The sequence below is a fragment of the Mycobacterium sp. UM_CSW genome (assembly GCF_000455205.1).
In the GTDB taxonomy this organism is placed as follows: Bacteria; Actinomycetota; Actinomycetes; order Mycobacteriales; family Mycobacteriaceae; genus Mycobacterium.
This window is the reverse complement of the sequence record NZ_AUWQ01000106.1, coordinates 1-55863: the sequence shown is the minus strand read 5'-3', so window position 1 is coordinate 55863 and position 55863 is coordinate 1. Positions and strand designations below refer to the sequence as shown.

Sequence of the window (55863 nt, the reverse complement as noted above, 5' to 3'; positions counted from 1 at the left end):
TTTTAGTGAGTCAACGCGGCCGCCTCCGCGCGGGTACTGATGGGGCGGATGTGACTCAGCCGGCGATCGACCGCGACGGCGGAATTTTGTCGCTATGAGGCGGGCACAAAGGGTGCCGCCTCCGCGCGGGTACTAATGGGGCCCATGTGACTCAGCCGGCGATCGACAGCACGATGCCGTCCAGGATGTCGTGTTCGCTGACGATCAACTCGTCGATGCCCGCGCGGGCGCGCAGCTCGCGCGCCAACTCCTCCACCACGATCGCGCCGCCGCCGATCACATCGGCCCTACCCTCGTGCATCGGCGGCAACGCGGCGCGCTGAGATCGCGTCATCCCGATCAACCGCTCGCACACCGCCAGCAAACCACTGCCTGGCACGCGCGAAAGATGAATGGCCGCAGAGTCATACGCCGTCATGTTGTGCGCCAACGCGGACAGCGTCGTCATCGTGCCGGCGAGCCCGACCCAGGTGCGCGCCCCTTCGACGTCCACCACGCCCAGCGCGACCTCCAGCCGCTCGCGCACCACCTCTCGGGCGGCCGCCACCTCGTCGGGCGTGGGCGGGTCGGAGTGCAGGCAGCGCTCGGTCAGCCGGACGCATCCGATGTCGGCCGAGTAGGCGGCCACCACCCGCTCGCTGCCGAGCACGATCTCGGTGGAGCCGCCGCCCAGGTCGACGACGACGAAAGGTGCGGCAGCGCTGTCCAATTCGCCGACAGCACCGTGAAAAGAAAGCGACGCCTCCTCCGCGCCGCTGATCACCTCGGCCACCGCACCGGGCAACACCGCACCCAGCACCTCGGCCGTCATCGCAAAGAACACATCGCGATTGGCGACATCACGCGCCGCCGACGTCGCCACCATCCGCACTCGCTCAACCCCGTGCGCCTTCAGCAGCGACGCATAGTCGGTCAGGGCGGCGCGGGTGCGCGCGATCGCGTCGGGGGCGAACTCGCCCGTCGCGTCGACGCCCTGCCCCAGCCGCACGATCCGCGTCTCGCGGTGCACGTCGCGCAGCCGGCCGCCATCCGCGTCGGCGATCAGCAACCGGATCGAGTTGGTACCGCAATCGATCGCGGCGAGCCGGCTCACCACTGCCCCGCAACCAAAACGCCGGCCATCGCCGGGTCGTCGGCCAGCACCGACAACGCCTCGTCCCCAAGCGGATTCACACCGGGACCCTTGGCCAGCGAGTGCGCGATCAGCACGTGCAGGCACTTGACCCGATCCGGCATCCCGCCGCCCGAGAACGTCGTGCCCAGCGGTTCGATCGCATCACGTTCGGCCAGATACGATTCGTGGGCCCGCCGATAGGCGGCCGCCAGCTCAGCATCGGTCCGCAACCGCTCGGTCATCTCGCGCATCAATCCCGTCGTCTCGAGTCGGCTCGCCGCCGCGGTCAGCACCGGGTGGGTCAGGTAGTACAGCGTCGGAAAGGGCGTGCCGTCAGGCAGTTTCGGTGCGGTCTTCACCACGCCGGGTTCGCCGTTGGGACAACGGTAGGCGATCTCAAGCACCCCGCGCGGCTCGCGGCCGAGCTGGCGCGCCACCGCTTCCAGATCGCCACGATCAACCACCGGGAGCCATGGGGTTCGGCGGGGCCTCCGGTGGCGGCGGGGCGGCCGGCGGCAGGTGGGGCGCGTCGGCGATGGTGTGCCACAGCGAGGTGTACCACGGGTTGTTGTTCGCCGGTTTCGCCGCGTCGGCGCCGGGCTGCGGGGACGCCGCCGCCGTCGGCGGAAGCTGAACCTGGAACGGAATGTCGCCGGGCATCACGAAACCGAGGCGCTCGCGCGCCTGCGCCGCAATGTATGCCGGGTCGCCGAGCTTGACCTTCTTCTGCTCGAGGTCCGCGATCTGGCGGCGCAGCGCGGCTTCGCTCGCGGCCAGCTGATTCATCTCGGTGCGCTGCGCGAAGTAGGTGCGCACCGGGCCGGCGATGGTCAGCGTCAGCACGCAGATCACCGCGGCCAGCACCGCCGCCCGTCGAGCGGTGAACCCGAGCCGCTGCTCGGAGCGCTGTTCGACGGACTCGGCGACCTGGCGCTTGATGGGCTCGACGACACGCTCCTGCACCGTCCTCTGCGGCGGCGCTGATGGCTTGGCGGCTCGACGGCGCCGAACCGAATCGCCGGCCTTCCCCGGGCGCGATGCCGGGGAGCGGCGTTTCGGATCGGGCTTGGGCGTCAAGCTATTTCAACCTACTTCTGCTCCAGGGCGAACCGTGGGAAGGCCAGATCACCGGCGTAGCGTGCCGCGTCACCGAGGGCTTCTTCGATCCGCAACAGTTGATTGTATTTGGCCACGCGCTCGCTGCGGGCGGGCGCGCCGGTCTTGATCTGGCCGCTGCCGACGGCCACCGCCAGGTCGGCGATGGTGGTGTCCTCCGTTTCGCCGCTGCGGTGGCTCATCATCGTGCGGTAGCCGCTGTGGTGGGCCAGAGCGACCGCGTCGAGCGTCTCGGTGAGCGTGCCGATCTGATTCACCTTGACCAACAACGCGTTTGCCACCCCCTTCTCGACGCCCTCTTCGAGGCGCTCGGGGTTGGTGACGAAGATGTCGTCGCCGACGATCTGCACCCGGTCCCCGATCGACGCGGTCAGCGCCGCCCAACCCTCCCAATCGTCTTCGGACAGCGGGTCTTCGATGGACACCAGCGGATAGGAGCCGAGCAGGCCGGCGTAGAACTCGGCCATCTGCTCGGCGGTGCGCGCGCTGCCCTCGAAGGTGTAGCCGGTGCCGTCGGTGTAGAACTCGGTGGCCGCCGCATCGAGGGCCAGCGCCACGTCCGTCCCGAGTTTGAAACCCGCCAACTCGATGGCGCGGCCGATCAGGTCCAGCGCCGCGGTGGTGCCCGCGACGTCGGGGGCGAACCCGCCCTCGTCGCCGAGCCCGGTGGAGAGCCCCTCCTTCTTCAACACCGACTTGAGCGAGTGGTAGACCTCGGCGCCCCATCGCAGCGCCTCCGCGAAGCTGGGCGCGCCCAGCGGCGCGACCATGAACTCCTGGATGTCGACGCCGGTGTCGGCGTGGGCGCCGCCGTTGAGGATGTTCATCATCGGCACGGGCAAAATGTGCGCGTTCGGGCCGCCGATGTAGCGGAACAGCGGCAACTCGGCGGAATCGGCCGCCGCCTTGGCGACCGCCAGCGAGACGCCCAGGATCGCGTTGCCGCCCAGCCGCGACTTGTCGGGGGTGCCGTCGAGGTCCACCAGAGCCTGGTCGACCAGCCGCTGGTCGTCGGCGGCCAGGCCGATCACGGCGGGACCGATCTCGTCAAGCACGGCCTGCACGGCCTTTCGCACGCCCTTGCCGCCGTAACGCTCACCGCCGTCACGCAACTCGACGGCCTCGTGTTCGCCGGTCGACGCGCCGGACGGCACCGCCGCGCGGGCGAACGTCCCGTCCATCAGAGCTATCTCGACCTCGACCGTCGGGTTGCCGCGGGAGTCGAGGATCTCGCGGGCCCCGACCTGCTCGATAATCGGCACTGGGTTCTCCTTGTCGTCGCTGGCGCCGTCAGCGATACATCCTGCTACAGCGGGTGATGCGCCGCATAAGCGGTCGCCCAGTCCCGCACCGCCCGCGCATAGACGCCGGAGTTGTTGTAGGCCCGCAGCGCGGTGATCCACCCTCGCGGTGTGGCGAGATCTTTTCCACGCCAACACAGGTAACCCGCCGCCGCGAGCGCCGCGTCGTCGATGTTGTCGGGGCTGACGACGCCGTCGTTGTGCGCGTCCACCCCGTACAGCCGCCACGTCTCCGGGATGAACTGCATCGGCCCCATGGCGCGCACCACCCCGGCCTCGCCCTCCGCGCCGTCCTCGCTGTCGACGATGCGCAGCGTGCCCCCGGTGCCGTCCAGGCGAACGCCCCGAATGGGCGGGCTCACGTCACCATTCGGCGACAGCGTCGCGCCCCGGTAGGTGCCGTGGTGGCTTTCGACCTGCCCGATGCCGGCCAGGGTGGTCCACGCGATGTGGCACTTGGGGTTCTCCACCTCGGCGACGCGCGCGGCGTACGCGTAGGCCTCCAGCGCGACGACGGGAATCTCCAACGCCGCCGACCGTTGCTCGGCCCACTGGCGCAACTGGTCCGCGGGCCGCCCGCTCAGGTGAGTGTCCACCGGCGGCACCGGATCCCCCGCCGGCGGCGGCACCCCTTCCGGGATGAACAAGCTCAACTGCCAGGTGCAGCTGGAGGCGAGGATCATGGCGGTCGCACCGATCACGGCGACCGCCCGCAACCAACGCCTCGGCGACACCATGCCCCTCTGAAACTCCCCTGGACTTTCCCTACACAAACTCGACCACGACCATCGTCCCACGCGATTCGGCCGTCCCCGGTCGATTACGGCCCCGCGCCCCCCGATGCGGCGTCGATCGTCAGCCAATTTGGCGTTTGCTACCAGCAACTACGGCCGCGTGACGGCGACACACGGGACCGACCTACTTCCGGCCCCGACGCTTCTTGGAACCACCCTCCGACGCCTTCGGCCGGGCACCGTCGTCCACCTCCGGCTCGGCGACCCCCTCGCCCAACGGCTCGCCGTCGACGGCCAGCGAAGCGGACGGCCAGTGCGCACGCCACTCCTCCTCGGTCACTTCGCCCAGCGGCACCACATCCAGCTCGACCGGCACGTTGTCGCCCCGGCGGCTGGCGACGATCGACCTCTCCACACCGCGGACGGTGTCGACGAACTCCAAAACCGCCGTGCGAAGCGCGCTTTCCGCATCCACATCGGCCGACACGGAGACCGAGGTGATCTCGGCCGGGATCAGGTCGGCGGGCAGCCCCGCCTTCTCGGCGCGTTGAATCACCTTCTGCGCCAACGCCAACGCCGGTTGACCGGTGTGAACATCGTCCATCACCGAATTCCGCGACTTCTCGGCGGCCTTGCGCTCCTCCCACTGCGCCAACTGCTCTTCAAGCGAAATCGACTGTCCCGCAAGCACTCCCGGCACCCGATTGCCAAGCTTGCGCATCAGCGTGACGGCGACGTCGTCGATCGTGAACGGAAGCTGCGGCGCGTCCTCGGCGATGCGAGCGTGAAAGAGCACCTGCAGCAACACGTCGCCGAGTTCCTCGCGCAGCAGGTCGGCGTTGCCGCTCCCCACCGCGTCGAGCAGCTCATAGGTCTCCTCGAGCAGGAACCTGCGCAGCGAGTCGTGAGTTTGCTCACTCTCCCAGGGCCCCGCGGTGCGCAGCTTGTCCATCATCGCGACGGCGTCGACCAGTCGCTCGCCGCGCGGCGTGTCCGGCGCCGAGATCAGGCGGGCCCCGGCGGCCAACCGGGCGACGACGGCGGGGTGGTCGGGATCGGATGACAGCAGCACCGGCGCGTCATCCCCGGAGTGCACGGGCCGCGCGGCGGGCAGCGACCAAGGCACCGCGACCGGCATCTCCTCGGTGTACTGCACCTCGCCGGCGAGGTGCTCGATGGCCTCGACCGGCACCAGCGACGGGCGGCGGGGGTCGAACAAGACGACGATCAAGTGCGCCCCTCCTCCTCATCGCTTCGCTCTGCATCGTCGGCGGCGCGGATCATCTCGCCTGTCGCTCCTCCCCGGACACCGGTGCTGGCTGTGACCCCGTTATACCAACCTCCACCTGTGGCTTTCCCTGCAGCGCCGTCACGAGGTTGGCCACCATCTGCAGCAACTCGACGTCGCGGAGGCGGGGCGCGCCGACACCGCCGGCCCGCGGAATGGGCACCTGGACGGTGGACGTCGTGGCGCGGTAGTGCGCCGCCGGATACATCCGCTTGAGCCGCACCTGCGCCGAATCCAGCAGCGTCACCGGCGACAGCCGCACGGTCGACGCCGACGGGGCCGACACCTCGGTGATGCCGGCGGCGCGGCACAGCAGCCGCAACCGGGCCACGGCCACCAGCCGCTCGGCCGGCTCGGGCAGCGCGCCGTAGCGGTCGATGAGCTCCTCGACCACGGCGCTGACGGCGGCGTCGTCAGCAGCGGCGGCGAGCCGCCGGTAGCCCTCGAGGCGCAGCCGGTCGCTGGCGATGTAATCCGGCGGCAGGTGCGCGTCCACCGGCAGGTCGATCCGCACGTCCTTGGGCTCCTCGGGCGTGGTGACCGTTTCGCCGTCGGCGGCGGCCCGGTACGCCTCCACCGCCTCGCCGACGAGCCGCACGTACAGGTCGAACCCCACCCCGGCCACGTGCCCGGACTGCTCGATGCCCAGGACGTTGCCGGCGCCGCGGATTTCGAGGTCCTTCAGCGCGACCGCCATACCGGCACCCAGCTCGTTGTTCTGCGCGATGGTCGCCAACCGGTCGTAGGCCGTCTCGGTCAGCGGCGCGTGCGGCGGATAGAGGAAGTAGGCGTAACCGCGCTCGCGGCTGCGCCCGACCCGCCCGCGCAGCTGGTGCAGCTGGGACAGCCCGAAGGTGTCGGCGCGCTCGACGATCAGCGTGTTGGCGTTGGAGATGTCCAGGCCCGTCTCCACGATGGTGGTGCACACCAGGATGTCGTATTCGCGGTTCCAGAAGCCCTGCACGGTGCGTTCCAGCCGCTCTTCGGGCATCTGCCCGTGCGCGACGACGACGCGCGCCTCGGGCACCAGCTCACGCACCCGAGCCGCGGCCCGGTCGATGGAGCTCACCCGGTTGTGCACATAGAACGCCTGGCCGTCGCGCAGCAGCTCGCGCCGCAGGGCGGCCGCGACCTGCTTGTCGTCCTGCGGGCCGACGTAGGTCAGCACCGGGTAGCGCTCCTCGGGCGGGGTCAGGATCGTCGACATCTCGCGGATCCCGGCCAGGCTCATCTCCAGCGTGCGCGGGATCGGGGTGGCGCTCATGGTCAGCACGTCGACGTGGGTGCGCAACGACTTGATGTGCTCCTTGTGCTCGACGCCGAACCGCTGCTCCTCGTCGACGACGACCAGGCCCAGGTCCTTCCAGCGCACCCCGGTCTGCAGCAGCCGGTGCGTGCCGATCACGATGTCGACCGTCCCGTCGGCCAGGCCCTCGATGACGGCGCGGGACTCGGCGGCGTCGGTGAACCGGGACAGCCCCTTCACGGTCACCGGGAAGTCGGCCATCCGGTCGGTGAACGTCTGCAGGTGCTGGTCGGCGAGCAGCGTGGTGGGGACCAGCACGGCGACCTGCTTGCCGTCTTGAACCGCCTTGAACGCCGCCCGCACCGCGATCTCGGTCTTGCCGTAGCCGACGTCGCCGCAGATCACCCGGTCCATCGGGATCGGCTTCTCCATGTCGGCCTTGACCTCGGTGATCGCGGTGAGCTGGTCGACAGTCTCGGTGAACCCGAACGCGTCCTCCATCTCGGCCTGCCAGGGGGTGTCCGGCCCGAACGCGTGTCCGGCGCTGGCCTGCCGTTTGGCGTACAGCGCCACCAGCTCGCCGGCGATCTCGCGCACCGCGCGGCGCGCCTTGGTCTTGGTGTTCGCCCAGTCGCTGCCGCCGAGCCGGCTCAGCGCCGGCGCCTGCCCGCCGACGTAGCGCGACAGCTGGTCCAGCGAGTCCATCGGGACGTACAGCTTGTCGGAACCTCCGCCCCGCTTGCTCGACGCGTATTCGAGCACCAGGTATTCGCGCCGCGCGCCGCCGACGGTGCGCTCGACCATCTCCACGAACCGCCCGATGCCGTGCTGGTCGTGCACCACCAGGTCCCCGGCCGTCAGGGCCAGCGGGTCGACGGTGTTGCGCCGCTTGGCCGCCAGCCGTTTGCCCTCGGCGGCCGTGGCCCGGTTGCCGGTCAGGTCCGTCTCGGTGATGACGACCAGGTTGGGGGAATCGCCCGGGATTATCAGGCCGTCGTGCAGCGGGCCCTTGAGCACGCCGACCACACCGGCTTTGGGGGCGGCGCCCGGCTCCAGCATGGCGGCGGGGGTGTCGGACTCGGCAAGCCGCTCCACCACCCGGTGGGCGGTCCCGGTGCCGGGCGCGACGACAGCGGCGTGCCCGCCGGTGCTGACGCGGGCGCGCAGCATCGCGAAGATGCCGTCGATGTCGTGTTGGTGGCCGCGGGCCGACGGCGCCGTCCGGACGTCGAGTTCGACGGCCGACTCGTCGGAGAGTTGGCTCAGCGTCCACCAGGGGTGACCCGACCGGGCCGCCGCTGCGCGCACGTCGTCCAGTTCGGTGAAGCCCGACCCGCCGAACTGCTCCAGGTCGACGGGCGCGTCCGTCCCCAGCGCCGCCACCGACCACGACGCCTCGAGGAATTCGCTGCCCGTCTTGATCAGGTCGGCGGCGCGGGTGCGCACCTTCTCCGGGTCACACACCAGCACCGGCGTGCCCTCGGCCAGTTGGTCGGTCAGCAGCACGTGTTCACCGGGACGCAGCACCGGCAGCAGCGCCTCCATCCCGTCGACCGTGATGCCCTCGCCCAGCTTGGCCAGCATGTCGGTGACGCTGCCGGTGATCGCGGGCTCGGCGCCGGAGTGGCGGGCGGCGAGTGCGGCGGCGCGCTCGCGCACGCCGTCGGTGAGCAGCAGCTCGCGACAGGCCACCGCGATGACCGTGTCGACCTCGATCTCGGGGATGGAGCGCTGGTCGGCGACGGCGAACATCCGCATCTCGCTGACCTCGTCGCCCCAGAACTCGACGCGCACCGGGTGTTCGGCGGTCGGCGGGAAGACGTCGAGGATCCCGCCGCGCACGGCGAACTCGCCGCGCCGACCGACCATGTCCACCCGGGTGTAGGCCAGCTCCACCAGCCGGGCGATGACGTCCTCGAAGGCGACCTCCAGACCGACGCTGAGCGTGACCGGCTCCACCGCGCCCAGCCGCGGCGTCATCGGCTGCAGCACCGAGCGCACCGCCGTCACCACCACCTGCAAGGGCGGCCCCAGCCGCGGGTCGTCGGGGTGGGACAGCCGGCGCAGCACCATCATTCGGGCGCCGACGGTCTCGACGCCGGGCGAGAGCCGTTCGTGCGGCAGCGTTTCCCACGACGGGAAGACCGCCACCGCGTCGCCGAGAACGCCGCGCAGTTCGGCGGTCAGGTCGTCGGCCTCCCGCCCGGTCGCGGTGACGACCAGCAGCGGCCCCAGCCGCGCCAGCGCGGTGGCGACGAATAGGCGGGCGCTGGCGGGTCCGACCAGGCTCAACTCGGCCGGGCGGGCGGCCGCGCTGTCGATCAACTGCTGGAACGTCGGCGCCGTCAGCGCCAGGTCCACGAGCCCCGCGATCGGGGTTTCTGGGCGAGCAGGCCCCGGTCCGGTCATGATGAATCCATTCTAGGGGCGCTTAAAGACGTCAATATTGGCCCCGGCGGCGTCAAGGGATCGTAAGAAAAGCGGCACCGGCCACCGGCCGGGCGCACGTTGAAGTCATGACATTGCTCGACATCCTGCCGTCCCTTGGAAAGGCCGCCCCCCGACGGTTCGATTCGACGATCTGGCCCGTCAACACACACTCCGACGAGGAGGGCCGCCTGTGCGTCGGCGGCGTGCCGCTCGTCGACATCGCCGACGAGTTCGGCACCCCGGCCTACGTGATCGACGAGGCGGACTTCCGCGTGCGCGCCCGCCGCTACCGCAAGGCGCTGCGCGACATCCGGGTGGTGTACGCGGGCAAATCGCTGCTGACCACCGCGGTGGCGCGGTGGGCGCGCGAGGAGGGGCTCGGTGTCGACGTCTGCTCGGCCGGCGAGCTGGCCACCGCCCTGGCCGGCGGCGTGGACCCGGCACGGATCGTCATGCACGGCAACGCGAAATCACCGGCCGAACTGCGCGAGGCCGTGCGCGTCGGCGTCGGGCGCATCGTGGTCGATTCGTGCATCGAGATCGCCTACCTCGCCGGCCTGGCGCGGCGGCGGCAGCCGGTGCTCATCCGGGTGACCCCCGACATCGACATCCACGGCCACCGCGCCGTCACCACCGGCATCAGCGACCAGAAGTTCGGGTTCACCCTCGCCGGTGACCAGGCCTCGGACGCCGCGAAACGGGTGCTGGCACATCCCATCCTCGACCTGGTCGGCCTGCACTGCCACATCGGATCGCAGGTCACCGACCCCGCCCTCTACGGCGAGGCGATCCGCCGGATGATCGCGGCGATGGCCGACATCCGCGCGCAGCACGGGGTCGTGCTCACCGAGCTGAACATCGGCGGCGGCCACGCGATCCCCTACATCCCGGGCGATCGGGAGCTCGACCTCGACGAGCTTTCCCGGGTCATCGAGGATGCGCTGGACGAGGCCTGCGCGGCCGAGCACTTCCCGCGGCCGAGGATCGTGGTGGAGCCCGGTCGCGCCATCAGCGGCCGGGCCGGGGTGACGCTCTACCGGGTGTGCTCGGTGAAGACGCAACCGGGCGGGCGCACCTTCGTCGCCGTCGACGGCGGGATGAGCGACAACCCGCGGGTGTCGCTGTACGGCGCGCAATACACCGTCACGCTGGCCAACCGGCACCCCCTGGGCGCCAGGCTGCGCGTCACGGTCGCCGGGCGGCACTGCGAGGCGGGCGACGAGATCGCCCGGGACATTGAGCTGCCGGCCGACGTGCACCCCGGCGACCTGCTGGCGGTGGCCTGCACCGGCGCTTACCACCACAGCATGGCGTCGAACTACAACCTGGTCGGCCGCCCGCCGCTGGTGGCGGTCAACGAGGGCCGGGCCCGCGCCCTGGTCCGCCGCGAGACGGTCGCCGATCTGCTGGCTCGCGATTGTGGCTAGCTGTATTCACGGCGTGTCCCGCTCGGCGAAATGGCGTTGCCGCGCCAACAGCGCCGCCGCCCGCTGCTCGGCGGTGACGCGGCGCGACGGTTCGAAGTAGTCGTCCACGCGGTCGACGTCGATCACGGTCACGGTGGGCGCGGCGGGTTGCTCGGCCGCGGTGGCGCGCCAGGTGACGACCCCGCCTCGATACCCGCGCGCGTCGAGCCAGTTGTCCACGCCGACATCCTCGGTGGCCAGCAACACCCGCACCCGGTCGCCGTCGGCGTGCGACTGGCCGAGATTCAGACTCGTCTGACGGGTGGCGATGTCGATCATCTCGCTCCACCGATTCGTCAGGCAGATGCCGACATACGGGCTGCCGCTGGGGATTTGGTAGTCGATCACCAAGGCCTGGCCCTCGTTCAGTTCCCACGAGATGGGGACGAACCACGCGCCGGCCATCGCCGACGGAGGCTGCATCGGCGGGATGGCGAAATTCTTCGGCAGGGCACCGAAGACCCGCGCGGGAATGTCGTTGACCCACATGGTGAACAGGTCCCGCGACGCGGCGAGGTGCTCGTCGAACGCGGCGACGGCCTGCGCCACCGACGCGGGCCCCGCCGGTCCGTCCGGATTGAGGCATTCGATGCGGATGGTGCCCTTGGACTGGCGCTGCCAGTCGCCGTAGGTCTGGTAGCAGCAGAACGACTCGGCCCCCGGCGGAAGCTGAAACCAGTTGGCATCGCCCGTTTTTTGCCGGGTGAAGTAGACCTCGAAGGAGCCGTCCGCCGCGATTTCCAGGTCTTCGGACTGGGTCTTGACCGCTTGGGCTTGGTCGTCCTTGCCGGCGTAGACGCCAAAAGTGGTCTGTGCGACCGAGCCCAGCGTTCCGTAAACGCGGTAGTCGTGCGCGTCGTCGATGCGCGCCGACAGGTACAGGGTGTCGGGGTTGGAGTGGCCCCAGTTCCACGGCGCGTACTGGGCGTTGATCAGCGCGGGGCGGGCCGGGTCGCTGCGCAATTGCAGGCCCATGTACTGAATGTGGCCGATCAAACGGCCGAGAAGTGTACTGGCAGAAGCTTCGTCGAGGTCGCCCTGCGCCAGCGCGACGCCGAGCAGCTCGTCGTGCAGCTCGCCGAACCGTCGCCACGCCGCGCGCAGCGCATCACTTGACTGATCGGTCATCGCTTGTCCTCGATTCCGTAGAAGTCGCGGTAGTACTGCAGTTCCGGCCAGAGCGCCGCGATGTCGAGCCCGTAATCCTCGGCGCGGTAGATGTTGGGCTTGCGGGTGGACGCGCCCCGCTTGTCCATGAACTGGCCCATCTTGCGGTGCACCTCGGGGGTGAGCTCGATGCCGAAGTGGTCGTAGATCGCCTTGACGCAGGCCATCGGGTCGCGATCCATGCGCTCCATCGGAAAGTCGATGAATTGCTCTGAGCGGTCGGCGAATTGACGCCGCAATTCGACGTTGCGGGCGAGCATCCCCCCGGTGCGCCAGCGCATGTAGCGGCCGTGATCGTGCCAGGCCTGCCAATCCAACCCGTCCTGCACCATCGCGAAGACGGTGCCGGACAACTTACAGCTGGAGGCGATGACCTCGGTGGGCTCGCGGTAGGTGGTGACGAAGCGCGCGTCGGGGAAGACGTCGAGGATCTTGTCGATGTTGGCCATGTGCGGCGGGGTCTTCAGCAGCCAGCTCTCCCGCGGGCGCAGTCCCCCGCTTTGCATGTACTGCAGGAGCAGCTTCTCCTCCTGGTAGACCCAGGCGCGGTCCTGATCGGCCAACCACCGGTCGTAGCCCTGGCAGTTGAACATGACCAGGAACGTCTCGCTGTGAAAGGCGTAGGCGTGCAGCAGCGCGCATTCCTGGGCCTCCCACGCGCCGAGCGGGTGCGCGGCGTCGAGATCGGGGGCCAGCGACAGGGTTCGGCGGATCTGCTTCTCGCTGCGCGCGATTCGCGGGTCGGTGCGCATGGTGGCCGGATCTAGCGGCGGGTGCAGCTCGTCGCACTCCCAGGTGAGCGGGAAGCGGAACCGGTCGTCCTGACTGAGCAGGTGATGGGTGATCGTGGTGCCCGTGCGGGGTGCGCCGACGAGGAAGACCGGTTTGGCGATGACCTCGTCGCGGATCGACGGATTCCGGCGGATGTGCTCCACGACCAGCAAGCGCTGGCGCAGCAGGTTGGTGATGTGGGTCGCGGCCAGGATCCGGCCGAAGCCGTTGAGCTTGTCTTCGGAATTGATCGAGTCGATGAGCCGGTCCAGGCCCGCTTCGAAGCGGGGATCACCGAAGTCGGTCAGGCCGCCCGCGCGCCGGCTGGCCCGGTCCATGAGCGCGTACTTGCGCAGCGGCACGGGATGGGCGCCGACGCGGCGGGCGGCGCGGTAGGCGCCGTTGAGGATGCGAAACGGCAGCGGTCTGGGTGGCGTTTCGATGGCCATTGCTAGCGTTCCTCACCGTTGAGCGCGCAGCTGAAATGTCTTGGCGGCCTTCGTGGTCGCTTCCGGGTGGTCAGGCGGACCGTTGTGCTCGATCCTGCAAAACATTACGATCTGAACGTAATGAAATCAACACCGTTGGAGCGCAATGATCGCGACTCCAAGTCGCAGGGGCGGCCGCGCGACGCGCGCATCGACGATGCCGTGCTGCAGGCCACCAACGAGCTGCTCGAAGAGATCGGCTATGCCCGGCTGAGCATTCCGTTGGTGGCGGCGCGCGCCGGCGCCACGCCACCGGCGGTATACCGGCGTTTCCCGACCAAGATCGAGCTCGTCTTCGCCGCGGTGTTTCCCCCGACGCCGCGCGCGGAGTTGCCGCTGACGGGTGATCTGCGGACGGTCGTGCGCAGCCTGCTCGAAGGATCGATCCACCTGTTCAGCCGGCCGGCGGTGCACAGCGCGGTGTCGGGCCTGACGGCCGAACTGCCCTCCGAACCGGGGTTGTCGGCGCGGCTGCTGGACCGGCTGCAGGGCGGCACCTACGAACGCCTGCAGCGCTACCTCGACCACGCCGCCGCCAAGGGGGCGGCGGCCGACGGCATCGACGCGCGCCTGCTGATGGACATGATCGGCGGCACGGTCATGATGTCGATGGCCACCGAACGCACCCTCGACGATGCCTGGCTCGAGCACAACACCACGTTGATCGTCCGGGGGCTGAGCCGATGACCGCCGGGCGGCCAATGGAGGTCGTCGCCTCCGCACCGGCCCAGCTGGGCCTGGGCGAAATCGGTCCGTGGGCCGCGCGCATGGAGCGCATCGGCTTCGGGGTCGTCCACGTGTCCGAGACGATCCACGACGTATTCGCCGTCGCGGCAATGGCATTGGCCCATACGGAGCGGCTGACCGTGCGGACCAGCATGGCCCTCGCGTTGCCGCGCAGCCCCATGATCACCGCATACGCCGCGTGGGACCTCGCCGGGTACTCCGACGGCCGCTTCCAGCTCGGCCTGGCCTCCCAGGTCCGCGGGAACATCGTCGGACGGTTCTCGGTCCCGTGGTCGCAGCCATCGCTGCGGATGCGGGAGTACATCGAATCGGTGCTCGCCATATTCCACTCCTTCCAGACCGGCGAGCCCCTCGACTACGGCGGGCGGTTCTACCGATTCGACCGCCTCCAGCCATATTTCAACCCCGGCCCGATCGGCTGCCCGGCCCCGCAGATCTGGACCGGTGGGGTCAACAAGAAGATGTGCCTGCTGGCCGGTGAAATGTCCGACGGCTTCGTCTGCCACCCCACCAACTCACACCCGTCGATCCTCGCGACGCAGACGCTGCCGTACCTCGCCGGGGGCGCCGCCAAGGGCCGGCGCCCCCGGACGCCGCTCGCGGTGGTCGCCAACCCGCAACCGCTGATGGCCGCCACCAACGACGAGCTGGCCCGGTTGCGGGAACACCGCCGATCGGAGCTGGCCTTTCTCTACAGCACCCCCGCCTACCGGCGACAGCTCGAACACTTCGGCTTCGAGGACATCGGCGAGGCGCTCAGCGGCATGGCGCGCCGGAACGAATGGACCGACCTGCCGAAGCACCTGACGGACGAGGTGATGGATCGGGTTGTGCCGCAAGGCACCTACGACGAAATCCCCGACATGCTCGAGCGCTGGTACTCCGGCGTGTGCAGCGGCCTGAGCCTGCCGGTCGACGACGTACCCGACGACGTCCTTGCGACCCTGATCGATCGCCTCAAGGCCATCCCCACCCTGAGCGAACCGACACCGGGAAGGTAGCGATGAACGCAACACAATCGGCCCTGGCGCTGAAATCCGTTGTGGCCCAGCAATGGCGATCGCACAGCCCACTGGCCCGGCGCCCACCGAATAACTTCGCGGGCCAGTACGGATCGTGGGCACTGGTGTCCGGCGCCAGCGAGGGCATCGGCGGCGCCTGGGCGGATTACGCTGCCTCCCAGGGCTTGTCGGTCGTGATCGTCGCGCGCGACCCCGACAAGCTGGAGAAGAAGCGCCAGGAACTGGTGTCCAGGTTCGGTGTCGAGGTGCTGGTCGTCTCCCAGGACCTGGGGGCGACCGATGCCGTGGAGAACATCGTCGCGGCCGTCGGCGACCGCGAAATCGGGCTGCTGGTGTCCAACGCCGCCCTGGCCACCGTGGGCGGATTCTGGGCCGACGACCTCGAATTCGAGCGGCGACGGATAAACATCAACTGCTGCAGCCCCTTTGGGCTGACGTATCACTACGGCGCGCTGATGAAGGCGCGCCGTCGCGGCGGCATCGTCCTGATGAGTAGCGGCACGGGCCTGATCGGCAGTCCGTACTACACGCACTACGGCGCGACGAGGGCGTACAACATCATTCTCGCCGAAGGGCTCTGGTACGAACTGAAACCCGACAACGTGCACGTGCTGGCCTGCATGGCCGGACTCACCAGTTCGCCGGGGGCCGCTGAGGCGCTCGAGGTCGCGCGGGCCAGGGGCAGCCTCATCAACACTCCCGAAGAGAACGTCGAGGAGGCCGTGCTGTATCTCGGCAAGCGGCCCAGCATGCAGGTGGGGGCGCCGAACCGGCGCATGATGTTCGTCGTCACCCGCCTGCTTCCGCGCCCTCTGGGCATCCGCGAGATCGGCAAGCACGCCTTGAACAACTTCCTCGACGGGGTGCGGCCCTAGGAGGCGTTACTCGTCCTGAAGCTTGGGGTCCGCTTCCAGGTGGGTCAGGCCGTTCCACATCAGGTTGACCAGGTGCGCGGCGACCACTTCTTTTTTCGGCTCGCGGGTGTCGAGCCACCATTGCGCCGTCATCGACACCGAGCCCACCAGCGCCTGGGCGTACAGCGGCGCCAGGTCCGCGTCCAGCCCCCGGCGTGCGAAGTCGCCGGCCAGGATCGAGCTGACCTGGCTGACCGCGTCGTTGAGCAGGCTGGAGTAGGTGCCCGAGCTGATCGCGGCCGGCGAGTCGCGGATCATGATCCGGAAGCCGTCGGTGCGCTCCTCGACGTAGGTGAGCAGCGCCAGGGCGACCCGCTCCACCCGCACCCGGGACCGGTTGTTGGTCAGCGACGAGGTGATCATGTCCAGCAGCGCCGACATCTCGCGGTCGACGACGACGGCGTACAGCCCCTCCTTGCCGCCGAAGTGCTCGTAGACGACGGGCTTGGACACGTTGGCACGCAGCGCGATCTCCTCGATCGAGGTGCCCTCGTAACCGCGCTCGGCGAACAGGGAGCGGGCGATGCCGATGAGCTGCTGGCGGCGATCGCTGCCCGTCATGCGGGCGCGCGCCGGCCGGGCTTCCTTGTCGGGCTCTTTATCGAGAACGGCCACGTCAATCAGCGTATCGGGTCGGCACAACCGCACCGCCGGCCCGCGCACCGTCTAAAGTCTCTTGGTGGCGCGGGCCTAGGGGCTTGCAGTCCGTCGTGGTGTAATCGGCAGCACATCAGATTTTGGTTCTGAGAGTTCAGGTTCGAGTCCTGGCGACGGAGCAGCGTGGCTCTTTGCGGCGAGCGTGCAGGAAATGCAACGCTTGAGGGCGTGTCGGCGTACCAACACGCACGCCCGCGCGAAGGGTCCAATAGGAGAGTTCATGTCGTTTCGTGGTGACACTGCGGTCCTGGTCCTCGCGGCCGGACCGGGCACCCGGATGCGGTCCGACACCCCGAAGGTGCTGCACACGATCGCCGGCCGCAGCATGCTGTCGCATTCCCTGCACGCGATCGCCAAGGTCGCGCCCCAGCACCTGGTCGTGGTCCTGGGCCACGATCACGAGCGCGTCGCGCCGCTGGTCGGTGAGCTTGCCGAGACGCTGGGCCGCTCGATCGACGTGGCGTTGCAGGAACGGCCGCTGGGCACCGGCCACGCCGTCCTGTGCGGGCTGTCCGCCCTGCCCGACGACTACGCCGGCATCGTCCTCGTCACCTCGGGGGACACCCCGCTGCTCGACTCCGACACCGTGGCCGGCCTGATCGCCGCCCACACCGCCGAGTCGGCCGCGGTCACGGTGCTCACCACGACGCTCGACGACCCGGTCGGCTACGGCCGCATCCTGCGTACGCAGGACAACGAGGTGATGGCGATCGTCGAGCACACCGACGCGACGCCCTCGCAGCGCCAGATCCGCGAGGTCAACGCCGGCGTCTACGCCTTCGACGTCGCGGCGCTGCGGTCGGCGCTGAGCCGGCTGAGCTCGAATAACGCCCAGCGGGAGCTGTATCTGACCGACGTCGTCGCGATCCTGCGCGGCGACGGCCGCGCTGTGCGCGCTCAGCACGTCGCCGACAGCGCGCTGGTGGCCGGAGTCAACAACCGCGTCCAGCTGGCCGAACTCGGCGCCGAGCTGAACCGCCGGATCGTCGCCGCCCACCAGATGTCCGGCGTGACCGTCGTCGATCCGGGCACCACCTGGATCGACGTCGACGTGACGATCGGTCGCGACACCGTCATCCACCCCGGCACCCAGCTGCTGGGCCGCACCCGGGTGGGCGGCCACTGCGTCGTCGGCCCCGACACCACCCTGACCGACGTCAGCGTCGGCGACGGCGCGTCGGTGGTGCGCACGCACGGCTCGTCCTCGTCGATCGGGGACGGCGCCACCGTCGGCCCGTTCACCTACCTGCGACCGGGGACCGTGCTGGGGGCCGACGGCAAGCTCGGCGCGTTCGTCGAGGTCAAGAACTCGATCATCGGCACGGGCACCAAGGTCCCGCACCTGACCTACGTCGGCGACGCCGACATCGGCGAGCACAGCAACATCGGCGCGTCCAGCGTGTTCGTCAACTACGACGGCGAAACCAAGCGGCGCACCACCATCGGATCGCATGTGCGCACCGGGTCGGACACCATGTTCGTGGCCCCGGTGACCGTCGGCGACGGGGCCTACACCGGTGCCGGGACCGTGGTGCGCGACGACGTCCCGCCCGGGGCGCTGGCGGTGTCCGCGGGACCGCAACGCAACATCGAGGGCTGGGTGCAGCGCAAGCGGCCGGGCAGCGCGGCGGCCGAGGCGGCGGACAAGGCGGCCGCGAAGTCCGCCGAAGAAAATCCCGAGAATTCAGGGCCCGAATAGACACCGTGAGTTTGGTCCCTGGCAACCCGGCCACATTTCCGTACCATTCGCTACGTACGATGGGGCTTCCATTTCGATCCCGAGGCAGGGCAGTGCGTTGAGCCACGACTGGACCGATAATCGCAAAAATTTGATGCTTTTCTCGGGCCGCGCGCATCCCGAGCTGGCCGAACAGGTCGCCAAGGAACTCGACGTCCACGTCACCGCGCAGACGGCGCGGGAATTCGCCAACGGCGAGATCTTCGTTCGGTTCCACGAGTCGGTGCGCGGCTGCGACGCCTTCGTCCTGCAATCCAACCCCGCGCCGGTCAACAACTGGCTGATGGAACAGCTGATCATGATCGACGCGCTCAAGCGGGGCAGCGCCAAGCGGATCACCGCGGTCATGCCCTTCTACCCCTACGCGCGGCAGGACAAGAAGCACCGCGGGCGCGAACCCATCTCCGCGCGGCTGGTCGCCGACCTGCTCAAGACCGCCGGCGCCGACCGGATCGTGACCGTGGACCTGCACACCGACCAGATCCAGGGTTTCTTCGACGGTCCCGTCGACCACATGCGCGCGCAGAACCTGCTGACCGGTTACATCAAGGACAACTACCCGGACGGCAACATGGTGGTGGTCTCCCCCGACTCCGGCCGGGTCCGCATCGCCGAGAAATGGGCCGACGCGCTGGGCGGGGTTCCGCTGTCCTTCATCCACAAGACCCGCGACCCGCGGGTGCCCAACCAGGTGGTCTCCAACCGCGTCGTCGGCGAAGTCGAAGGCCGCACCTGCGTTCTGATCGACGACATGATCGACACCGGCGGCACCATCGCCGGCGCGGTGAACCTGCTGCGCGAAGACGGCGCCAGCGACGTGGTGATCGCGGCGACCCACGGCGTGCTCTCCGACCCGGCCGCCGAGCGGCTGGCGGCGTGCGGCGCGCGGGAGGTCATCGTCACCAACACGCTGCCGATCGGCGAGGAGAAGCGTTTCCCGCAGCTCACGGTGTTGTCCATCGCGCCGCTGTTGGCCAGCACCATCCGCGCGGTCTTCGAAAACGGCTCCGTCACAGGCCTTTTCGACGGTGACGCCTAGATGGCCGACACCGTCATCTACCACAACCCCAAGTGCAGCACCTCCCGCAAGACGCTGGATCTGTTGCGCGACAACGGGATTGACCCCACGATCGTCCAGTACCTGAAAACCCCGCCGTCGCGCGCCGAGCTGGCGCGCATGATCCGCGATGCCGGCATCGACGTGCGCGCCGCGGTGCGCAAGCGCGAACCGCTCTATGCCGAACTCGGTCTCGCCGACGCGTCCGACGACGAGTTGCTCGACGCCATGGCCGAACACCCGATCCTGATCGAACGGCCGTTCGTGATCACCCCGAAGGGCACCCGGCTGGCGCGGCCGATCGACGCCGTGCGCGAGATCCTGTGAGGCTGCCCGGCGACGATGCGCGCCGGAACGGCGTGAGAAGGAGGCGGGCAATTAGGCCTGCGGCGATCACCGCCGGTGTTGTGGCGGTCGCGCTGAGCATGCCCGTGGCGGCATGTTCGCCACCGAAAGCCCCTGACTACCAGTCGATCCTGACGCGGAGTTCGACGACCAGCGCCGCCGCGACGATGACGGACAAGCCCGTTCCGCTGTCGCAGTACCTGCAGGACATCGGCGTCAGCGGCCAACAGGTGGCGCCGGGATCGTTGCCCGATCTGAACGTTTCGATACCTACGCCGACGGGCTGGTCGCAGGCGAACAACCCGAACATCGCCAAGGAGACCCTGATGATCTCGCACGGCGGCAAGTATCCGACCGCGCGGCTGGTGGTCTTCAAATTGCACGGGGACTTCGACCCGGCGCAGGTCGTCAAGCACGGCAACGACGACGCCCGGCTGTTCGAGAACTTCAAGCAGCTGGACGCCTCCACGGACAACTACAACGGCTTTCCCTCGTCGATGATCCAGGGTAGCTACGACGTCGACGGCCAGCGGCTGCACAGCTGGAATCGGATCGTCATCGCCACCGGGTCGCCGCCCGCGAACCAGCGGTACCTGGTCCAGTTGACCATCACCACCCTGGCCAACCAGGCGGCCGCCGAGGCGACCGACATCGAGGGGATCATCCACGGGTTCGTCGTCGCCGCCAAGTAATCGGCGGCGGCCTTTCACTAAGCTCATCAGCCATGACGAACTGGACCGCCGCAGACCTGCCGTCGTTCGCCGGGCGCACCGTGATCATCACCGGCGCCAATAGCGGGCTGGGCGCGGTGACGGCCCGCGAGCTGGCCGGCAAGGGCGCCAAGATCGTCATGGCCGTGCGCAACACGGGCAAGGGCGAGGCCGCCGCGAAGCAGATCACCGGCCCCGAAACCGGCCACGTCGAGGTGCGCCCCCTCGACCTGCAGGACCTGTCGTCGGTGCGCCGGTTCGCCGACGGGGTGGAGGGGGCCGACGTGCTGATCAACAACGCCGGCATCATGGCCGCCCCCTACGCGCTGACCGCCGACGGGTTCGAGAGCCAGATCGGCACCAACCACCTCGGTCATTTCGCGCTGACCAACCTGCTGCTCCCCAAGCTGACCGACCGCGTCGTCACGGTGTCGTCGATGGCGCACTGGCCGGGGCGCATCGACTTCGACGATCTGAACTGGAAGAACCGCCGCTACTCGCCCTGGCTGGCCTACAGCCAGTCGAAGCTCGCCAACCTGCTGTTCACCAGCGAGCTGCAGCGACGCCTCGACTCGGCCGGTTCGCCGCTGCGCGCGCTGGCGGTCCATCCCGGCTACTCGCACACCAACCTGCAGGGCGCGTCCGGCCGCAGGGTGGGCGACGCGCTGATGTCGGCCGCCACCCGGGTGGTGGCCACCGACGCCGATTTCGGCGCCCGGCAAACGCTGTACGCCGCATCGGAGGACCTGCCGGGCGACACGTTCATCGGCCCGCGATTCGGCTGGGTCGGCCGAACGCAGCCGGTCGCCCGCAGCCGGCGCGCGCAGGACGCGACCGCCGCCGCCCGGCTGTGGGAGCTGTCCGAGCAGCTCACGGCCACCAAATTCCCGCTGTAGGGCGTTGAGTGTGAGCTGAGGGCTTTCAGTGTGTGCTGAGGGCGCAACTTTCGACGATTTGCAACCCTGGAGCACCACGCAAAGCCGTCAATGCACAGTCAACGGCCGCCCCGGAACAAGCGACCCGCCGAACGAGCGGCGGGCGCGTTGAGTGTGAGCTGACGGCTTTCAGTGTGTGCTGAGGGCGCGATTTCCGACGATTTTCAACCCTGGCGCAACACGCAAAGCCGTCAATACACACTCGCCAATTTCCGCGCAATTTCCGCTCCGAGGCGCAGATGCGCTAACCTGACCGGGCGCCACGGCGAGGGTGGCTGGCAAGCCAGCACCGTTATCGACGGAGACCGACTTCAATGTCGCGACCTTTGCCGTGCTCCCGACCCAGGTATTGAGCACATAGGAGCGACACGATGGCCAAGTCCGCAGTCAACCAACTCAAGGTGGCGGTGCGAGCTGAGACCGGCAAGGGCGCGTCCCGCCGCGCCCGCCGCGAGGGCAAGATTCCCGCCGTCCTCTACGGTCACGGGGCCGCCCCGCAGCACCTCGAACTGCCCGGGCACGACTACGCCGCGGTGCTGCGGCACTCCGGCACCAACGCGGTGCTGACCCTCGACATCGCCGGCAAGGAGCAGCTGGCGCTGACCAAGGCGCTCGACATCCACCCCATCCGCCGCACCATTCAGCATGCCGACCTGGTGGTCGTGCGCCGCGGCGAGAAGGTCCACGTGGAGGTCAACGTCGTCATCGAGGGCGAGGCCGGCCCCGACACCCTGGTCACCCAGGAGACCAACACGATCGAGATCGAGGCCGAGGCCATGTCGATTCCCGAGCAGTTGACCGTGTCCGTCGAGGACGCGCCTGCGGGCACCCAGTTCACCGCCGGACAGATCACGCTGCCCAGCGGCGTCAGCCTGGTGTCCGACCCCGACATGCTGGTGGTCAACGTGGTGAACGCCCCGACGGCCGCCGACCTCGCGGAAGAGGGCGCCGGCGAGGCGGCCGAGGGCGAGGCGGCTCCCGCGGCCGAAGAGGGCGGCGAGGCCGAGGCCTCTGCCGACGAGTCCGAGTAGGCGGCTCGCGACGTGGCCGAACCGCTATTGGTGGTCGGCCTGGGCAACCCCGGAGACAACTACGCGCGCACCCGGCACAACCTCGGGTTCATGGTCGCCGACCTGCTCGCCGCGCGGCTGGGTTCGAAGTTCAAGGCGCACAAGCGTTCCGGCGCCGAAGTTGTCAGCGGTCGGTTGGCCGGGCACTCGGTGCTGGTGGCCAAGCCGCGCTGCTTCATGAACGAGTCGGGCCGCCAGGTCGGGCCGCTGGCGAAGTTTTACTCGGTGGCCCCGGCCGACATGATCGTCATCCACGACGACCTCGACCTGGAGTTCGGTCGCATCCGGCTCAAAATCGGCGGCGGCGAAGGTGGTCACAACGGCCTGCGCTCGGTCGTTGCGGCGCTGGGCACCAAGGACTTTCAGCGGGTGCGCATCGGGATCGGGCGCCCGCCCGGACGCAAGGATCCGGCGGCGTTCGTGCTGGAGAACTTCACCGCGGCCGAGCGCGCCGAGGTGCCCACCATTTGCGAGCAGGCCGCCGACGCCACCGAGGCGCTCATCGAGCTCGGGCTCGAGCCCGCGCAGAACCGCGTGCACGCCTGGTAGGCGGACGCGTGCTGAGTCGTCAGACCGGTTCTGCCGGTGAAGGTTTGGCGAAGCCGCGGCCGAACCGCTCCACCATCTGCCAGTACTCCGGCACGTTGCCGTCGCCCAGGTAGTCGACCAGCAGCCGCACCTCGGGCGGCAGACGTCCGTCGACGTCGGTGAAGCCGTACTCGCGGGCAAGGCGGGACGCGAAGAACGATCGGCCGGTGCGGGCCATCCGGTCGGGATCGGTGAACAGCGCGACGACCGCGCGCCCCGGGAACCGCGGGGACTCGCAGATGTCGAGGTCGAGCCCGAACAGCTGGCGCGAACCCGACGGGCCCTCGGTCGCGAAGGCGAGGATGCGTTCGGTGAGCACCAGTCCCGGCCACAGTCCGATCACGGCGACATTGTGCTCGCGCAGTTCGAGCGCGGTGTCGTGGGTGATCTTCTCGATGGCTGCCTTCGCCGCCCCGTAGGGCGTGGAAAGGAGGTAGTCCTCGCAGCCGTGGGACGAGATGTTGACGATCAGCCCGCCGCCCTGTCCGATCATCATCGGCGCGGCGAGCGCCGAGGTCACGAAGTTCGCGCGCGGCCCGACGACGAGGCTGTCGGTGATCGCCTGGAAGGGCAGCGTCCAAAATGGCTGGGCCACCATCGATGTGAAGTCCGGCGACGCGACGTTGACCACCATGTCCAGCCGCCCCGGGCCGCGCCGCAATTCGTCGAACACGGCCTCCACCGCGGCATCGTCGGCGTGATCGCAGGGCCGGGCCACCGCGGCGCCGCCGAGCGCCCGGATCTGATCGGCGGTCTGCTCAAGGCCGGCACCGTTGCGGGCGGTGAGCCAGACGGTGGCGCCCTGGTTGCCGAGCTCGATCGCGATGCCCTGGCCGATTCCCTGGCTCGCGCCGGTGACGAGGGCCACCGTGCCGTCGAGGGGTCGTGTCACTGACACTGCCCTCCAGTCGGCTCGAGCCCCTTGATCGCCTGCGGATCATGTTCGCACACACCGACTTTGGCCGCGCCGCCCGGCGAGCCCAGCCGCTCGAAGAAGTCGGCGTTGATCTGCGTGTAGCCCCTCCACTCGTCGGGCACGTCGTCCTCGTAGTAGATGGCCTCGACCGGGCAGACCGGCTCACAGGCACCGCAATCGACGCATTCGTCGGGCTGGATGTAGAGCATCCGGATGCCTTCGTAGATGCAGTCGACGGGACATTCCTCGATGCAGGCCTTGTCCTTGAGGTCGACGCAGGGCTCGGCGATCACGTAGGTCATCGCGAGATGTCCTCGAGCGCCTGGTGCGCGGCGTTGTAGCCGGGGGTGAACGTAATGCCCGGGCCCCCATGGCATCCCGCGCCACCCAGGTACAGCCCCTCGATCGGAATCGGCATGTCGATGAAGCCCTTGGGCCCGGGCCGGTTGGGCCCCATCAGGTCCGGATGCAGCATGCCGTGGCAGAAGTCGCCGGCGGGAGCCGCGAACATCGTCTGCATGTGGTAGGGGGCGAACGTGATATGCCGGATCTGGATGTCGCGGAAGTTGGGTGCGAAGCGGGTGATCTTGTCGATGACCTTCTCCGCCATCACGTTCTTGAGGTGGCCGTGCATTTCGCGGGGCGTTTCGACGGGGAACGCATAGGCGAACGCACTCGCCGCGTGCTTCCCCGGTGGCGCCATGCTGGGATCGTGCACCGACGGTATCTGCATGCCCATCGACGGGTTGTCAGGAATGATGCCCCGCTTGCACTCCTCCCACTGGCGTTGTTGCTCTTCTGGCGAGCCGAATATGCCGATGGATGACTGCATGCCGGGTTCGTTGAGGAAGTCGTACGGCGGAGCGAATTCCGGCAGGCCGTCAAGCGCGAAGTGGATCTGGACGAAGGGCGCCCGGTGGTCGCGACCGCTGAGCCGGGCGACGAGGTCGGCCGGCAGGTGCTCGGCCCCGACCATGTCGATCAGGGTCAGGTCGGGCGACAGGTTGGACACGACGACCGGCGCGCTGATCTCAGAACCGTCCTTCAGGCGCACCCCCGTCACCCGATCATTCTCGACGAGAATCTTTTCCACCTTGGCGCGGTATCTGATCTCGCCCCCGTGCGAGACGAACAGATCATGCAGGTGCTGGCCGAGCGAGCCGATCCCGCCCTCGAGCTTCGTCATCATCGCCGCACCCTCGTTGGGAACGGCGAGCGCGAACGCCAAACACGTTGCGCTGCCCGGGGTGTAAGGACCGCGGTAGGTGGAGTTGATGGCGAGGAAGGCGAGCATTCCGCGCAACACCGCGTGCTTGTCCTTGTCGGGCAGGAAGCGGTCGATGGCATCCATCGCCGAACCAAACAGCACTTCGTGGATGGCCCTGCGCTCGGATTCGTTTGCGGCGCAGGCGTACATCTCGTCGATCGTCTTGGGCGGCGTACGCACCTCGAAGCGGCCGAGCGCCTTCGCCGGTCCCTGGCTCCAGCCGATCATCTCGGCCATCCCCGTAACGGCCTCGGTCCCGAGCTTTTCGGCGAGGTGGGTCATCAGCTGCATCGGATCGCGGTAGAAGATCATGGGTTCTTCGCCGTTGTCGCCGAGGTTGACCGACTGGACTTCGGCATCGACGGTGGGCAGCGTGTCCAGCCCGAGCTCCTTGGTGATTGCGGGGGCGGTGGGAAACTGCACCGAACCCGCTATCTCGTAACGGAATCCGTCGATCAACTCGACCGTGGCCGCCATTCCGCCGCTGTAGGTGTTGGCCTCCAGGCACAGGGTGCGCAGGCCGGCGCGCTGCAGGACCGCCGCCGCGGTCAGCCCGTTATGGCCGGCGCCGACCACGATCGCGTCATAATCCGTCATCGCTGATGCTCCTTCTTCGAAATGGTCTTCGAGGCCACCTGGCGACACACCCATGGCGGGCGGGACCCAATATATGTCAGTACTGACTTAATTGGAAGACGTCGGCGCCGACCAGGATCGGGATGTGATGTGATGCCAGGCATGGGCGAGCCGACCAATCTGCACAAGCTGCGCCGCAGCAGGACCCATGAGGCGCTGCGGCAGGTGGCGTTAAAGAGGTTCGCGAGCGAGGGCTTCGGCAACGTGACGGTGCAGCAGCTGGCACAGGAAGCCGGCGTCACCGAGCGCACGTTCTTCCGGCACTTCCCCACCAAGGAAGCCGTGCTGTTCCAGGACTACGACACGCACGTGGAGTGGCTGGCCGAGGCGCTTACCCAACGCCCGCAATCCGAGTCGGTGTTCGACGCCGTGCTGGCCAGCATGGCCAGCTACCCGCACGACATAGAGCTGGTTCGGCAGGCGGCGCTCGCCCGCGCCGAGCTGATCACCGGCGAGCAGATCGCCAGCCACCTGCGGGTGGTGCAATCGTCGTTCGCCGCGGTCATCACCGACTTCGTCAAGCAGCGCTATCCGGACGTGGAGAACATCGAGCTGGTCGCCAACGTCGCGGGCGCCACGCTGGCCGCGGCCATGGTGATCGGCGTGGAGACGTGGGGGCGCAACGGCTGCGTCGAGGACTTGGCCGTCATCTCGGCCACCTGCCTAGACCTGGTCAGGTCGGGGCTTTCCCCGCTGACCTGATGGGCCCGGCGAGTGTGGGCCTTACGGACGAATTTCGTTGCGCCGGCGTACTTATCCCCCACACTCGGGGGGACGCCAACCGAAAGCTAGCTGACCAGCGTGACCGAATTGGACCGGCGCAGCTTGCCCGAAGGCGTCTTCGGGATGGTGCCGGGGCCCAGCACCACGACGTTGCGCGGACGCACGTCGACCTCGGCCACCACTTCGTGGGCGACCTGGTGCTCGATGCGGCGCACCTCGGCCGGGTCCTGCCAGGCGTTTGACTCGACCGCGACGGCGAACGTCTCGCGGGAGTGGCCGGCGTCGAGGCGCACCGCGACGGCGCAGCCGGGCCGGACCCCCTCGACGCGGCAGGCGGCCCGCTCGATGTCGGTCGGGTAGATGTTGCGGCCCGCCATGATGATGACGTCCTTGACGCGGCCGCACACCACGACGTGGCCCTCCTCGGTCAGGTAGCCGAGGTCGCCGGTGTCGTACCAGCCGTGCTCGTCCTGCGCCGGGATGAAGCCGCCCATCGTGAGGTAGCCGGGCGTCAGGGACTCGCCGCGCAGCTCGATGACCCCCACGCCGCGCGCGGGCATCACGTTGCCGCTTTCGTCGATGATGCGGGCCTCGAGGTCCTTCAGCAGGGGACCCAGCGTGGCCAGCCTGCGGGTGTTGCCCTTGGTGGCCGGGACGGCGCGGCGCAACGCGGCCAGCAGGTCGGCGTCGACCTCGTCGACGACGAGCCCGGCGTTGCACTCGGAGAACGACACCGCCAGCGTCGTCTCGGCCATGCCGTAGGCCGGCAGGATCGCCGAGGGCCGCAACCCGAACGGCTTGCCCGCGTCGAGCAGGTCCTCGACGTCGGCGGGCTCGACTGGCTCGGCGCCGGACAGCGCGAAGCGCAGGGTCGACAGGTCGAAGTCGCCAGGCTTGGCGTTGCGGCGCAGCCGCTTGGCCAGCAGCGCGTAGGCGAAGTTGGGCGCCGCGGTCATGGTGCCCTTGTACTTGTCGATGAGCTTGGCCCACAGCAGCGTGTCGCGCAGGAAGTCCATCGGCGTGACCTTCACCAGCTCCGCGCCGAAGTACATCGGGATGGTCAGGAAGCCGACCATGCCCATGTCATGGAAGCAGGGCAGCCAGCTGACCATGACGTCCTTCTCGACGTCGTACTGGGCGCCGATGAACATGGCCTCGGCGTTCGAGTAGATGTTGCGGTGGGTGATCTGGACGGCTTTGGGAGATCCAGTGGAACCGCTCGTTAATTGCATGAGCGCCAGGTCGTCCTCGCCCACCTCGACGGGGTCGATCGGCTCCGATGCGAGCAGGTCGGCGACGGTGAGGACCTTGACGCCCTTCTCCTCCAGCACGGGGATGGCCACCAGGAAGGGCTCGGACACGATGACGGCCTTGGCCTCGATCATGCCGATGACGGTCATGGTGTCCTCGGCCCACACGACGAGGTCGGTGCGCGGTGTCGGCTGGTGCAGCATGGTCAGGCTGGCGCCGCGCATCCACAGGCCCTGCGCCGTGGGCGCGATCTCCACCGGGAAGCCGGCGAGGACGCCGACGGCGTCGCCGAGGCCGATGCCCGCGGCGGCCAGGCCGCCCGCGATGCGACGGGCGCGCTCGTGGACCTCGCCCCAGGTGTGCCGGACGGGTTCGTGGGGTTCACCGGTGACCATGCCCGTCGTCGCGGTGCGGGCGTTGCGGAACATCTTGTCGGTAAACCTGCTCACAAAAACCTCCTCGGTTCCGGCAGTTGCCCCAAGGCCCGGAATCTCATGTTCCGCCTGCTGGGTGCCAGTTTGTAGCAGCCACGCGAGCACGATTGCGCAGCGGTTAGGTCTCGGACACGTGATGAGCCAACGAGCCCACCGGTAATTCCGGTGGGCGAAGGAATCGAGTGGTCTTGCTTACCGCTGCTCGTCACCGCCAGTTATCTTAAACTCCTCTTAAGTAACTGCCAAACTGTGGCGCGCCTTGAGTGCGAATTCACACTTCAGTGGGGGCGGGCACCACGCGGGCGCCGGGCACCGGGCCGGTGGCGACCCGAACGGTGCGACACACGCCCGCCCCGGACAGCTGGGTCCCGACGTCCACCGCCGACGCCGCCGACGTGCACAGGAAGGCACACGTCGGGCCGGAGCCGGACACGATGCCGGCCAGGGCGCCGGCCTCGACGCCGGCGCGCAGCGCCTTTCGCAGGCCGGGGTTCATGCTCACCGCGGCTGCTTGCATCTCGTTGCCGAGCAGCGGCGCCAGTTGCTCCGGGTCGCCCGCGGCCAGGGCCGCCAGCACCGGCCCGGGTTCGGCGAGCCGCGGCGGTTTTCCGGCCTTCCTGAGCCGGTCCAGCTCCTTGAACACCGCCGGGGTGAGCAGCTCGCCGTCGGCGAAGGCCAGCACCCAGTGGAAGCTGTTGCGGGACAGCACGGTGGCCAGCTCTTCGCCGCGACCGGTTCCCAGCGCCGTCCCGCCGTGCAGCGCGAACGGCACGTCGCTGCCGAGCTTCGCGGCGAGGATGCGCAGGTCGCGGCGCGGCACGTTGAGTTCCCACAGCGAGTTGATCGCGACCAGCACCGCCGCCGCGTCGGCGCTGCCGCCCGCCATACCGCCGGCCACCGGAATGGACTTGTCGATCATGATCGAGACGTCGGGCGCCCGGCCGACGTGTTCGGCCATCAGCTCGGCCGCCTGCCACGCCAGGTTGCGCTCGTCGGTGGGCAGCTTGTCGGCGCCCTCGCCGACCAGCTCGAGCGACAGCACGTCGGCGTTGCGGACCGTCACCTCGTCCAGCAGCGAGACGGCCTGAAAGACCGTCGTCAGCTCGTGATAACCGTCCTTGCGGCGGTCCCCCACCGCCAGGTACAGGTTGACTTTTCCGGGCACCCGTACGGTGACCGACCCGGTGGGCACCCACTGCGCGGCGGTGTTGCCGTCAGACATTGTTGACCACCGCAGCAGACTAACGCCGCGCCGGGCGAACCACACGCCACGGCGCTCCGGTCAGCTCGCCGAGGCGTGCCCCGAAACGCTCGGCAGCGTGTCGTCCGGATCGCCGGAGCGGCGCAACAGCCGCACGAAGTCGTCGATGGACAGCGTCTCGCCGCGGCGGGCCGGATCGATGCTGGCCGCCAGCAGCCGATTCGCCGACTCGTTGCCCGAACCGGCCCATTCGGCGAACGCATTGCGGGATGTCTTGCGCCGCTGGGCGAAGGCGATGTCGACGAGTTCGAACACCCGCCGCCGGAAGGCGTCGTCGGTCGGCCACGGCGAGGTCGCGTACCGGTCGATGCGAACCAGCCCCGAATAGACCCGCGGGATCGGCCAGAAGACGGTTGGCGACACCATGCCGCAGCGGCGCACCCGCCCAAAGAAGCGGACCTTCACGCTGGGCACGCCGTAGTCCTTGCCGCCCGGCTCGGCGGCCAGCCGTTCGGCGACCTCGGCCTGCACCATCACCGTCACGGCCCGAATGGACGGGAATTCGGCGAGTAGGTGCAAGAGCGCCGGGACCGCGACGTTGTAGGGCAGGTTGGCGACGACGGCGGTGGGTCCGTCAGGCCCGCCCGGCACCTCGTCCCGGCGCAGCGTCAGCACGTCGCGGTTCAGCACCGACAGCCGGTGTATCTCGCTGTGCGAGTGTTCGGCGATGGTCTGGGGCAGCCGGCCGGCCAGCGCGGGGTCGATCTCGACTGCGGTGACGGTGGCGCCGCGGTCAAGCAGCGCCAGCGTGAGCGAACCGAGGCCCGGACCGACCTCCAGGACGTGGTCGGACCGGCCGACGCCGGAGGTCGCGACCACCCGTCGCACGGTGTTGGCGTCGTGGACGAAGTTCTGCCCCAATGACTTTCGTGGCCGAAATTCCAGTTCTTTGGCCAGCCGCCTGATCTCGGTGCGCCCGAGTAGCCGGATGGTCAGCTTGCACCAGCTCTTCCGCTGCACACGGGCCAGGCGCCCCAGCCCTGGCGCTGCCGGGTGACCTCGGCGATGGCGATCTGCTCCTCGCGGGTGGCGAGGTCGGCGCGGGGCGCAAAGCGCAACCCGCCGTTGCGCTCCCAGGTCCCTTGGTCGAACTGCACACCGCCGTAATACCCGTTTCCGGTGTTGATCGCCCAGTTGCCGCCGGCCTCGCAGCCGGCGATGGCGTCCCAGATCGACCCGTTGCTCACCGGCGGCACGTCGGTGCCGGGCTTGGTGCCCACGCGAACCACGGCCTCACGGGCCGGGGTGATCACGGTGTTGGCGATGGGCAGCCTGCCGGTCTCGACGCCGTTGACCGTGGCCACCGCGAACGTCACGTCCTGCGTGCCCGGGCTGCCCGCGTCCTCGACGACCTGGCGGCTGACGTTCATCTCCGGGTCCTCGATCCGGCGCGCGGGCGGCTGCAGCGGGACTCGCTCGGTGACCCGCTGGATGCGGTTGCGGGTGACCTGGATCTGCATCCCGTCCACGATCGGGGCCGCCGCCCCGGGGGCCACCTGATCGCTTTCCAGCAGCGGCGCGCCGGCGGCGTTCAACAGCCCGGCGACGTTGGCCGCGGCGAGGTGGACGGTGCGCACCGCGCCGCCGTCGTTGATCTGGACGGTCTTGGCGCTCACGACCGGCAGCGCCATCCCGGCCAGCGGAACGCGACTGCCGCGGGAGGCGGCGGCCGGGGCGGTGTCGGTCATCGCGAGTTGGGCCAGCGCCTCGTCCACGGTCGACGCGGTCGTCCACACCTGCTTCGAGTCGTGGCCGTCCAACGAGATCTGCAGCGGCCGGCTGCGCCGCAACACGATGTTGGCGGCGTCGCGCACCTCCACGTCGGCGGCCGGGTAGAGGTCGTCGCGCTCGTCGACCCTGAAGCCGTTCTCCTGGACGATGTCGATCACCCGCGACTTCATCGTCGACACCCGCATCGCGATTCCGTCCACCGTCAGGGTCACCGTCTTGGACGCGGAAACCGCGAGCCCGCCGGCGAAGCCCAGTACTAACAGCAGGCCCGCGACAACGAGCCGCAACATCGGTGATGAATTGTGATGAAGTTTTGTCAATACAGTCAACGCGCGTTACTCCGCCTCAGCAACCAGTTACGAACCACTCAGCAAGAAAATGACTACAAACGACAGCGGGGCCCAAAGGCCCCACCGTTCGATCACAAGACGGTAACGAACCGGCCAATGTTCAGCAACTCCGACGCGTCACTGTTGGGAAAATCACCGGCCCGCGCGGCTACCCGGCGGCCGGCCCGTAGACCCGGCGGGCATTGCTGGTCGTGACCTGCGCCAAGTCTTCGGGACGGCGATCCAGCAGTTCAGCGATCGCCCGCACAGTATAAGGAAGGCAATAGGGCTCATTCGCTGCGCCCCGATAGGGGTGCGGGGTCAAAAAAGGCGCATCGGTTTCCACCAATAGCTGCTCGGGTGGGATCAGCGCGACGGCCTCCCGCAGGGCGCGCGCATTGCGGAAACTGACCGTCCCGGACAGGCTCAGCAACCACCCACTATCCACGCAGCGGCGGGCCATCGCGCTGTCCGATGAAAAGCAATGAAAGATCACCGCGTCAGGGGCGCCCTCGGCGGCCAGCACGTCGAGCACCTCGGTGTCGGCCTCCCGGTTGTGGATCATCAGCGGCTTCCCGAGGCGCTTGGCCAGGTCGATATGCCAGGCAAAGGCCTCCCGCTGCGCGGACGGCTCCGCGCAGCCCTCCAGCCGGCCCGGCCAATACATGTCCATCCCGGTCTCCCCGACCGCCACCACCCGGGGGCGGGCGGCAAGCCGCTCGATCTCGGCGCGGGCCGCGTCGTCCAAGGCGTTCGCGCGGGTCGGGTGCAGCGCCACGGCGGCGTAGACGCGCGGATCCCAGTCGGCGGCGCGCGTCACCCAGCGCGCCGAATCGAGATCGTCGGCGACGGTGACCACCGCCTGCACACCGACTGCGGCGGCGCGGTCGACGATGGCCCGCACCTCCTCGGCCCCCATATCCGGTCCGGCGCCGCACGCGTCGAGGTGGGTGTGCGCGTCGATCAAAGGCGCCAGCGGCTCGGGTGCGGGCGGCGCTTGTCGTTCACCAGAGCGGTTGGAACTCACCGCCACACAATAGGGTGAGTCTCGATGAGGCCCTACTACATCACCACCGCGATCACGTACCCCAACGCCGCGCCGCATTTGGGGCACGCGTACGAGTACATCGCCACCGACGCCATCGCGCGGTTCAGGCGGCTGGACGGTTACGACGTGCGATTCCTGACCGGAACCGACGAGCACGGGCTCAAGGTCGCCCAGGCCGCCGCGGCCGAGGGCCTGCCCACGGCCGAGCTGGCCCGGCGCAACTCGGATGTCTTCCAGCGCCTGCAGGAGCGGCTGAACATCTCCTTCGACCGGTTCATCCGCACCACCGACGCCGACCACCACGAGGCGTCGAAGGAGATCTGGCGGCGGATGGCCGCGGCGGGCGACATCTACCTGGACACCTACTCGGGCTGGTATTCGGTGCGCGACGAGCGATTCTTCGTCGAGTCGGAGACCGAAGTCGTGGACGGGACCAGGATCGCGGTCGAGACCGGCACCCCGGTGACCTGGACGGAGGAGCGCACCTACTTCTTCCGGCTGTCGGCGTATGCCGACAAGCTGCTGGCGCACTACGAGGCGAACCCCGACTTCATCGCGCCCGAGGTGCGGCGCAACGAGGTGGTCAGCTTCGTCTCCGGCGGCCTGCGCGACCTGTCCATCTCGCGGACGTCGTTCGACTGGGGGGTGAAGGTCCCGGATCACCCCGACCACGTCATGTACGTCTGGGTCGACGCCCTGACCAACTACCTGACCGGCGTCGGCTTCCCCGACACCGGCTCGGAGTTGTTCCGGCACTATTGGCCCGCCGATCTGCACATGATCGGCAAGGACATCATCAGGTTCCACACCGTCTACTGGCCGGCGTTCTTGATGTCGGCCGGAATCGAGTTGCCCCGCAGGGTTTTCGCGCACGGATTTCTGCTCAACCGCGGCGAGAAGATGAGCAAGTCCGTGGGCAACATCGTCGACCCGGTTTCGCTGGTCGACACCTTCGGCCTCGATCAGGTGCGCTATTTCCTGCTGCGGGAGGTGCCGTTCGGCCAGGACGGCAGCTTCAGCGAAGAGGCCATCGTCACCAGGATCAACGCCGACCTGGCCAACGAGCTAGGCAACCTCGCCCAACGCTCGCTGTCGATGGTGGCCAAGAACCTGGACGGGGTGGTGCCCGAGCCGGGCGAGTTCACCGCGGCGGACACCGAGCTGCTGGCGACGGCGGACGGCCTGCTGGAGCGGGCGCGGGCCAATTTCGACGGGCAGGCAATGCACTTGGCCCTCGAGGCGATCTGGCTGATGCTCGGGGAGGCCAACAAATACTTTTCGGCCCAGGAGCCGTGGGTCCTGCGCAAAAGCGAGTCCGAGGCGGATCAGGCCAGGTTTCGCACCGTCCTCTATGTCACGTGCGAGGCCGTCCGAATCGCGGCGCTGCTCGTCCAGCCCGTCATGCCCGAGTCGGCCGGCAAGCTGCTGGACCTGCTCGGCCAGGGCGCGGACCGGCGGGCTTTCGACGCGGTCGGCGCGCGGCTGGCCCCCGGCACCGCCCTGCCGCCGCCGACGGGCGTGTTCCCGCGTTATCAGGCGGAGTGAGCCGAAGCAGACCAACGGTACGCAGCGTCCGGCGACGCAACCGGGCTGGCTCCCGGCGCGGTCGCGTCGGCGCGACACACCCGGGAAAGTTTCGTTTTTCGGGGCCGTACAAACCCATTCGCAGGAATCTTGCGCGCCATGGGGAAAAGCGTCGGAACTGCGCCTTGCGATAGTCCATAATCGGCATGTGGAGCGACGACGAAGCCGGCAACAAAACCAATCGCCGATGACTACCTTGAAGGAGTTGCCCGCGTTGGTCGTCCTGGAAAGAATTCCGATTCCGGTGCTCGCCATCGGGAACGACGGCAGCATCTTGTTCACCAACACCGCCTTCGCGGAGATGGTGGGCTTCGATCCCGAAGAGGTTCTCTCCCTGCGGTTTCACGAGATCTTCCACGAGGCTCCGGAGTCGGACTCCCTACTTTCGGTCGTGCACGCACTCGCGAACATGGTCGTCGAATTGGGCCATAAGGACGGTTCGGTGGTTCGGGCTCTGATGAGCAAGTCGGCGCTCCTGCGCGCGGACGACCAGTTCGCGCTCGCGGCGTTCCAGGACCTCACCGAGCAATTGTGGGTCGAGGAACGCTAGGCGCCGATCTTTAAACCTTTAGGAATCCGCACGGCGCAATGAGATACCCGTAGTACGAAACGTGCGCTGGGCAGGCGGTCGTAATCGCCTAGCCGGCGTCGGGGACCGCGGCACCCTGGCCCTGTGCCGGTCCGGCCGGCGGTCCGTGGCGCAGCGCCTCCCGCGAAAGGAATTCGCGGAAGTAAGGTAGCGACGCCTCGGTGACGATGCCCGCGAGCATGAGTTCCCAGAATTGATTCGTGTGGGGAGCCAGACCCGCGTCGACCGCCGGACCCGCATCGCGCCCCGCCACGCCCTTGGCCGCCATCGCGTTGTACAGCAAACGCGTTCCGAACATGGCGCCGACAATCGACTCGCTGATCACCACCGGGTCGAGATCCTCTCGGACGTCACCTTCGGCGGCCGCCCGCTGGGCCTGGGCCGCCATCAGCTCAACCATGTTGGCGCAGAACCGCATGGCGGCTTCGTTGAATCCGGTCAGAGCGGCCGTCAGTTGCTCGGCGGCGCGGGCGGTCTTGTCGGAGCTGAGCACGTTGGCGATGGTGAAGGTGCCGTGGATCATGTTCTCGAGCGCGGGCGACGACGACCCGCACACGTTGCGGAATGCGACGAGTATCGTCTCGGAACCTTCTTCGATGATCGCGGAAGCCAGCGATTCCTTCGAGTCGAAGTGGTGGTAGAGGGCCCCTTTGGTCATGCCGGTCCGCTCGATGATCGTGTTCCAGCCGGCCGCGGCGTACCCGACCTCGCCGAAAACGTCTATCGCGGCGTCGAGGATCTTCCGCCGAGTGGCTTCCGATCGAACCTGGCGCGCCATCGCGTCTACACCTCCGGAGTTCCGTCGATGTCCCCAGACGCGGATCTCGACAACTTCACCAACCTTGCGGCCGGAGCGGTAAGCGTAACAGCCGCCCACACGCGGGCCGGATCGCGCGACCTGCCCATGGCGCTATCCAGAATCCGTGCCCGCCGAGGTGGAGTTGATCGCCAGTGCCGCGCGGCGCCTGAGGAATTGGCGGAAGTAATCGATGCGCTCCGGTTGCAGGATTCCGGTCAACATCAGGAGCCAGCACTTCTCCAGGTCGTGCAAGAACCGCTCCGGTTCCTCCAGGTTGCTGGTTTGGCGCAGCCCCATGTGCAGGGACACCACGAGGCGTCCCACGTCTTGCGGGTCACAATGCTGGCCGATGTCGCCCTCCGCGATGGCCTGCTCGACGACCCCCGCGAGCGCCTTGGCCCACTCCTCCAACAGCTTCTTCTGCAGGCCTTCCGACCGGCCGACCGACTCGAGCAGGTTCAGCCCCGCCCTGACCCCGTCGGTTCGGATGTCGCCGGAAGCGATCAGATACGAAAAGTCGATCAGGGTCTCCAGGCCGGAAAGCCCACGAGTGAGGAGCTCCTCCACCGCGACGGCTCCGGCGGCCGTCTGCTTCTCGATGATCGCCACGGCCAGCGCGTGCTTGGAACGGAAGTGGAAATACATCGCCCCCTTGGTCAGCTCCGCTTCCGCGAGGATGTCGTCCAGGCCGACGTCGTGATAGGCCCGGCGAGCGAACTGATGCGAAGCGGCCCGCAAAATCTGTCGCCGCGTCGCGTCCGCGCGTCCGTCGGTCGAATGGGCGGTCATCGGAACCGAGAACTCAACTGTCCGGTTCGGGTCGACCACGCCGGTGCATAAGCAAGGCGGGTGATCATTCCGGGGCCGGAGCCATGGCCCGAATCGATCGCTTCCACGTTCTCGATGCCTTCCTCGAGCAGGGCACACACCTCGTTCTCAGGGCCAGCACTCGGCGGTGTGCCTCGGGCGGCATATGGGCCGTCTTTGAGGTTAGCAGTCAGGGGTCGTTCCACGGCATTCAACGCAGCGGGTCGCGTTAACAAACTTACAAATACTGTTGGTAAGACAACATGGTGTATGCCGAACTAAAAGTATGTATAATCGCTCTCTATGTGGCTCTCAGTTTCTTCGCCTGGTCAGCGCCCCTTTTGCGGACCGCGGGCGTGCGGTGCTGTTCGATCGCCGCGCCGACCACTGCGCGGGGCGACCCGCGCCGACCTCGGACGACGTGTGTCGTTCGTCACGTCAGGGGCGTCCGTCTCTGCCGGCGCCAACGCGGCCGGCGGCGCGTCGACGGGCAGGGATCACTCGAAATGATCGACTTTGGCGCTCTTCCGCCGGAGATCAACTCGGCGAGGATGTACGCCGGCCCCGGCGCGGGGTCGCTGACGGCGGCCGCGGTGGCCTGGGACAACCTGGCCACCGAACTGCATTCCGCCGCGGCCGCGTATCGGTCGATCATCTCGGGCTTGACGGTCGGGCGGTGGCTGGGCCCCGCGTCGCTGAGCATGGCATCCGCGTTCGGACCGTACGTCGCGTGGACGGCCGGGGCCGCCGCACGGTCAGCGGAGGCCGCCGGCCAGGCCAGGCTTGCAGCGGAAATATATGACGCGGCCTGGGCCGCGACCGTGCCGCCGCAGGCGGTCATCGCCAACCGGGTTCAACTCGCGTCGTTGATCGCCACCAACTTCTTCGGTCAGAACTTGCCGGCGATCGCGGCAAACGAGGCGCAATACGCCGAGATGTGGGCTCAAGACGCCGTGGCGATGTACGAATACGCCGCTAATTCGGCGCTGGCCGCGGAGCTCACAACGTTCACGCCTGCGCCGGAGGTCGCCGACCCCGCCGTCGCGGCGGGCCAGGCCACCGCGGTCTCCCAGGCCGCGGCCGGGGCGGGCACCCAGCAGGTCTCGCTGGCCGGCCTGATGTCCACGGTGTCCTCGATGTTGCAGACCCTGGCGACACCCGCCGCGGCGAGCGCTGGCGCGGAAACGCCCTGGGGGACGCTGGTGGGCGGGCTCACCTCCGGGACCGGCGGCCTGTCGATGTCGAGCTTCATGAGCAACCTCGAAAGCAACCTGCCGGCCCTGCTGCCGGGCTACCTGATGGTGGCCGCGACCCCGCTGTACGGCCTGTCCAGCGTGCTGGGCATGGCCCAGACTTTGCAGGGGATGGCGGCCACTGCGTCGACGGCGGCCGCGAGCGCGGCCGACGTCGCCGGGCAGGCGGCGGCCGAGGCCGCGGGCGCGGCGGAAGCCGCAGGTGCGGGCGTGGTGGGAGGCCTGGGCCAGGCCGCCGCGCTCGGCCCGCTCTCGGTGCCCGCCAGCTGGACCAGCGTCATCCCGACCGCGCAGCTGACCAGCGCGGGCGCGATATTGCCCAACGCCGGCGTTCCCAACGGCATCGGCGCCGTGCCGCCGAGCATGCTGGGCGGCCTGCCGGGCGGCGCCGCAGGGCGCCAGGCGCCCGGTCCGCGGTACGGGCAGATACCGACGGTCATGGCACAGCCGCCGTCCGGCGGCTACGGGGCGGCGATCGTATGACCGGCCCAATTCGCGAAATACCAAAAGTATCGTTTTTGGCCACTAGGCGGGAACTCGGTCTCGGTTTATCGAAGGGATGGGCGTCATGAAAGTCGTGCTCTTCTGTGGCGGTTACGGCATGCGAATGCGGACCGCCGAGGGCGACCAGGTTCCCAAGCCGCTGCAGATGGTCGGACCCCGACCGCTGCTGTGGCATGTCATGCGCTACTACGCCCACTTCGGGCACAAGGAGTTCATCCTGTGCCTGGGCTACGGGCAGGCCATGGTCAAGGACTTCTTCCTTAACTACCGCGAGATGGAGTCCAACGACTTCGTCATGCGCGCCGGTCACATCGAGCTGCTCGATTCCGACATGTCCGACTGGAGCATCACCTTCGTCGACACCGGGCTGGAGTCGCCGATCGGCGAGCGGCTGCGGCGGGTGCGCAAGTACCTCGGGAACGACGAATACTTCCTGGCCAACTACGCCGACGTGCTGACCGACGCGCCGCTCGACACCATGATCGACCGGCTCAAGACGAGCGGCGCCGCCGCATCAATGCTGATCGTGCCACCCCAGTCGTCCTTCCACTGCGTCGACGTCACCGCCGGCGGTGACATCAAGGAGATCGCTCCGATCGCCAAATTCCCGATCTGGGTGAACGGGGGCTACTTCGTATTGACCCAGGAGGTCTTCGACCTCATTCCGGAGAACGGCGACCTCGTCGGCGATGCCTGCATGGCGCTCGCCGGGACCGGCCGGCTCCTCGGCTACCAGCACGACGGCTTCTGGAAACCGGCCGACACGTTCAAGGAACGCGCCGAACTCGACGCCGACTACAACACCGGAAACCGCCCCTGGATGGTGTGGGAGCAGGCTCCTGCGAGACGTTCGGCATGATCCAGCTGAACACCGGCGCAATCGACTCGATTGCCGTCATCGGCGCGCACTGTGACGACATCGTCATCGGTGCGGGTGCGACGCTGTTGCAGATCGCCCGCCACAACCCGGGTGTCGTCGTGCACGCCCTGGTGCTCACCGGCGCCGGCACCGAACGCGAGATAGAGGAAAAGAACGCCTTCGCGGCGCTGTTCCCGCGCTCGGAGGTCCGGTTGACCGTGGCCGACCTGCCCGACGGTCAGCTGCCGGGCCACTGGGGAGCGGTGAAGCGCGAGCTTGCCCAGTTCCGCCGCGAATGCCAGCCCGATCTGGTGATCGGTCCGCACCGCCACGACTACCACCAGGACCATCGCTTGGTCGCCGAGCTCATCCCGACCGAGTTCCGTGCGCAGTTGGTGCTGGGCTACGAGATTCTCAAATGGGAGTCCGACTTGCCGAATCCCACTCTCTACGTGGGCATCCCGACGGAGATCGCCCACCAGAAGGCGCAGCTGCTCGCGCAGTCGTACCCGTCGCAATCGGGCCGCGACTGGTTCGACGACGAGGCGTTCCTCGGCCTGATGCGGGTCCGGGGCGTCCAGTGCCGGGCGCGCTACGCCGAAGCCTTTGTGGGCGAGAAGGCGGTCATCAGCCCCTTCGACGCTCATTTCGACAACTGATCTTTCGACGGGAGGGATGACACCATGCGAGTGCTGATCACCGGCACGGAGGGCTATCTCGGTTGCCTCCTGGCGCCGCTGCTCCTCGAGGACGGTCACGACGTCGTCGGTTTGGACACCGGCTACTACCGGGCCGGTTGGCTGTGCCCGGGCCCGCTCGCCGGCAGTGCCCACCCGGTGGCGGCGCTGACCCTCATCAAGGACATTCGCGACGTGACCGTCGCGGACCTGCGCGGGTTCGACGCGATCGTGCACATGGCGGAGCTGAGCAACGATCCGATCGGCGACCTGATCGGGGACGTCACGTACGAGGTAAACCACCGCGGCAGCGTGCATTTGGCAGAGTGCGCCAAGCGCGCCGGCGTCGGCCGGTTCGTCTACATGTCGTCGTGCAGTGTGTACGGGATCGCCGACGGGACGGTCGATGAGACCAGCCCCATCAACCCGCTGACCCCGTACGCCAAGTGCAAGGCCCTGGTCGAACGGGACCTCACCGCGATGGCCGACGACGACTTCTCGCCGGCATTCCTGCGCAACGCAACGGCATTCGGCGCCTCGCCCCGCATGCGCTTCGACATCGTGCTGAACAACCTGGCGGGTTACGCCTGGACCGAACATCGCATCGCGATGACCAGCGACGGCACCCCGTGGCGGCCGCTGGTGCATGCCCTCGACATCGCTCAGGCCATCCGGTGCGCGCTGCGCGCCGACCGGCAGACCGTGCACAAACTCGTGGTCAACGTCGGCAGCGACGAAAACAACCGCACGGTGCGCGAAATCGCGGAGACCGTCAGCGCCGAGTTCCCCGGCTGCGAACTCACTTTCGGCCCGCCCAACGCGGACAACCGCAGCTACCGGGTGGCGTTCGGCAAGATCCGTGCGGTCTTCCCCGACTTCCGCGCCGAGTGGGACGTCGCGGCCGGGGCGGCGCAACTGCATCGCGTCTTCCAAACCATCGCAATGGATCCCGAGACATTCCACGGCCGCGGGCACACCCGCCTGAAGCAGATCGAATACCTGCTCAAGACCGGGCAGGTCGACCAGCGACTGTTCTGGAAGGAGACGCAGTGAAGTACACGCCCACGGCTGTTGCCGGGGTGACGATCATCGACATCGAACCCCATCGCGACCATCGCGGCTTCTTCTCTCGATCCTTCTGCGCCGACGAATTCCTCACCTACGGGCTCATTTCCGAAGTGGCACAAACCAACCTCTGCTTCAACTACACCCGGGGGACGGTGCGCGGCCTGCACCGGCAGGCGCCCCCGCACGCCGAGGCGAAACTGGTGCGTTGCGTGCGCGGGGCGATCGCCGACGTCGCCGTCGACATCAGGCCGGAATCGCAGACCTACGGCAAGCACGTGATGGTCGAGTTGACCGCGGAGAACCGCCGCGCGCTGTTCCTGCCGCCCTACGTCTTGCACGGCTTCCAGACGCTGACCGACGACACCGAGGTCATGTACCAGGTCAGCGGACCCTATGTGCCCGAAAGCGAAGAGGGATTCCGCTGGGACGAAACCGAATTCGCCATCAAATGGCCGCTGCCGGTGACCGTCATGTCGGAGAAGGACGCCAGCTGGCCCTTTATGGATGAGCCGGCGGCGGCCGAGAGCGAGGCGTCATGACCTCGTACCGCCCGGTCCGAAAGCGCCTGGGATAGGTTTGCCATGGGCCACGAATCCTCAGCAGCCCCGGTGCGCATGGTCGTCAGCGGGAGCGTCGTCGAACGCTGCGACACCGACCAGGTGCTGTCCATCATCTCGGCCCGCCTGCGCTCGCGGGCGGGCGGGCTGGCGGTGGGCTCGGTGAACCTGGATCACCTCCACCACTTTCGCTCGCTTGGCGCGACGCCCGCGAGCCGGCTGGAATGGCTGCTGCTGGCCGACGGCATGCCCATCGCGTGGCGGGGGCAACTGCTGACCGCAAAGCCGTGGCCGCGCGTGACCGGGGCCGACTTGCTGCCCGCCGTGTTGGCGTTGGCCGAGTCGACGGGTCAGCGGGTCGGCTTCTTCGGCGGCAGCGCCCAGACCCATCGGCTGTTGGCGCAGCGCCTGCGGGCGCACTATCCCGCGCTGGTGGTATCGGGCATGTGGGCGCCCGACCCGGCCGACATCGAATCGGACTCCGACGCCCTGGCCGCCGATATCCGCGCGGCGAGTACCGACATCCTGGTGGTCAGCCTCGGCAAGCCACGCCAGGAGCAGTGGGTGGACCGGCACGGATTCGCCACGGGCGCAAAGGTTTTCCTGCCGTGCGGTGGCGCCATCGACTTCCTGTCCGGCATGACCAGCCGGGCGCCGGACTGGATGCAGCGAGCGGGCCTGGAATGGTTCTACCGGTTGACCCGCGAGCCCCAGCGCCTGGCCCGCCGGTATCTGTTGCAGGGGCCGCTGGCCTTGCTGCGCGCATCGCGGGCCCAGCTGATCTGTTATCCCGGCGTGTACTACGCGGGGATGCCAACCACCGAAAACACCGAAACCCTCGTCGCCGCGGCGCAATCGGTGACGGCGTAACCGAGAGAACGGCCATCATGACGACCACGCTTCCAGCCGACACCGGCCCGGCACCGCTTGCGGTGCTGCCCGCGCCGCGGGTCGGCGCCAAGGCCGTTGCCCGTTGGCAGCAGCGGTACTCGGCTCGCCTGCGCGTCACCGACTCGATGATCGTCTGCGCCGCCGTCGCGCTCGCCCAGTTTGTCCGGTTCGGGGACTCGCCGAACACGTCCGGGTACCCAGGGCCCGTCATGACGCTGTTCTCGGTTCTCTTTGCCGCGCTATGGCTTTCGTCGATGTCGATGTTCCAAACCCGGTCCACCCGGATCATCGGCGCAGGAATCGACGAATACCGGCGCATCGCCAGCGCCTCGTTCTGGACGTTCGGGTTCATCGCCATCGTCACGCTGCTGGCCAAGATCGAACTGGCCCGCGGCTATCTGGCGGTCGCGCTCCCCGTGGGCACCCTCGGGTTGCTGGCGAGCCGCAACCTGTGGCGCAAGCACGTCTGGCGCAAACGGGCGCAAGGGCAATACCAATCGCTGGTATTGGCGATCGGGGATCGCCCGGGCGTTTCGCACCTCGCCCACGAGCTGATCCGCAACCCGAACGACGGCTATCTGGTGGTCGGCGTCTGCATCGCGGGCTACGGCCCGCCGCGCGGCGAGGTGCTGACGGTCCAGGGCCGCAAGATCGCGATCCTCGGGGACGAAACCACCGCGGTATCCGCCATCGCCGGCTGTGGCGCCGACACGGTGGCGGTGACGCGCACCGAGCACTTCGGCGTGCACGGGATCCGGGACCTGATGTGGCGGTTGGAGACGATGGACGTCGACCTGGTGGTGGCGCCCGGGGTGGTGGACGTCGCCGGGGCGCGCCTGACCCTCAAGCCGATCGCGGGATTCCCCCTGCTGCATGTCGACAAGCCGCAATACGAAGGGACCCAACGGTTTCAGAAGCGCGCCTTCGACTTCTGCTTCGCCCTGGCCGCGCTCGTCGCGACGTCGCCGCTGCTCGTCGCCGCCGCCATCGGCATCAAGGCGACGAGCAGGGGGCCGGTCTTCTACCGGGCGGAGCGCATCGGCCTGGACGGCAAGCCCTTCACGATGTTCAAGTTCCGCACCATGGTGGATGGCGCCGACACCCAGGTCGAACGGCTGATGCCGCTCAACGAGGGCGCCGGCGGCATGCTCTTCAAGATCCGCCAGGACCCGCGGGTGACGCCCATCGGAAAGGTACTGCGCCGGTTCAGCATCGACGAGTTGCCACAGTTCATCAACGTGCTCAAGCAGGACATGAGCGTCGTCGGACCGCGGCCGCCGCTGCGGCGCGAGGTCGAGAACTACGACGGCGAGGTCAAGCGCCGCCTGCTGGTGAAGCCGGGCGTGACCGGGCTGTGGCAAGTCAGCGGCCGGTCGGACCTCTCGTGGGAGGACTCGGTGCGGCTCGACCTGTCGTATGTCGACAACTGGTCGATGACGGGCGACCTGCTGATCATCGCGCGGACGCTCAAGGCCGTGCTGAGTAGCGACGGGGCGTACTGATGGCGCACGACACCACGATCGAGCCGGCCCCGGTGGCGCCGGCGGCAGGGTCGGTGCCGCGGTCGCGGATCGCGCACGCGTTCTCCGTCCAGCTCGTCTGCCGGGCGCTGGGGATGCTGGCCTCGGTCGTCTCGGTGGCGATGACGGCCCACTACCTCGGGCCCGGGCGCTACGGCCAGCTCACGATCGCGGTCGCCTTCGTCGGAATGTGGGCCAGCCTGGCCGATCTCGGCATCGGCACCGTCATCGTGCGCCGGGTGACCTCCGGGACGGGCGACCTGGAGCGGCTCGTCCGCATCAACAGCGGACTTTCGCTGATGTACTGCCTGCCGCTCGCGGCACTGGCGGCGGGTTCGGGTCTGCTGCTCTACCGTGACGCCGACGTGCGGGTGATGCTCGTGGTGTTGTCGGGCCAGCTGCTGATGCTGACGATGACGACGCGGTTCGAGCCGGTGTTCCTGTCCACCGTCCGCTTCTCGGCCGTGGCGATGTCCGACGTGCTGGGCCGGCTGGGCACGCTGGCGATGGTCAGCTACCTGGTGGCCGAACGGGCCGACGTCGTCTGGTTCGCGGTCGCGCAGCTGATACCGCCGGCGCTGCAGCTGCTGATCCAGGGCACCGCGGCGGCCCGGCACATCTCCTTGCGGCCGATCTTCGCGCCACGCGAGATCGCGGACCTGTTGCGGGAGAGCGCATTTCCGATCGGTGTGGCCGTCGTCGGCGTCCTGTACTGGCGCACCGACGGCGTCATCCTGTCGAAGGTGAGCACGCATTCGGAGGTCGGCGTCTACGGGTTGGCCTACACCGTGGCGTTCAACACGCTGATCGTGTCGATGTTCTTCCTCAAGGCGACGCTGTCGACGGCCACCGAACTGTTTTCCCGCGACGTCGCCGCGTTCGCCAAGTTCCTGCGCCGCTGCGTCGAGCTGATGTACTTCGTGGGGGTCCCGGTCGCCGTCATCGGCACGTTGCTGGCCCGGCCCCTGATCGAGTTGTTCGGCGACCGCGAGTTCGTCGAACGCGGCGCGCCGACGCTGGCGACGCTATTCGTCGCGGTGGCCTTGCGTTTCGTCACCGGCACCCTGGGCCAGGGGCTGTTCGCCTGCCATCAGCAGAAGTTCCTGTTCCGGTTGTCGATCGCGACGCTGGCGTTCAATGTCGTGCTGAACGTAATCCTGGACGCGCCGTTCGGCGCGGTGGGCGCCGGCCTGGCGTTGGTGGGCACCGAGCTGTTCGGCATGGTGCTGGCCACCTGGTGGCTGCGCCGCGAGTGCGACTACCGCACGCCGGTGGTTTTCCTGCTCCGGCTGCTGGTCCCCACGGCGGCCAGTGTCGCGGTGGCACTGCTGCTTTCGGGCCACCACGTCGCCCTGACGGTGGCCGCCGCGGCCGCCGCGTACCTGGCCACCAGCGCGGCGGTCGGGCCGTTCGGCTGGTCGTCACTGGCCGCGCTGCGCCACAGGTCGGTGGTCGCATGAGCCGCGAACTGGACCGTGCGTACCTCAAGCCCCCGGTCGGCACGCTCACCAGGTCCGGCCGGCCGATGGTGGTCATGATCGTGACCTACAAGAGCCACGACCTGGTGGAGCAGTGCCTGGCCGGCGTCGCCGAACACCTTCCCGAGCTGCCGGTGTACGTCTACGAGAACAGCGGCGACACCTATCCCGGCCGCGAGGAGCTGGCGGCCCGACACCCGGAGGTGCACTGGGTGTTGGGTCCGGTGAATCTCGGCTTCGCCGCGGCGTTTAACGCCCTGGTCGAGCACACGCCGCCGGACGCCGACCTGCTGCTGCTGAACGCCGACGCCCGCTTGCAGGGGCCGCTCGCGCGGACCCGGGAGCTGCTTCGCCAGGAGAAGGTCGCCGCCGTGGCGCCCATGGTGCACGACGACGGCGCCCCCGGCCCGGAGCGGTGGGACATCGCGACGCGGCGTCGGACCCTGAGCCGGGCGCTGGTCGCGGCCGCCGGCTATTCGGATCTGCTGCGCGGCACGCCGATTTCGCACCTGTACGCCCGCCAGCCCGGCGAGTCGGAAAGCATCGACGGCTATGTGGGCGGCGCCTGCCTGGCCATCAACCGTGCGGCCTGGAACGAAGTCGGCGGCTTCGACGAGGAGTTCTTCCTCTACGGAGAAGAGACCGATTGGCAGGCCCGCGCCAGCGCGGCGGGCTGGCGAATTCTGCTGGCCAACGAAATCGACGTCGACCACGGCAATCCGGCGACCGCGGGCCGATTGGAGGAGCCCGATGCCGCGCACGGCGCGGAGGTCTCGACGCCGGAACGTCGCCGCAATCGCGACCTGTTGCGCGCGAACATCGCACTGTTGCTCGAACACCAGGACGGCGTTCATCACGCGGACATGTACCTGGCCGGCACCACCCTGTTGGAGCGGCTGCAGCGCTCGAAGCGCGACGCACGGCGGCGCGCCTTGAACCACATGGCAACCGGGCGCACCGGCAAGCCGGCGATCGTGATCACCACCAACCGCCTGGTCTACGGCGGGGCTGAGCGCCAAAAAGCTTTGCTGGCAGCCGAATTGGATCGGCGCGGCTACCCGGTCACCATCGTCTGCATGCAGCGGTTCGGCCCGCTGATCAAGGAGGTCCCGCACAGCGTGCGGGTGGTGCGCCAACCCTGGTGGGCACCGGCCGTCGACGTTCCACCCGGCCCGGCGGTGCTGATCAGCGGCGACACCAACACCGAGACCGGGTTCGCCACGCTGTGGCGCGCGGGCGGCCGCGACCGGCGCTGGCTGGTCGCGCCGCACGTACCCCCGGAACCGGACCGCCCCATCTACTCGCGGCCACTGGCGGCGGCCATGCGTCGCGCCGACGGCTTCGTCGTCCTCGCCCAACGCCATTGGGACATGCTGGCCGCGCAGCACCGGCTCGGTGGGCGCCGGTTCGTCGCGCCCAACGGGGTGGCGGTGACGGGTGAGCCGCAGCCCCGCGTGCGGGCCGCCGGTGACCCGGTGCAGTTGGTGATGCTCTCGCGCATCGTCGAGCACAAGAACCCGCATCTGCTGATCGATGCGCTCGGTGGCCTGACCGACATGCCTTGGGAGCTCTCCATATTCGGCGATGGACCCGACCGGGATCGGTTGCAGGCTCGCACCCCCGCCGAGCTGCGCGACCGGGTGCACTGGCGCGGCTGGTCGGCCGGGCCGGGTCCCGCGCTGGCCGAGGCCGACCTGTTGTGCGTGCCCAGTCGCTCCGAGGCGTTCCCGCTGGCGATCCTGGAGGCGATGGCGCGCGCGGTTCCCGTTGCCGCGTCGGCGATTTGCGCCGTTCCGGAGATGCTGGACTTCGGCAAGGCCGGTTTCGTCGTCGAGCCCGTCACGGTGGCGGCGTGGCGTGAGTGCCTCGCGCAGATCTTGGCCGACCCCGCCGCGCTGCCGTCGGTGGGATGGCGCGGCCACGAGCGCATGCGCCTGCATTACACGGTGGAGGCGATGGCCGACGAGTACCTCGAAGCCATCGAGGCCGTGCTGTGAGCGCGTTGGGGCGGAACTGGAAATCGGCCCGCCGCACCAGGCGTCGCGAACGGACGGACGTCATCGAACCGACTCCGTGGTACGAAACGGCGATCCTGGGCGGTGGGCCGGCCGGGACTGGAGCGCTGGTCTGGGCGGCACGTCACGGTCGGTTGGGCGCGTGGCTGGACGGCGGCGTCGCGTTGGTGGAGCAGACCGACGAGCTGGGCGGGACGCTCGGCCGATACGCCCTCAACGCCGACTCGCGCGGCACCTCCTTCCTGGAGTGCCTGGACGGCCCGGATTGCTCCCCGTTGCTGGCCGGCGTCGGGGCCGATCCCGTTGCGCAAGAACTGGAACGCTTCCGGGCCACGCATCCCACGCTGGAGCTGGTCGATCGCTTCGAGCGGCGCCTGGGTAGCGCCATTCTGGCCGAGTTCGACCGGCATCCGAACAGCCGCGCCTTCACCGGCACACGCGCCGAGGCGATCCGGCTGCAGGATGACGGCTCGGTCGCGGTGTTCACCGCCGACGCCGACGGGCGGCGCACGCTGGTCCGCGCCGCCAGCGCGGTCGTCGCGATCGGCGGGCGGCCGAACGCGTCCTGGTCCGAGATCGAGGTCACGCCCGGCGTCCACCTCGGGGACTGGCGCGAGAAGATCGTGTCCAGCCACCGGCTCCTCAGCCGAGGCGGCGCGCAGGAGGTGGCGCGACGGCTGGCCCGCGTGCACGGCAGCCCGCGCGTGGTCATCCTGGGCGGGGCGCACAGCGCATTTTCGGCGGCATGGATGCTGCTGGAACAGATTCCGGGGCTGAGCTTCGGTCCCCGCGGCGTCCAAATCCTGCATCGCAGCGAACCCCGGCCCACTTATGCGTCGCGTGCCGCGGCCCACGTCGACTTCTACGAATTCTCCGAGTCCGACGTGTGCGCGGCCACCGGGCGCGTGCATCGGCTGGGTGGGTTGCAGGGCGACGGCCGCGAAGTGTGGCGGCGTATGCATCGCAAGCCTGGGGCCGAGCCGGACGACCGCGCGGTGGCCATGCCGATCGGCGGCCTGTCCCGCGCGGACCTGCTCGGCCTGCTGACCGACTGCGATCTGATCATTCCGGCCCTGGGCTACCGCCTTGCGGCACCGCCCATTTACAACGCGCGCGGGACGCGAGTCTCGTTGGCGCACAACGGCCCCGCGGTCGACACGCACGCGCGGCTGTTGGACCGGTACGGCACGCCGATCGCGGGGGTCTTCGGGGTGGGGCTGGGCAGCGGGTTTTTGCCCTGGGGCGCGATGGCCGGCGAAGAGTCCTTCTCCGGCCAGCAGAACAGCCTCTGGCTTTACCAGAACGGCCTGGGCAAGCTCATTCACGACAGCACCCGCCGGCGGGCGCAACGCCTGGCCTTGAACATCGAACCCGCCCAAACATCCAGCCGCACAGAGAATTGGGAGCCATATGCTTTGCCGGTTGTGTGACTCGGAGCGCCTGCTCAGCGTCGTGGACCTGGGCGCCACTCCGCCGTGCGAGAAATTCCTCACCGCCGAGGAACTCGACTTTGCGGAGCAGACCTTCCCGCTGCACCTGCGGTTGTGCGAGGACTGTCTGCTGCTGCAGATACCGGCGCTGATCACGCCCGAGGACACCTTCACCGAATACGCCTACTTCGCTTCGTATTCGGACAGCTGGGTGCAGCACGCCAAGCGCTTCGTCGACGAAGCCGTCCAGCGCCTCGACCTTGGCCCGGATTCGCGGGTGGTCGAGGTCGCCAGCAATGACGGCTACCTGCTGCAGCACGTCGTCGCGGCGGGCGTGCCATGCCTGGGAATCGAGCCGTCCGAGAACGTCGGCGCCGCCGCCCGCGCGCGCAACATCCCCACGCTGACAGCGTTTCTGGACGAGAACACGGCGACCCAGGTTCGTGAGGAGCACGGGCCCGCCGACCTCGTCGTCGCCAACAACGTCTACGCGCACATCCCCGATCTGCGCGGCTTCACCCGCTCGCTGCGCAAGCTGATGGACGACGACGGCTGGCTGAGCATCGAAGTACACCACGCGCTGAACCTGGTGCGGCTGGGGCAGTTTGACACGATTTACCACGAGCACTTCCAGTACTACACCCTGTTCTCGGCGATCTGCGCGCTGGCCACCTCCGGGCTCGCCGTGGTCGACGTCGAGCTGCTGCCCACCCACGGCGGGTCGATGCGCATCTGGGCCCGCTCGGCGGATATCGCCTCGCGGCCGACCGAACGGGTAGAGAGGGTGATGCGCGCCGAAGAAGCCGCGGGTCTGCACCGTGCCGACGGCTACCTGCAGCTGCGTCCCCGCGCCGAGGCGATCCGGCACGACCTGCTGCGCTTCCTGCTGGATTGCCGCGCCGACGGCAAGCGCGTCGTCGGCTACGGCGCGCCGGGCAAGGGCAACACCCTGCTCAACTATTGCGGGATCCGAACCGACCTCCTCGAATACACCGTCGACCGCAACCCGTACAAGCACGGGCGCTTCACCCCGGGGACCCGGATCCCGATCTACGAACCCGAACGCATCGCCGAGGACCGCCCGGATGTGGTGCTGGTGTTGCCGTGGAACCTCGAGGCGGAGCTGACCGAGCAGCTTCACTACGTCGCCGAGTGGGGCGGCCGGCTCGTCTTTCCGCTTCCGACCCTGCACACCGCGGAAATTGGTAGCGTGCGCCGATGAGGACCTGCCGGGGGTGCGGCGGCACCGATCTGCGACGGGTCCTCGACCTGGGGACCGTGCCGGCCGGCGACGACTTCCCGCCGGTCGCCGAACCCGTGCGCCCCGAGGAATCGTCGCATCCGCTCGCGATGGAACTCTGCGGCCGCTGCGGACTGGCCCAACTCGCCGACGACGACACCGCCGCCGCCGAGCCGCGCGGCATCGAGCCGCAGGCCCTGCGCGACCAGGCGGCCGAGGCCGTTCGGCGCGTCGCCGACGCGGGCTGGCTGCGCGGCGCCACCGCACGGGAATTCGGCAGCCCGCACGGCGGAACCTGGTTGCCGCTGCTGGCGGAGCGCGGTTTCGCCGAGGCGGAACGGGCCGACGTCGTGCTCGACTCGTTCGGCATCATGCACGAGCCGGACCAACGGCGGGCCTTCCGACTCCGCGCGGAGGCCACCTCGCCCGACGGCGTGCTGCTGCTGCAATTCCACTCGCTGTTGACGATCGTGACCCAGGGGCAATGGGATGCGTTGCGCCACAGCCACTACGCCTATTATTCGCTGACGGCATTGACCGGTCTGCTCGCCGCGGTCGGCATGAGCGTGGCCTCGGCGTGGGAGTTCGATCTCTACGGCGGCACCGTACTGGTTGCCGCCGTGCACGGCCTTGTCGACCCCGACGAACGCACCGGGGAAATCCTGCGGCGCGAGCAAAGCGCCGGCACCACCGACGCCGCTGTCGTCGGCGGTCTGCAGCGCGACGCCGAGCGCCACGCCACCCAGTTGCGCGACTGGCTGCGGGAGCAGGCGAACGACCGGCGCACGGTGTACGGCTACGGCGCCGGCTCGCGCGTCTCCGCCTTGTTCAACATCGCCGGCGTCGACCGGCAACTGTTGCGGGCCGTCGCCGACGCGTCACCGGCGAAGCAGGGACGCCGGATTCCCGGCACCGACGTCGGCATCATCTCGCCCGAACAGCTCATCGCGGCCGACCCCGATCGCGTCATGCTGACGTTGCCGGACCTGTACGACGAGGTGCGGCGGGCCTACCCGCAACTGGAGGGGCGCTGGTCGATCGACCCCGGCGCGGTCAGGGACCGGGTGTTGCTATGAATCCCATTCGGGTGCTTTGGCTTTCGCCGTGGATGCGGCCGCTCGCGCGCGTCCAGGTCGAGGCGCTGCGGCGGCGCGGAGCCGACGTGCTGCTGGTGACGTCCGACCAGCACCCTGAGTCGGACGCCGCCCGCGACTACGAGCTGGTGCTCGACCCGCGGTTCCGGGCGGCCGCGAGCTGGCCGTCGAGTTTCGCCGCCTGGCGGCGCATCCGCGACTACCGGCCGCAGGTGGTGATCACCGAGCTGGTCCGCGATCCACGCTGGATGGCATTGGCCGGCGGTGTGCCCCGGGTGCAGCTGGTCCACGACGATAGCCCGCACGACGCCGGCGAAGCGCGGCCGGGCTACGAGCGTGCGGTGTTCGACCGCTGGGGCGCCCGCTCGGCGGCCACGGTCACCTACAGCGACTACGTCGCGGAAGCCATCAGCACCCGGCGAGACGTCGCCCGGACGCCCGTGCACACGTTGCCGCTCACCAGCGACCTCGACGTCGACCTGGTGCCGGCGCCGGTCCACGCCGAGGGGCGCCGCGATTTCGTGATGGTGGGCCGGCTCAACCCGTACAAGAACATCGACGTGGTGCTGCGGGCCTGGCAACGGCACGTGACCGGCGACGGCTGGCGCGGCGACGACCTGGTGCTGATCGGCGACGGACCGATTGCCCTGCGAACCGCGTCGCTGCCGCAACACGCGCGGTGGTGCTCCGGCACGTACCGCTACGCCGATGTCGTCGAGACGCTCTCGGCCGCAAAGGGTTCGGTCGCCCACTACCGGCGCGCCTCGCAGAGCGGGGTGCAGGTGCTGTCGATGCAGCTGGGCGTGATGCCGATCGTCTCCACCATCGGCGGGCTGCCGGAATACCAGCCGCCGGGCGGTCCGACGGTCGACGTCGACGACGTCGCGGGGCTGGCCGCAGCGTTCGACAGGCTGGCGGACCCGGCCACCGCCGCGCGCCTCGGCGCCGAGGCGGCGCACCACTACGCGGAGCGCTTCAGCGTCGACCGGGTCGCCGACCGCATGCTGGATATCCTCACAGAGGTCTTGGTCACGCACCCGCCGCACGGCGCGCGTGAGCTCGAGAGCGCCGGCAGGCGCCGGGAAAGGTTTTAGCCGATGGATTTTCGCACGTTTGTCCGAACCTTGACGGCCCACTGGAAGCTGTTCGCCGGGGCGCTGCTGGCCTGCCTCGCCGGGGCCGCGGCCGTCACCGCGTTCCAGACGAAGAGTTATCAGTCGTCGGCCACCGTCCTCATCTCGTTCTCGGGCGAGACCGACCTGGCCCAGGTGTATCAGGGCACGCAGGCCGCGCAGGAGCGGTTGTCGTCGTACGCCGCGATCGCCGGCGGCCACGCGGTCGCGGAGCGCGCGGTCAAGCAGTTTCACCTGCCCATCGGCGCGGACGCCCTGGCGAGCGCGACCCACGTGGAGTACACGCCGAAGTCGACTCTGTTCACCATCTCGGTCACCGACACCGACCCGAATCGTGCCGCGACACTGGCGAAGGCGATGGCGGACACGTTCACCGGGCTCGTCGGCACCCTCGGTGTGAACCCGAAGGACCCGGTGGCGCTGGTGAACAGCTCACCGCCGCAGGCGCCGCCGGCGCAGACGCCCGCGCCGTCGGCGCCCGCCGCGCAGGACACCGACGGCCAGCCGGCGACGCAAACGGGCGCCGAGGCCACCCCGTCGGCCGAACCCTCGGTCGTGCCGCAGCCTGCGCAGCCCGCGGCGACGCCGCCCCAGCCCCTCGCCCCGAACATGCCGATCGCCCGGGCCACAATCGTCGAGCAGCCCGGCGTGCCGGACAGCCCCATCAAACCGGTGCCGGTGCGCAACATGGCCATGGGCCTGGCCGCCGGCTTGCTGCTGGGCACCGGGGCGGCGCTGACCCGCGAGGCCGCCGACCGCTCGGTGCGTGACCGAGCCAAACTGGAACGCCTCTCCAATTTGCCGACCCTGGCCGAACTACCCGGAAAGCGCGGCAGCGCACCGCGGTTCGGAACCGACATCTCCTTCGACGACGCGGTCCGCGGCCTGCGGGCGCGCCTGCTGCGCGCGCTCGAACCGGGAGCGCGCCGCGTGCTGCTGACGGCGCCGTTCGGCGGCGAGGGAACCACGACGACGGCGGTGAACCTGGCCCGGGCATTCGCCGAATCCGGCGAAGAGGCACTGCTCGTCGAGGGCGACACCCGCCGACCGGTGATCGCCGGCCTGCTGAAGGTCGACTCCGGGGAGGGCCTGGGCAACGCGCTGTCCGACCCCGACATCGCGGCCGAAGCCGTTAAGCCGACGTCGATTCCGCGGCTTTTCATCCTGGCGGCGCGGGCCGTCCGCCGGGACACGCTGCCCAGCAGCGCGTACCTGCCGGAGGTGCTCGACAAGGTGCTGGCCGACGTGTCGGCCACCTTCGACCGAACGGTGATCGACGGCCCACCGGTGCTGGCGACGGCCGACTCCGGCCTGCTGGCCGGCGCGGCGCAGGCCACGGTCCTGGTCGTCCGCGCGGGTCGCACCACCGAGGACGAACTCACCGACGCGCTCACCGCGTTGCGCGCCGCCGGCGCCGACGTCGTCGGCACCGTGCTGACCGACGCGCGGATACCCCGGCACGCCCGGGCGGCGGCCCGGACCTACCGGACCAAGGTGGGCCGCCCGGGGTGATCCTGTATCTGCGCAATCGGCACCGGTTGGCGATGTCCGGGGCCGTGCTGACGGCATTCGCGCTGGGGTGCTTCGTGTTTGGCGTGCTTTCCGTGCGCAACACCACCCAGGGCGTGATGCTGATCGGCCTGTCGTTCTGCCTGGTGATCTACTGGACGAGGCCCGCGACGATGATCGGCGTCGCCCTGTTCCTGGCGTTCGCGGCGCTGCCCCAGGGCCTGCACGTCGCCAAAGTGATTGGGCCCGTGTCGATCAACGCCTATCACCTGGCGCTGGTGTTGGCCATCTGCTTCGTGCTGCCGGCCGTGCGGCTGCGCCTCTCCGAATACCTGCTGCCCGGGATGTTCGTGCTGACGGTGGCCTACTTCGCCGCGGTCGGCTTCGCAATGGGCCACCCCGCCCCAATCGTGGTGCGGGAGGCCACCTTTCTGCTCGAGGTGGTCGGTGGTTTCGTCCTGGCGCTGGTGATCGTGTACGGCGACTACGTCAAGCTGTCGGTGCACGCGATGGTTCTCACCCTCTGGTTTTCCGCCGGCATGGCCGTCGCCAGCTCCTCGGGCGGGCTGCGGCTGGCGGGGCGGTTGGAAAGCCTGCAAACCGACACCGGCGACACGGCCAACCGCGTCATCACCGCCACCCTGACACCGGCGATCGCCGTGCTGGCCGCGCTGGTGGCCGCCCAGATCGTCGGCCGCCTCAAGCCCATCTGGTATCTCGCGCTGGGCCTGCCGGCGCTGATCATCTCGGTGCTGGCCTTCTCCCGCAACACGCTGATCGCTCTCGGGGTGGCGGCGGTGGTGGCGTTCTTCGCCACACTGGGCTGGTCGTCACTGCGCCGGGCGGCCAGGCTGGCCATCGCCGGCGCGGGGATCCTGGCCGTGGCGGTGCCCGGCGCGCTGTTCCTGCTGCAGCACTCGAGCGCCGGGGACTGGCTAGGCGATCAGATCACCGGGTTCAGCCACCGCGTGTTGGACGGGGTGTCGAGCAATGCGCTGGCGGTGGACTCCTCGACGCTGGCCAGGCTGGCCGAAGACGCCAACCTCAACCGCGCCATCGCCAAGGCGCCGGTGTTCGGCCACGGCCTCGGCTACGCCTATCAGGAGCCGTTCGGCAACGACCCGGACGAATTCACCAACACGTTGGGCACCACCTATTCGCACAACTTCTACCTGTGGTGGCTGGCGAAATCCGGCGCGGTGGGCATGGCCGCCTTCGCGGTGTTCGCGCTCACGCCGCTGATCCGGGCGCTGCGCAGTGCATCGGCGCCCGCGAAGGCCAGCGCCGCCGTCAGTGCCGGCCTGCTGGTGATGAGCGTCGTCGACCCGCTGCCCGAGGACCCGGCCAACGCCATGACGCTGGGCATGGCGCTGGGCGCGGCGCTGGCGTTCGCCCGCCTGTGGCAGCGGTCCCGGGTGTCCGGCGAGGACGTCGAAACCACTGCCGAGCCGCTGACTCCGGCCGGGGCGACGCGGTGAGCGGGCCGGTGCGGGTGCTGGTGGTGGGGCCGGCGCCCGCGGACGCGAGTAGCCGCGGCGGCATGGCGACGGTCGCCGCCCTGATGGCCGCGCATCCCGACGAGCGGATCCGCGTCAGCGTCGTGCCCACCTACGTGGACCGGTCGCGATGGGTGCGACCGCTGGTGGGCGTGCGCGGAATGCTCTGGGCCAGTTGGTTGCTCATTCGCCGCCGCGCCGACGTGCTGCACGTGAACATGGCCCACGGCGGCAGCGTCGTCCGCAAGGTGGTGCCGTTGTGGGCGGCGCGGCTGGCGGGCGTGCCGGCGGTGGTACACGGTCACAGCTTCGACTTCGGCGGCTGGTTCGACCGGCTGCCGGCACCGGCGCGGGCGGCGGTGCGCCGCGCCCTGGTCGCCGACCACTGGGTGGTGCTGGGGCGACGTCACGTCGACGAGTACGCGGACCGGTTGGGGCTGTCCGGCGATCGAATCAGCGTGCTGCACAATGCCGTTCGCATCCCGGAGACACCCGTGGCCCAAACGGGCGTTGGCCGGATACACGCCGTGGCGCTGGGCCGGATGGGGATGCGCAAGGGCAGCTACGACATCGTCGCGGCCGTGGCCGCGCTCGACGGGCCGGTCCGCGAGCGGCTGCGGGTCACGCTGGCCGGCGACGGCGACGTCGACGGGGTCCGCGCCGCGGTGGCGGCGGCGGGGGTGGGCGACACGGTTCGCGTGGCCGGCTGGCTGGAACCCCCGGCCCGCGACGAACTGCTCTGCGCCGCAAACATTTTCCTGCTCCCCAGCCGCGACGAGGGCCTGCCGATGGCGCTGCTGGAGGCCGTGGCGCACGGCCTGGCGCCGGTGACCACCACCGTCGGCAGCATCGGCGAGGCG

50 protein-coding genes and 1 tRNA gene are annotated in these 55863 nt (G+C 69.0%); 31 read left to right on the top strand and 20 right to left on the bottom strand.

Annotation, left to right across the window (positions count from 1 at the left end; all coding sequences use genetic code 11):
• Positions 1–151 precede the first annotated feature (151 nt).
• From N415_RS26985 to mfd, 7 genes are all read right to left on the bottom strand, one after another.
• A complete protein-coding gene (locus N415_RS26985; protein ID WP_193376512.1) occupies positions 152–1096 on the bottom strand; it encodes a Ppx/GppA phosphatase family protein in 945 nt (314 codons plus the stop codon).
• On the bottom strand, positions 1090–1578 hold the full coding sequence (locus N415_RS26980) for a DUF501 domain-containing protein (protein WP_068188304.1): 489 nt from the start codon (positions 1576–1578) through the stop codon (positions 1090–1092). Before N415_RS26980 ends, N415_RS26985 begins: the two co-directional genes overlap by 7 nt.
• A complete protein-coding gene (locus N415_RS26975) occupies positions 1571–2191 on the bottom strand; it encodes a septum formation initiator family protein (RefSeq protein WP_068188301.1) in 621 nt (206 codons plus the stop codon). Before N415_RS26975 ends, N415_RS26980 begins: the two co-directional genes overlap by 8 nt.
• A gap of 11 nt (positions 2192–2202) precedes the next feature.
• Positions 2203–3492, bottom strand: coding sequence for a phosphopyruvate hydratase (gene eno / locus N415_RS26970; protein ID WP_068188299.1), 1290 nt, complete (start codon positions 3490–3492; stop codon positions 2203–2205).
• A 44-nt stretch (positions 3493–3536) separates the two neighbouring features.
• Entirely contained in the window at positions 3537–4265 is a 729-nt protein-coding gene (locus N415_RS26965; protein WP_142282192.1) for a lytic transglycosylase domain-containing protein, read from the bottom strand.
• Positions 4266–4449: 184 nt separating this feature from the next.
• Entirely contained in the window at positions 4450–5496 is a 1047-nt protein-coding gene (locus N415_RS26960; RefSeq protein WP_068188297.1) for a nucleoside triphosphate pyrophosphohydrolase, read from the bottom strand.
• Between the two features lie 49 nt (positions 5497–5545).
• Positions 5546–9208: a transcription-repair coupling factor gene (gene mfd, locus N415_RS26955; RefSeq protein WP_068188295.1), complete on the bottom strand. Its 3663-nt coding sequence runs from the start codon at positions 9206–9208 to the stop codon at positions 5546–5548.
• Positions 9209–9315: 107 nt separating this feature from the next.
• Here mfd and lysA point away from each other — a divergent pair, with 107 nt between their 5' ends.
• Positions 9316–10656, top strand: coding sequence for a diaminopimelate decarboxylase (gene lysA, locus N415_RS26950; RefSeq protein WP_068188292.1), 1341 nt, complete (start codon positions 9316–9318; stop codon positions 10654–10656).
• Between the two features lie 6 nt (positions 10657–10662).
• Here the strand turns inward: lysA and N415_RS26945 are convergent, their stop codons facing one another.
• Both N415_RS26945 and N415_RS26940 read right to left on the bottom strand, forming a co-directional pair.
• A complete protein-coding gene (locus N415_RS26945) occupies positions 10663–11823 on the bottom strand; it encodes a DUF1214 domain-containing protein (RefSeq protein WP_068188289.1) in 1161 nt (386 codons plus the stop codon).
• Entirely contained in the window at positions 11820–13082 is a 1263-nt protein-coding gene (locus N415_RS26940; RefSeq protein ID WP_068188286.1) for a sulfotransferase, read from the bottom strand. Before N415_RS26940 ends, N415_RS26945 begins: the two co-directional genes overlap by 4 nt.
• Before the next feature lie 120 nt (positions 13083–13202).
• On the opposite strand from N415_RS26940, the gene N415_RS26935 reads away from it, so the two are divergent.
• Genes N415_RS26935 through N415_RS26925 form a run of 3 tightly spaced genes read left to right on the top strand, consistent with a single transcriptional unit; the run spans position 13203 to position 15765 of the window.
• The gene (locus N415_RS26935) at positions 13203–13808 is read left to right on the top strand and encodes a TetR/AcrR family transcriptional regulator (RefSeq protein WP_193376511.1); all 606 of its coding nucleotides are present in this window, start codon (positions 13203–13205) and stop codon (positions 13806–13808) included.
• A 14-nt stretch (positions 13809–13822) separates the two neighbouring features.
• On the top strand, positions 13823–14869 hold the full coding sequence (locus N415_RS26930; protein WP_068188283.1) for a TIGR03617 family F420-dependent LLM class oxidoreductase: 1047 nt from the start codon (positions 13823–13825) through the stop codon (positions 14867–14869).
• 2 nt (positions 14870–14871) lie between these two features.
• Positions 14872–15765, top strand: a complete 894-nt coding sequence (locus N415_RS26925) for an SDR family NAD(P)-dependent oxidoreductase (RefSeq protein WP_068188281.1) — start codon at positions 14872–14874, stop codon at positions 15763–15765.
• Between the two features lie 6 nt (positions 15766–15771).
• Here N415_RS26925 and N415_RS26920 read toward each other — a convergent pair whose 3' ends face one another.
• Complete coding sequence (locus N415_RS26920; RefSeq protein ID WP_142282191.1) at positions 15772–16365, bottom strand: TetR/AcrR family transcriptional regulator; 594 nt, start codon at positions 16363–16365, stop codon at positions 15772–15774.
• A gap of 143 nt (positions 16366–16508) precedes the next feature.
• On the opposite strand from N415_RS26920, the gene N415_RS26915 reads away from it, so the two are divergent.
• From N415_RS26915 to pth, 8 genes are all read left to right on the top strand, one after another.
• Positions 16509–16580 (top strand) — tRNA-Gln (locus tag N415_RS26915).
• A gap of 101 nt (positions 16581–16681) precedes the next feature.
• Positions 16682–18160 (top strand): bifunctional UDP-N-acetylglucosamine diphosphorylase/glucosamine-1-phosphate N-acetyltransferase GlmU, encoded by a 1479-nt coding sequence (gene glmU, locus N415_RS26910; RefSeq protein ID WP_068188278.1) that lies wholly within the window; start codon positions 16682–16684, stop codon positions 18158–18160.
• 97 nt (positions 18161–18257) lie between these two features.
• A complete protein-coding gene (locus tag N415_RS26905) occupies positions 18258–19238 on the top strand; it encodes a ribose-phosphate diphosphokinase (protein WP_068100094.1) in 981 nt (326 codons plus the stop codon).
• Positions 19239–19583, top strand: coding sequence for an arsenate reductase (glutaredoxin) (arsC, locus tag N415_RS26900; protein WP_068188276.1), 345 nt, complete (start codon positions 19239–19241; stop codon positions 19581–19583).
• 98 nt (positions 19584–19681) lie between these two features.
• A complete protein-coding gene (locus tag N415_RS26895) occupies positions 19682–20293 on the top strand; it encodes an LpqN/LpqT family lipoprotein (protein ID WP_068188312.1) in 612 nt (203 codons plus the stop codon).
• Positions 20294–20325: 32 nt separating this feature from the next.
• A complete protein-coding gene (locus tag N415_RS26890; protein ID WP_068188272.1) occupies positions 20326–21207 on the top strand; it encodes an oxidoreductase in 882 nt (293 codons plus the stop codon).
• A 410-nt stretch (positions 21208–21617) separates the two neighbouring features.
• A complete protein-coding gene (locus tag N415_RS26885; RefSeq protein WP_068188268.1) occupies positions 21618–22277 on the top strand; it encodes a 50S ribosomal protein L25/general stress protein Ctc in 660 nt (219 codons plus the stop codon).
• A gap of 12 nt (positions 22278–22289) precedes the next feature.
• Positions 22290–22865 carry an aminoacyl-tRNA hydrolase gene (pth, locus tag N415_RS26880; protein ID WP_068100102.1) on the top strand — a complete coding sequence of 192 codons (576 nt, stop codon included), beginning with the start codon at positions 22290–22292 and terminating at the stop codon, positions 22863–22865.
• A gap of 19 nt (positions 22866–22884) precedes the next feature.
• Here pth and N415_RS26875 read toward each other — a convergent pair whose 3' ends face one another.
• Genes N415_RS26875 through N415_RS26865 form a run of 3 tightly spaced genes read right to left on the bottom strand, consistent with a single transcriptional unit; the run spans position 22885 to position 25684 of the window.
• On the bottom strand, positions 22885–23796 hold the full coding sequence (locus N415_RS26875; protein ID WP_068188266.1) for an SDR family NAD(P)-dependent oxidoreductase: 912 nt from the start codon (positions 23794–23796) through the stop codon (positions 22885–22887).
• Positions 23793–24122, bottom strand: coding sequence for a ferredoxin (gene fdxA / locus N415_RS26870; RefSeq protein WP_068188264.1), 330 nt, complete (start codon positions 24120–24122; stop codon positions 23793–23795). The genes N415_RS26875 and fdxA overlap by 4 nt, the downstream gene beginning before the upstream one ends.
• Positions 24119–25684: an NAD(P)/FAD-dependent oxidoreductase gene (locus N415_RS26865; RefSeq protein ID WP_068188263.1), complete on the bottom strand. Its 1566-nt coding sequence runs from the start codon at positions 25682–25684 to the stop codon at positions 24119–24121. Before N415_RS26865 ends, fdxA begins: the two co-directional genes overlap by 4 nt.
• Positions 25685–25825: 141 nt before the next feature.
• Here N415_RS26865 and N415_RS26860 point away from each other — a divergent pair, with 141 nt between their 5' ends.
• Positions 25826–26425, top strand: a complete 600-nt coding sequence (locus N415_RS26860) for a TetR/AcrR family transcriptional regulator (RefSeq protein WP_068188255.1) — start codon at positions 25826–25828, stop codon at positions 26423–26425.
• A gap of 86 nt (positions 26426–26511) precedes the next feature.
• Here N415_RS26860 and N415_RS26855 read toward each other — a convergent pair whose 3' ends face one another.
• From N415_RS26855 to N415_RS26835, 5 genes are all read right to left on the bottom strand, one after another.
• The gene (locus tag N415_RS26855) at positions 26512–28146 is read right to left on the bottom strand and encodes a fatty acyl-AMP ligase (protein ID WP_068188247.1); all 1635 of its coding nucleotides are present in this window, start codon (positions 28144–28146) and stop codon (positions 26512–26514) included.
• A gap of 256 nt (positions 28147–28402) precedes the next feature.
• Positions 28403–29353: a 4-(cytidine 5'-diphospho)-2-C-methyl-D-erythritol kinase gene (locus tag N415_RS26850; protein ID WP_068188244.1), complete on the bottom strand. Its 951-nt coding sequence runs from the start codon at positions 29351–29353 to the stop codon at positions 28403–28405.
• Between the two features lie 60 nt (positions 29354–29413).
• Positions 29414–30361: a 16S rRNA (adenine(1518)-N(6)/adenine(1519)-N(6))-dimethyltransferase RsmA gene (gene rsmA / locus N415_RS26845; protein ID WP_068188240.1), complete on the bottom strand. Its 948-nt coding sequence runs from the start codon at positions 30359–30361 to the stop codon at positions 29414–29416.
• Positions 30325–31452 (bottom strand): resuscitation-promoting factor, encoded by a 1128-nt coding sequence (locus tag N415_RS26840; protein WP_204366845.1) that lies wholly within the window; start codon positions 31450–31452, stop codon positions 30325–30327. Before N415_RS26840 ends, rsmA begins: the two co-directional genes overlap by 37 nt.
• Positions 31453–31621: 169 nt before the next feature.
• Positions 31622–32485: a TatD family hydrolase gene (locus tag N415_RS26835; RefSeq protein WP_068188236.1), complete on the bottom strand. Its 864-nt coding sequence runs from the start codon at positions 32483–32485 to the stop codon at positions 31622–31624.
• Between the two features lie 18 nt (positions 32486–32503).
• Between N415_RS26835 and metG the strand changes: the two genes are divergently transcribed.
• Complete coding sequence (gene metG / locus N415_RS26830; protein ID WP_068188233.1) at positions 32504–34045, top strand: methionine--tRNA ligase; 1542 nt, start codon at positions 32504–32506, stop codon at positions 34043–34045.
• A gap of 226 nt (positions 34046–34271) precedes the next feature.
• A complete protein-coding gene (locus N415_RS26825) occupies positions 34272–34634 on the top strand; it encodes a PAS domain-containing protein (RefSeq protein ID WP_068188231.1) in 363 nt (120 codons plus the stop codon).
• Positions 34635–34722: 88 nt separating this feature from the next.
• On the opposite strand, the gene N415_RS26820 is transcribed toward N415_RS26825, so the two are convergent.
• The gene (locus tag N415_RS26820; protein ID WP_068188230.1) at positions 34723–35451 is read right to left on the bottom strand and encodes a TetR/AcrR family transcriptional regulator; all 729 of its coding nucleotides are present in this window, start codon (positions 35449–35451) and stop codon (positions 34723–34725) included.
• A gap of 132 nt (positions 35452–35583) precedes the next feature.
• Positions 35584–36261: a TetR/AcrR family transcriptional regulator gene (locus N415_RS26815; RefSeq protein WP_068188229.1), complete on the bottom strand. Its 678-nt coding sequence runs from the start codon at positions 36259–36261 to the stop codon at positions 35584–35586.
• 524 nt (positions 36262–36785) lie between these two features.
• Between N415_RS26815 and N415_RS26810 the strand changes: the two genes are divergently transcribed.
• From N415_RS26810 to N415_RS26735, 16 genes are all read left to right on the top strand, one after another.
• Positions 36786–38015, top strand: coding sequence for a PPE family protein (locus tag N415_RS26810; protein WP_068188226.1), 1230 nt, complete (start codon positions 36786–36788; stop codon positions 38013–38015).
• 85 nt (positions 38016–38100) lie between these two features.
• Positions 38101–38895 (top strand): glucose-1-phosphate cytidylyltransferase, encoded by a 795-nt coding sequence (locus N415_RS26805; protein ID WP_068188309.1) that lies wholly within the window; start codon positions 38101–38103, stop codon positions 38893–38895.
• Positions 38892–39554: a PIG-L family deacetylase gene (locus N415_RS26800; protein ID WP_068188222.1), complete on the top strand. Its 663-nt coding sequence runs from the start codon at positions 38892–38894 to the stop codon at positions 39552–39554. Before N415_RS26805 ends, N415_RS26800 begins: the two co-directional genes overlap by 4 nt.
• 24 nt (positions 39555–39578) lie before the next feature.
• The gene (locus N415_RS26795) at positions 39579–40625 is read left to right on the top strand and encodes an SDR family oxidoreductase (protein ID WP_068188218.1); all 1047 of its coding nucleotides are present in this window, start codon (positions 39579–39581) and stop codon (positions 40623–40625) included.
• Positions 40622–41179, top strand: a complete 558-nt coding sequence (gene rfbC, locus N415_RS26790) for a dTDP-4-dehydrorhamnose 3,5-epimerase (protein ID WP_068188215.1) — start codon at positions 40622–40624, stop codon at positions 41177–41179. Before N415_RS26795 ends, rfbC begins: the two co-directional genes overlap by 4 nt.
• A gap of 42 nt (positions 41180–41221) precedes the next feature.
• Positions 41222–42067, top strand: coding sequence for a WecB/TagA/CpsF family glycosyltransferase (locus N415_RS26785; RefSeq protein ID WP_068188211.1), 846 nt, complete (start codon positions 41222–41224; stop codon positions 42065–42067).
• A 17-nt stretch (positions 42068–42084) separates the two neighbouring features.
• On the top strand, positions 42085–43590 hold the full coding sequence (locus tag N415_RS26780) for a sugar transferase (RefSeq protein ID WP_081665544.1): 1506 nt from the start codon (positions 42085–42087) through the stop codon (positions 43588–43590).
• Positions 43590–45068, top strand: a complete 1479-nt coding sequence (locus N415_RS26775) for a flippase (protein ID WP_068188209.1) — start codon at positions 43590–43592, stop codon at positions 45066–45068. Before N415_RS26780 ends, N415_RS26775 begins: the two co-directional genes overlap by 1 nt.
• Entirely contained in the window at positions 45065–47083 is a 2019-nt protein-coding gene (locus N415_RS26770; RefSeq protein ID WP_068188208.1) for a glycosyltransferase, read from the top strand. Before N415_RS26775 ends, N415_RS26770 begins: the two co-directional genes overlap by 4 nt.
• Positions 47080–48531 (top strand): hypothetical protein, encoded by a 1452-nt coding sequence (locus N415_RS26765; protein WP_068188207.1) that lies wholly within the window; start codon positions 47080–47082, stop codon positions 48529–48531. The genes N415_RS26770 and N415_RS26765 overlap by 4 nt, the downstream gene beginning before the upstream one ends.
• On the top strand, positions 48512–49753 hold the full coding sequence (locus N415_RS26760) for a class I SAM-dependent methyltransferase (RefSeq protein ID WP_068188205.1): 1242 nt from the start codon (positions 48512–48514) through the stop codon (positions 49751–49753). Before N415_RS26765 ends, N415_RS26760 begins: the two co-directional genes overlap by 20 nt.
• Entirely contained in the window at positions 49750–50847 is a 1098-nt protein-coding gene (locus N415_RS26755; RefSeq protein ID WP_068188203.1) for a class I SAM-dependent methyltransferase, read from the top strand. Before N415_RS26760 ends, N415_RS26755 begins: the two co-directional genes overlap by 4 nt.
• Complete coding sequence (locus N415_RS26750; protein WP_081665543.1) at positions 50844–51959, top strand: glycosyltransferase family 4 protein; 1116 nt, start codon at positions 50844–50846, stop codon at positions 51957–51959. Before N415_RS26755 ends, N415_RS26750 begins: the two co-directional genes overlap by 4 nt.
• A gap of 3 nt (positions 51960–51962) precedes the next feature.
• A complete protein-coding gene (locus tag N415_RS26745; protein WP_068188201.1) occupies positions 51963–53510 on the top strand; it encodes a polysaccharide biosynthesis tyrosine autokinase in 1548 nt (515 codons plus the stop codon).
• Entirely contained in the window at positions 53507–54985 is a 1479-nt protein-coding gene (locus N415_RS26740) for an O-antigen ligase family protein (RefSeq protein WP_068188198.1), read from the top strand. Before N415_RS26745 ends, N415_RS26740 begins: the two co-directional genes overlap by 4 nt.
• A partial coding sequence (locus N415_RS26735; RefSeq protein WP_068188195.1) for a glycosyltransferase family 4 protein occupies positions 54982–55863 on the top strand: 882 nt, incomplete at its 3' end. The genes N415_RS26740 and N415_RS26735, both read left to right, overlap by 4 nt.

Coding starts and splice junctions, on each gene's coding strand:
- mfd (WP_068188295.1), bottom strand. CDS start 9,208: ATGACCGGACCGGGGCCTGCTCGCCCAGAAACCCCGATCGCGGGGCTC.
- lysA (WP_068188292.1), top strand. CDS start 9,316: ATGACATTGCTCGACATCCTGCCGTCCCTTGGAAAGGCCGCCCCCCGA.
- N415_RS26945 (WP_068188289.1), bottom strand. CDS start 11,823: ATGACCGATCAGTCAAGTGATGCGCTGCGCGCGGCGTGGCGACGGTTC.
- N415_RS26940 (WP_068188286.1), bottom strand. CDS start 13,082: ATGGCCATCGAAACGCCACCCAGACCGCTGCCGTTTCGCATCCTCAAC.
- N415_RS26935 (WP_193376511.1), top strand. CDS start 13,203: ATGAAATCAACACCGTTGGAGCGCAATGATCGCGACTCCAAGTCGCAG.
- N415_RS26930 (WP_068188283.1), top strand. CDS start 13,823: ATGGAGGTCGTCGCCTCCGCACCGGCCCAGCTGGGCCTGGGCGAAATC.
- N415_RS26925 (WP_068188281.1), top strand. CDS start 14,872: ATGAACGCAACACAATCGGCCCTGGCGCTGAAATCCGTTGTGGCCCAG.
- N415_RS26920 (WP_142282191.1), bottom strand. CDS start 16,365: ATGACGGGCAGCGATCGCCGCCAGCAGCTCATCGGCATCGCCCGCTCC.
- glmU (WP_068188278.1), top strand. CDS start 16,682: ATGTCGTTTCGTGGTGACACTGCGGTCCTGGTCCTCGCGGCCGGACCG.
- arsC (WP_068188276.1), top strand. CDS start 19,239: ATGGCCGACACCGTCATCTACCACAACCCCAAGTGCAGCACCTCCCGC.
- N415_RS26895 (WP_068188312.1), top strand. CDS start 19,682: ATGCCCGTGGCGGCATGTTCGCCACCGAAAGCCCCTGACTACCAGTCG.
- N415_RS26890 (WP_068188272.1), top strand. CDS start 20,326: ATGACGAACTGGACCGCCGCAGACCTGCCGTCGTTCGCCGGGCGCACC.
- N415_RS26885 (WP_068188268.1), top strand. CDS start 21,618: ATGGCCAAGTCCGCAGTCAACCAACTCAAGGTGGCGGTGCGAGCTGAG.
- fdxA (WP_068188264.1), bottom strand. CDS start 24,122: ATGACCTACGTGATCGCCGAGCCCTGCGTCGACCTCAAGGACAAGGCC.
- N415_RS26865 (WP_068188263.1), bottom strand. CDS start 25,684: ATGACGGATTATGACGCGATCGTGGTCGGCGCCGGCCATAACGGGCTG.
- N415_RS26860 (WP_068188255.1), top strand. CDS start 25,826: ATGGGCGAGCCGACCAATCTGCACAAGCTGCGCCGCAGCAGGACCCAT.
- N415_RS26850 (WP_068188244.1), bottom strand. CDS start 29,353: ATGTCTGACGGCAACACCGCCGCGCAGTGGGTGCCCACCGGGTCGGTC.
- metG (WP_068188233.1), top strand. CDS start 32,504: ATGAGGCCCTACTACATCACCACCGCGATCACGTACCCCAACGCCGCG.
- N415_RS26825 (WP_068188231.1), top strand. CDS start 34,272: ATGACTACCTTGAAGGAGTTGCCCGCGTTGGTCGTCCTGGAAAGAATT.
- N415_RS26820 (WP_068188230.1), bottom strand. CDS start 35,451: ATGGCGCGCCAGGTTCGATCGGAAGCCACTCGGCGGAAGATCCTCGAC.
- N415_RS26815 (WP_068188229.1), bottom strand. CDS start 36,261: ATGACCGCCCATTCGACCGACGGACGCGCGGACGCGACGCGGCGACAG.
- N415_RS26810 (WP_068188226.1), top strand. CDS start 36,786: ATGATCGACTTTGGCGCTCTTCCGCCGGAGATCAACTCGGCGAGGATG.
- N415_RS26805 (WP_068188309.1), top strand. CDS start 38,101: ATGAAAGTCGTGCTCTTCTGTGGCGGTTACGGCATGCGAATGCGGACC.
- N415_RS26800 (WP_068188222.1), top strand. CDS start 38,892: ATGATCCAGCTGAACACCGGCGCAATCGACTCGATTGCCGTCATCGGC.
- N415_RS26795 (WP_068188218.1), top strand. CDS start 39,579: ATGCGAGTGCTGATCACCGGCACGGAGGGCTATCTCGGTTGCCTCCTG.
- N415_RS26785 (WP_068188211.1), top strand. CDS start 41,222: ATGGGCCACGAATCCTCAGCAGCCCCGGTGCGCATGGTCGTCAGCGGG.
- N415_RS26780 (WP_081665544.1), top strand. CDS start 42,085: ATGACGACCACGCTTCCAGCCGACACCGGCCCGGCACCGCTTGCGGTG.
- N415_RS26775 (WP_068188209.1), top strand. CDS start 43,590: ATGGCGCACGACACCACGATCGAGCCGGCCCCGGTGGCGCCGGCGGCA.
- N415_RS26770 (WP_068188208.1), top strand. CDS start 45,065: ATGAGCCGCGAACTGGACCGTGCGTACCTCAAGCCCCCGGTCGGCACG.
- N415_RS26760 (WP_068188205.1), top strand. CDS start 48,512: ATGCTTTGCCGGTTGTGTGACTCGGAGCGCCTGCTCAGCGTCGTGGAC.
- N415_RS26755 (WP_068188203.1), top strand. CDS start 49,750: ATGAGGACCTGCCGGGGGTGCGGCGGCACCGATCTGCGACGGGTCCTC.
- N415_RS26750 (WP_081665543.1), top strand. CDS start 50,844: ATGAATCCCATTCGGGTGCTTTGGCTTTCGCCGTGGATGCGGCCGCTC.
- N415_RS26745 (WP_068188201.1), top strand. CDS start 51,963: ATGGATTTTCGCACGTTTGTCCGAACCTTGACGGCCCACTGGAAGCTG.